The organism is Streptomyces camponoticapitis (genome assembly GCF_014646115.1).
Taxonomy (GTDB): domain Bacteria; phylum Actinomycetota; class Actinomycetes; order Streptomycetales; family Streptomycetaceae; genus Streptomyces; species Streptomyces camponoticapitis.
In genome coordinates, this window is the sequence record NZ_BMMV01000007.1 from 217927 (window position 1) to 273744 (window position 55818).

The following is a 55818-nucleotide window of genomic DNA, read 5'->3' on the forward strand; positions in this document are numbered from 1 at the left end:
CGGTCGCTGTCACACCCCACCCGCGGGAGCCGTCGCGGCTCCCGTCGGGCGGGTGATCAGCGGGGTCCTACGAGGTCACTTGACCTCGACGGAGGCGCCGGCGGCCTTGAGGGACTCGGCAGCCTTCTCGGCGGCCTCCTTGGCGACCTTCTCGACGACGGGCTTCGGCGCGCCGTCGACGAGGTCCTTGGCCTCCTTGAGGCCCAGCGAGGTGAGCTCACGCACGACCTTGATGACCTGGATCTTCTTCTCGCCGGCACCCGTGAGGATGACGTCGAACTCGTCCTGGACCTCTTCGGCCTCGGCGGCGACAGCGGCACCACCGGCGGCGGCAGCGGCGACCGGGGCGGCGGCCTTGACGTCGAACTTGGCCTCGAAGGCCTTCACGAAGTCGGAGAGCTCGATGAGGGTCAGGGTCTCGAACTGCTCGAGCAGCTCGTCCTGGGACAGCTTCGCCATGATGGCGTCCTTCCACTATGTCGGCAGGTGCCGGATGTATATGACGGCGGGCGTACGGAGGGCCCGCTGCGACGCGGCGCCGAACTACTCGGCGTCGGCCTCGGCGGGAGCCGGCGTACCGGCACCGCCCTGCTCGACCTTGGCGCGAAGCGCGTCCGCGGTGCGGACGAACTCCGACAGCGGGGCCTGGAACGTCGCCGCGGCCTTGGCCATCGACGCCTTGATTCCACCGGCCACCTTGGCGAGCAGCACCTCGCGGGACTCGAGGTCCGCGAGCTTCTTGAACTCGTCGGCGCTGAGCGCCTTGCCATCAAGGACTCCGCCCTTGATGACGAGATTCGGGTTGTCCTTGGCGAAGTCACGAAGACCCTTCGCCGACTCCACCGGGTCACCGGTGACGAAGGCAACCGCCGTCGGACCCGCGAACAGGTCGTCCAGCGTGTTGATCCCGGCCTCGTTGGCCGCGATCTTGGTCAGCGTGTTCTTCACCACGGCGTACTGGGCGTTCTCACCGAGGGAACGGCGCAGCTCCTTGAGCTGCGCCACGGTGAGACCCCGGTACTCGGTCAGCACGGCGGCGCTCGAGCTGCGGAATTGTTCCGTCAGCTCGGCCACCGCGGCAGCCTTGTCGGGCCTTGCCATGAGCGTCGGCCTCCTTCCGGGTGATGAGGACCGCTCAGAAGGGGCCGAACAAGACGAAACGCCCCGGCGCAGGCGCACGGGGCGTAGCTCAACCGGGACGAACCCGGGAACTCTCCTCGATCACCTACGCGGGTCGTCCGCTTGTGGCGGATCCTTCGGTCGCCTCACCCTCTTGCGAGAGCACGGCGACGACCAGCGGTCTTTGGCTTCATGTGAAGAGTACGTGACGCGGTTACCCGCAGGCAAATCCGGTCGCCGGGGCCGTAAACCCGCCCCGGTGACCGGATCTGGAAAATCGGATCCCGGACTTCGGGGATCAGATCCCGGAACCCTCGGCATCCGCGCCGAGGTCGCCCAGCATCTTGAACAGGTCGACGGTGTCGGCGGCCGGCGGCGTCTGGACGGAGGCCTTGGCCCCGTAGTCGCTGTAGTGCGCGCTGATCTTCATCTCGCCCTGCGGCGAGTCCATCGCGACATCCATCTTGACCGGGTAGTCGTCCTCGTTGACCCAGACCTCGGTGTCGTAACCCTTGATTCCCGACTTCTTGATGTTGTCGAGGAGGTCCTTGCGCTCCTTCTCGCTGAGCACGTCGAGGCCCTCGTTCGACTCCAGCATCTCGGCGACCGTGAGCGTGCCCTTGTAGTGCTGGGCCTCGACCCCGTCGATCTTCTCGGAGCCGACGTGCTTCACGTTCGGCGAGTCCAGGAGCAGCGCGAGCTGCTGCGCCGGGTCCTGGTTCATGTTCTCCATGCCGCCGGTGAGCTCCTGGGCGGCCGCCGGGTCGCCGGAGGCCTCTGCGGCCGCGGCCAGGTCCAGCTTCATCCAGCGCTTGCCGTCCATGTCCTTGGCCGCCTCGGCGCCCATGTCCATGTACATGGCGTTCTTGACCCACACCATCCGGATCTTGTCCGGGGCGTCGGGCTCGGCCTGGAGCATCGAGCCGGACATGGTCATGTCCATCACCATGGGGTCCCACCCCATGACGCCGGTCATCTCCATGTCGCCCGCCTCGGCCCCCGTCGCGGCGGCCGGCATCGACATCGTCATCGAGACCTTGGCGGACTTCGCCGCCGCCGTCTTCTCGTACGCCGCCGTCAGAACGTCCGTCACCGCGGAACGCGACTGCGGCTCGCCCTTGGCCGCCGAACTCCCGGCCTTCTTCTTCGTGTCCGCGTCCGAGTCACCGCTCTGGCAGCCCGCGACACCCGCCACGACAGCAACCGCCGTCAGCGAAACGCCGACGCGCCCCCATGTCGACATGGTCATACCCCACCCCTTTTTCTGATGTTCCTCGTTGAACGGTATCGCACGGATATGACAGTCCGCGTATACGAAAGCCGGTCCCGGCGCCTCAACAGAGGTGCCGGGACCGGCTCTTGACAGACAACTGACGGACTGCCGCCCTCAATCAGACGGAGGCCGGGTCCTCCTCGACGAGGAGGTTACGGGTGCGGTTGGCGTCCAGCGGAATGCCGGGGCCCATCGTCGTCGCCAGGGTCGCCTTCTTGATGTAACGGCCCTTCGCGGCGGACGGCTTGAGACGGAGGATCTCCTCCAGCGCCGCGGCGTAGTTCTCGACCAGCTTCGTCTCGTCGAAGGAGACCTTGCCGATGATGAAGTGCAGGTTCGAGTGCTTGTCGACGCGGAACTCGATCTTGCCGCCCTTGATGTCGTTCACGGCCTTCGTGACATCGGGGGTGACGGTCCCGGTCTTCGGGTTCGGCATCAGACCACGCGGGCCGAGCACACGGCCGAGGCGGCCGACCTTGCCCATGAGGTCCGGGGTGGCGACGACGGCGTCGAAGTCGAGACGGCCCTTCTGGACCTCTTCGATCAGCTCGTCGGAGCCGACGATGTCGGCGCCCGCGGCGCGCGCTGCCTCGGCACGGTCACCGGTCGCGAAGACCAGGACCCGGGCGGTCTTGCCGGTGCCGTGCGGAAGGTTCACGGTGCCACGGACCATCTGGTCCGCCTTGCGCGGGTCGACGCCCAGACGCATGGCGACCTCGACGGTGCCGTCGAACTTGGTGGTGTTGGTGTCCTTGGCGATACGGACGGCTTCGAGCGGAGGGTACGTACGCTCCGCGTCGATCTTCGCGTCCGCGCTGCGGAGTGCCTTGCTGCGCTTCACTTCTTCTCCTGGTGGTTCATTCAGGTGTGGAGTTCGTGGTGCGGGCCGCGCATGGCCCTTCCACTTGGCGCGCCCGAGAGGGCCCGCCGGGCGGGACTCAGCCCTCGACCGTGATGCCCATCGAACGGGCGGTGCCGGAAATGATCTTCTCGGCGGCGTCCAGGTCGTTGGCGTTCAGGTCGGGCATCTTGGTCGTGGCGATGTCACGGACCTGTGCACGGGTGAGCTTGGCGACCTTCTTGACGTGCGGCTCGCCTGAGCCCTTGTCCACACCCGCGGCCTTGAGGATCAGCTTGGCGGCCGGCGGAGTCTTGGTGATGAAGGTGAAGGAGCGGTCCTCGTAGACCGTGATCTCCACCGGCACGACCATGCCACGCTGCGACTCGGTCGCGGCGTTGTAGGCCTTGCAGAACTCCATGATGTTGACGCCGTGCTGACCCAGCGCGGGGCCGACCGGCGGAGCCGGGTTGGCCGCGCCGGCCGAGATCTGGAGCTTGATGAGCCCCGTGACCTTCTTCTTCTTGGGAGGCATGTGCTCTCTCCGGGTCCTAGTGAGAGTGTTCCGGCCCGGTCATCCGGTCGTCCGGATGCGGGCATACCGCGCAACGATAACGGGTACAGCTGCACGGCCAAAAACCGAGCAGGTCAGACCCTCTCCCGCGGGTGTGGAAATCCCCCGCGAGAGCCTGTCTGACCTGGTCGGAACTGGCTTTGGAGCGCGCGAACCGCGCGTCAGTTCTTCTGGATCTGGTCGAAGCTCAGCTCGACCGGAGTCTCGCGGCCGAAGATCTCGACGAGGCCCTTGACCTTCTTCGAGTCGGCGTTGATCTCGTTGATCGTCGCCTGGAGCGTCGCGAACGGGCCGTCGGTGACGGTGACCGAGTCGCCGACCTCGAAGTCCAGCACCTGGACCTCGACCTTGCGGGACGGAGCCGGCTTGCCCTCGGCCTCGGCCGCCTCGCGCGCGGCCTTCTCCTCGGCCTCGGGGGCGAGCATCTTGACGATCTCGTCCAGCGTCAGCGGGTACGGGTCGTAGGCGTTGCCGACGAAGCCGGTGACGCCCGGCGTGTTCCGTACGACACCCCAGGACTCGTTCGTCAGGTCCATCCGCACCAGGACGTAGCCCGGGAGCTTGTTCTGGCGGACGTTCTTGCGCTCGCCGTTCTTGATCTGGACGATCTCTTCCTCGGGCACCTCGGCCGAGTAGATGAAGTCCTCGACGTTGAGCGAGACGGCTCGCTGTTCCAGGTTGGCCTTCACGCGCTTCTCGTAGCCCGCGTACGTGTGGATGACGTACCACTCGCCGGGCAGCCCGCGCAGCTCCTCGCGGAGCGCGGCGACGGGGTCGACGGCGGGCTCCTCGACGAGCTCGGTCTCCTCGCCGTCCTCGGAACCGGCATCGGCGTCAGCACCGTCGTCGGAGTCGGCTTCGGCGGACTCGGCGTCAGCAGCGGCGTCGGCCGCCGCGTCCTCGTCGGAAGCGGACTCCGCGTCCCCGTCCTCGACGTCCTCGGCGTGCAGCGCCGACTCCTCGGCCGGCTCGCCGGCCTCGGCGTCAGCGGCTTCGGCCTGGTCTGGCTCGACAGCGTCCGCCGCCTCCACGATGTCGGTCTCGTCCTCGCGGGACTCGACCGCCTCGCTGGCGTCGTTCAGGTTCGGGTCAGACACGTTGGCTGCTTCTTCCTGGCTTCACGATGGGTGGAACATGCGGAAAGGGACGCCTGTGGGCGCCCTCCGCCTCCGCGGCTTTAGCCGAAGACGTACTTGACTACTCTCTGGAAGCCGTAGTCCATCACGGTCACCAGACCGATCATGACGACGACGAAGACGATCACAACAGTCGTGTAGGTCGTCAGCTGGTTGCGAGTCGGCCAGACGACCTTGCGCAGCTCCGCGACGATCTGACGGTAGAAGAGCGCGAGACGGCCCAGAGGGCCCTTCTTGCCGCGCTTGCCACCCTTGCGGGTCTTCTTGTTCGACTCGGAGGTCTCGTCATCGTCAGCATCAGGCTTGTCGATGGAGCCCACGGCGTCCGTCACGCTCTCTCACCTGATTCCGGGTCGTGGCCGTGCCGCGCCCGGTGGAGCCGCACGGCAGTGCTTTTGAAGTACGTACACGCGCACACATCCTGGCGAAGGAGTGTGTAGCAGGGCCGGAGGGACTTGAACCCCCAACCGCTGGTTTTGGAGACCAGTGCTCTACCAATTGAGCTACGACCCTTTGCGTTTTCCCCAACCTACCGCATCCGACCAGAAGCACGGTGTGTGCGGATCGGCGGCGGCGGGTGAGGGCCAACGACCAGTGAGTGTACGTGCTCGGGGGCCCGGCGTCGAACAGGTAACACCGGACCGGCTCTTGTCCGAACCTGTCCGCTCCCCGTCCGCGGGCTGTCCATTCGGCGAAACCCCTGCGCCCGGGTCTCCGGAGTTCTGGGACCATGGCCCGCATGAGCGCTGCAATTCCTCCGACCGAGCGCCGGGTCTCCGCCCGAGTCGGCGCAATCTCCGAGTCCGCCACCCTTGCCGTCGACGCCAAGGCCAAGGCCCTCAAGGCCGCCGGCCGGCCGGTGATCGGCTTCGGGGCCGGTGAGCCCGACTTCCCGACGCCCGACTACATCGTCGACGCCGCGAGTGAGGCCTGCCACAACCCCAAGTACCACCGCTACACCCCGGCCGGCGGGCTCCCCGAGCTCAAGGCCGCGATCGTCGCGAAGACGCTGCGTGACTCCGGTTACGAGATCGACCCCGCCCAGGTCCTGGTGACCAACGGCGGCAAGCAGGCGATCTACGAGGCCTTCGCCGCGATCCTCGACCCGGGCGACGAGGTCATCGTCCCGGCGCCGTACTGGACGACGTACCCCGAGTCGATCCGGCTGGCCGGCGGTGTCCCGGTGGACGTGGTGGCCGACGAGACCACCGGCTACCGGGTCTCCGTCGAGCAGTTGGAGGCGGCGCGCACGGAGCGTACGAAGGTCGTGCTCTTCGTCTCACCGTCCAACCCGACCGGCGCCGTCTACAGCCGCGAGGACACCGAGGCCATCGGCCGCTGGGCCGTGGAGCACGGCCTGTGGGTCATGACGGACGAGATCTACGAGCACCTCGTCTACGGCGACGCCGAATTCACCTCGCTGCCCGCGGTGGTGCCGGAGCTGCGCGACAAGTGCGTCGTCGTCAACGGTGTGGCCAAGACGTACGCCATGACCGGCTGGCGGGTGGGCTGGGTCGTCGGCCCCAAGGACGTGGTGAAGGCCGCGACGAACCTCCAGTCGCACGCGACGTCGAACGTGGCCAACGTCTCGCAGGCCGCCGCGCTCGCCGCCCTCACCGGGAGTCTCGACGCGGTGGACGAGATGCGGACCGCCTTCGACCGGCGCCGGGGCACCATCGTCCGGATGCTCAACGAGATCGAGGGCGTGGTCTGCCCGGAGCCCGAGGGTGCCTTCTACGTGTACCCCTCGGTGAAGGGTCTGCTCGGCAAGGAGATCCGGGGCCGGCGCCCCGCGAGCTCCGTCGACCTCGCCACCCTGATCCTCGAAGAGGCCGAGGTCGCGGTCGTCCCGGGTGAGGCCTTCGGTACGCCGGGATATCTCCGGCTGTCGTACGCCCTGGGCGACGAGGACCTGGTCGAGGGTGTGGCCCGGCTCCAGAAGCTGCTGGCCGAGGCCGGCGCCTGAGAAGCACGGATCGGCACGAAGACACGGGTCCCCGGCGGTGTCCGGGGGCCCGTTCTTTCGTTCGGGCAAGGGCCCGAAGGTGGAAAGGGACTCCCGGACTCCGTGTGAGTACGGCAAGATCCATGGATGGAGAACGTTTCCGGCCCCCCGCATGACGACCGCGCCACCCGCGACATCCGTCTGTTGCCCAAGGCCCATCTGCATCTGCACTTCACCGGCTCGATGCGGCCCACGACCCTGCTGGAGCTCGCCGCCAAGTACGGCGTCCATCTCCCCGACGCGCTCACCGGCGGCGAGCCGCCCCAGCTGCGCGCGACCGACGAGCGGGGCTGGTTCCGCTTCCAGCGGCTCTACGACATCGCCCGGTCCTGTCTGCGCACCCCCGAGGACATCCAGCGGCTGGTCCGCGAGGCCGCCGAGGAGGACGTCCGGGACGGCTCAGGGTGGCTGGAGATCCAGGTCGACCCCACCTCGTACGCCCCGCTGCTCGGCGGGCTGATCCCGGCGCTGGAGATCATCCTGGACGCGGTGGACGCCGCGTCCCGCGACACGGGGCTCGGCATACGCGTCGTGGTCGCGGCGAACCGGATGAAGCACCCCCTGGACGCCCGCACGCTGGCGCGGCTGGCCGTGCGGTACGCGGACCGGGGCGTGGTCGGCTTCGGTCTGTCGAACGACGAACGCCGGGGCATGGCACGGGACTTCGACCGGGCCTTCGCCATCGCCAGGGAGGGCGGGCTGCTCGCGGCGCCGCACGGCGGTGAGCTGAGCGGGCCCTCGTCGGTGCGGGACTGCCTGGACGACCTGCGGGCGAGCCGGATCGGGCACGGCGTACGGGCGGCCGAGGACCCGCGGCTGCTGCGCAAGCTGGCCGACCGCGGGGTGACCTGTGAGGTGTGCCCGGCGTCGAACGTGGCGCTGGGCGTCTACGAGAAGCCCGACGACGTACCCTTGCGCACTCTGTTCGAGGCCGGGGTGCCGATGGCGCTCGGCGCGGACGACCCGCTGCTCTTCGGCTCGCGGCTCGCCGCGCAGTACGAACTGGTGCGCAGGCACCACGGGTTCACCGACGTCGAGCTGGCCGAGCTGGCGCGGCAGTCGGTGCGGGCCTCGGCGGCGCCGGCCGGGACGCGCGACAAGCTGCTGGCGGGGATCGACGCCTGGCTGGAGGACTGAGGAGACCGGGCCGGTGGGGCCGTCGCGGGCCGCCGTCACGGGCCGCCGTCACGGGCTGAGCGCGGGCAGGACCGTCCGCACCAGGGCGGGGACGAACTCGTCGAGCGGGGAAACCTGTTCGCCGTCCGGGAACGCCTTGAGGAAAGCCCGTTGCAGGCACGCGCCGAGCAGCAGTGAGGCCACGGCGTCGGCGTCGGCACCGGCCCGTACGCGGCCGGCCTCACGTTCGGCGCGCAGATAACCGGCGAGCGCGCGCAGCGGCCACCGGGGGCCGGCGCCGAGGGCGCGCATCCCCTCGGCGTGCCTGCGCAGCAGGGCCGGTTCGGCGAAGAGCGAGGCGCCGATCGGGAAGGTCGCCTCGTAGAACAGGGCCGCCTGGCGGACGACTTCGGTGAGATTCTCCTCAACGCTGTTACGGGCGTTCGCGCCGAACGGCCCTTCCCCCAGTTCGGAGAGCAGCGGACCCAGGCGCGGCAGCCGTTCCTCCAGGACGCGCAGGAAGAGCTCCTCCTTGCCGGAGAAGTACTTGTAGAGCGCGGCCTCCGAGCACCCGGCGGCACGGGCGATCTCCTTGGTGGTGGCGCGGGCCAGGCCGATGGTGCCCATCAACTCGGCGGCGGCGTCCAGGATGCGGGCCCGCGCGGGCTTCATGTGTGCTCCGATCGCCGTGAGGTGGCTTGACGGGGTCGACGAGGGTTGACGGGGGGGTGGGTGGATACTCACCATAGAGGTGAGTGAATACTCACCCATCAACTCACCCATCATAGAACGGAAGAGGCGAGGGCGATGAAGCTCACCGTGTTCGGGGCGACCGGGGGCGTCGGCCGGGAGATCGTGCGGCAGGGACTGGCGGCGGGCCACCAGGTCACGGCGGTGGTGCGGGATCCGGCGCGGCTGGACGTGACCGGGGACCGGCTCGACGTGTTCACCGCGGCCTCCTTCGACGACCCGGAGTCGCTGCGGGCGGCGGTGGCGGGCCGCGACGCGGTGCTGTCGGGCGTCGGTCCGCGCGGGCGCAAGGACGCGGGGATCGCCGCGCCGGTGACCCGCTCGATCCTGCGGGCGATGGACGCGGAGGGGGTGCGACGGCTGCTGGTGGTGAGCGCGGCCCCGGTCGGCGAGGTGCCTCGGGACGAGCCGCTGCTGGGGAAGATGGCGATGGGCGTGGTCAGGGTCGTGCTCAAGCCCGTCTACGTCGACCTGGCCCGGATGGAGGAGGAACTGACCCGCAGCGCGACCGAGTGGACCTCGGTCCGGCCCCCGCAGCTCCTGGACAAGCCGGTGACGGGCGTCTACCGCGCGGTGGTGGGCGCGAACCCGCGCGGCGGCAACAAGATAGGCCGCCCGGACCTGGCCCACGCGATGCTGGCGATGATCGACGACCCGGCGACGGTGAGGCAGCCGGTGGGGGTCGCGTACTGAGGGGCCCGGCCGGGGCCGGGGCTCAGAGGCTGACGCCGACCGTCACCGGCTCGTTGACCAGCGTGATCCCGAACGCCTCGCGCACTCCGGCGACGACCTCGCGCGCGAGCGCGAGCAGATCCTCGGTGGTGGCGTTCCCCCGGTTGGTCAGGGCCAGCGTGTGCTTGGTGGAGATGCGGGCCGGGCCGGCGCCGTACCCCTTGGTGAAGCCCGCGCGGTCGATCAGCCACGCGGCCGAGGTCTTCGTGCGGCCCTCCCCCGCCGGGTACGCCGGCGGGGTGACGTCCGGGCCCAGCCGCTGCGCCGCGCGGGCGAGGAAGGCCGCGTACGCCGTGTCGTCGAGGATCGGGTTGGTGAAGAAGGAGCCGGCCGACCAGGTGTCGTGGTCCGCCGGGTCGAGCACCATGCCCTTGCCCGCGCGCAGTCCGAGCACCGTGCGGCGGGCGTCGTCCACGGGGACACGGTCGCCGGGTTCGACACCGAGCGCGCGGGCCGTCTCGGCGTACTTGAGCGGGGCCGAGAGCCCGCCCGCGTCCTCCAGCGCGAACCGGACCCGCAGCACGACGTAGCGCTCGGGGTGCTCCTTGAAGCGGCTGTGACGGTACGAGAAGTCGCACTCGGAGTTGGCGAGGGTGAGGATCTCGCGGGTGGCGCGGTCGTAGGCGACGACCTCGGTGATGGTGCTGGACACCTCCTGGCCGTACGCGCCGACGTTCTGGATCGGTGTGGCGCCGGCCGAGCCGGGGACGCCGGCCAGGCACTCGATGCCCGCCAGACCCGCCTCGACCGTACGGGAGACGGCATCGGTCCAGGTCTCTCCGGCGGCCAGTTCCAGCGCCGTGCCCGTGAGGTCGAAGCCGCGGGTCGCGATCCGCAGGGCGGTGCCCTCGAACCCCTTGTCGCCGATGACCAGATTGCTGCCGCCGCCGATGATCAGCAGCGGAGTGCCGGCGTCGTCGGCCTCGCGCACGGCCGTGACCACCTCGGCGTCGGTGGTCGCGGTGATCAGCCGGGTGGCCGGGCCGCCGAGGCGGAAGGTGGTGAGCGGGGCGAGGGGGGCGTCCTGGAGTTCCTGCACGGGACAAGACTACGGTCCGGTCCGGAGACGATTCGTCTCCGGACCGGACCGTGCCGCGCGTGCCGGACCGTGACCGTGCCGCGTGCCGGACCGTGACCGTGCCGCGTGCCGCGCCGGGGGCCGTCAGACGCCCGCCGTCTCGCGCTTCCCTTCCGCCTCCACCCGCGACTCCCGCACCACCGCGGTCTTCGCCCGCGCCCGGCGGCCCGGTATGGCCAGCGCCGTCAGGGCCGCGACTCCCACGACCGCCGAGCCGATCCACAGGGCCGGGACGGTGCCGTCGACGAAGATCTGCGGCGTCTCGTAGCCGCCCTGCGCGGAGAACACCGCCCCGAGGACCGCGACCCCGAGGGCTCCGCCGACCTCGCGCAGCGCGTTGTTGGCGCCGGACGCGATCCCCTGCTCCTCGGGCCGGACGCTGGACATGACCAGGCTGGCGGCGGGGGCGAAGTACATCGCCATCCCGATCCCGCTGATGATCAGACCGGGCAGCTGCGCCGCGTACGACACACCGGGCTCGACGGCCATCGCGAACAGGGCGAGGCCGACCGCCTGGAGGGCGAGGCCCGTGGTGACGACGGGCCGGCCGCCGATCCGGTCGGAGAGGATGCCGGCGAGCGGCGCGACGATCAGCGGCATCGCGGTCCAGGGCAGCATCCGCAGACCGGCCTCGGTGGGCGAGTATCCGGCGACGCCCTGGAGGAACTGGCTGAGCAGGAAGATCGAGCCGAACATGCCCAGGAACATCAGCAGGCTCGCGGCGTTGATCCCGGCGAAGGTGCGGTTCTTGAACAGCCGCATGGGCAGCATCGAGTCGGGCCGGCGGAAGCCGTGGTGCACGAAGCCGCCGATCAGGCCCGTGCCGGCGATCAGCCCGGTGAGGACGAGCGGGCTGGTCCAGCCCTCGGTGTTGGCGGTGACCAGGGCGTAGACGATGCCGAAGAGGCCGCCGCTGATGAGCAGGGTGCCGGGGATGTCGATACGGGCGTTCGGGGCGTACGACTCCTTGAGCCGCGTCCTGGCGAGCGGCAGCAGCAGGAGGCCGACCGGGACGTTCAGCCAGAAGATCCACTCCCAGGAGATGTGCTCGGTGAGGCTTCCGCCGACGAGCGGGCCCGCGGCCACGGCGATGCCGGTGACGGCGCTGAAGATGCCGAGGGCGGCGCCGCGCCTGGCGGCCGGGACCGCCGCGGTGAGCAGGGTGAGTGCCAGCGGCATCATGATCGCCGCGCCGACTCCCTGGACGGCGCGGGCGGCGATCAGGCTGTTGATGCCGGGCGCGAGGGCCGCGGCGGCGGACGCGGCGGTGAAGATCGAGAGGCCGCCGACGAAGAGCCTGCGGCGGCCGAACCGGTCGCCGAGGGCCGCGCCGAACATGAGCAGCACCGCGAAGGTGAGTGTGTAGGCGTTGACCGTCCACTCCAGGTCGGCGAGTTTGCCGCCGAGGTCCTCGCGGATGGAGGGCAGGGCGGTGGTGACGACGAGGTTGTCGAGGGCCGCCATGAAGCCCGCGGCGCCGGTGATGACGAGGGCCCAGGTGGCGTTCGTGCCGCCGCGGGCTGCTGGCTGGTTCATCGTTCTCCCCAATTTGGTTAGTTATTGATGACTAACTTTCATGCCCATGAAGAGGCGCGCGGTGTCACCGCGTGCTCGGTCTCAGTTGCCGGACGGCCCGCCCGTCGGGGCGGTCGTAGCGTTCGCCGGGCCGATCATCGGGTGGCCGGGCCGGCGGGTGGGCCGCCGACCGGCCGCGCGGAGTCGTAGAAGCCGGTCCAGACGCGATGGTCACCCTGAAACCCCATCGCCACCAGGGTGTTGACCAGCATTCCGTACGCCAGGAACATCGTGGTCTCGTTCGGGTCCGCGCCGAGCGTCAGGTGCACGGAGTCCCAGAGCGCTTCCCACCCGGCCCGTACGGAGCGGCCGAACTCGTGGTCCCCCGCCGACTCGGCCGCGGCGACCGCGACGTACGTCTGCATCTGCATCATCAGCTTGTCCGGGTCTTCCGAGATGAGCCGCTGGTAGGCGACGGCCATGGCGTGGACGGCCGCCTCGGGGTCCAGCCCCTCCGCCGCGTCCTCGAAGATGCGCCGGACGTCGAAGAGACAACGCTCGGACGCCGCGAGGAAGATGGCCTGCTTGTTCGCGAAGAGCCGGAAGAGGTACGGCTGCGAGACGCCCACCCGACGGGCGATCGCCTCGGTGGAGGTGCCGTGGTATCCGGTACGGGCGAATTCGGTGATCGCCGCGCGGATGACGCTCTCGCGCCGCTCTTCTGCGCTCATCCTGACCATGAGGAGTAAGTTATTGATTGATAACTTACTTGTCAAGCCGTGGGACCGGCCGCCGATTCCGGGCCGGGGGCCGGACGGGCCGCGGCTGCGGATCGTCCGGCCCCCGGCCGTAAGACAGGCCGTCCTCAGGCGAGTTGGACGACGGCGCGGGACATGCCCAGCACCTTCTTGCCCTCGCTGGTCGCCGTCAGGTCCACGCGTACGCGGTTGTCGTCGAGCTTGGCGCCGATCTTGGCGGTCACCTCGATGACCGCGCCCTTGTCGTCGTTGGGCACGACCACGGGTTTGGTGAAGCGGACGCCGTATTCGACCACCGCTCCCGGGTCCCCGACCCAGTCGGTCACCACCCGGACGGCCTCGGCCATCGTGAACATGCCGTGCGCGATGACGTCCGGCAGCCCGACCTCCCGCGCGAACTTCTCGTTCCAGTGGATCGGGTTGAAGTCCCCCGAGGCGCCCGCGTAGCGCACCAGGGTCTCGCGCGTCACCGGGAAGGTCCCGGCCGGCAGTTCCGTACCGATCTCGACGTTGTCGTAGGCGATCCGCGTGGCCACCGGCGTCACTCCCCCTCGGCGGCGCGCGCCACCAGCTTGGTCCACGCGGTCACGACATGCGCTCCCGCCTCGTCGTGCACCTCGCCACGGACGTCGAGGATGTCGTTCCCCGCCATGGACTTGATCCCCTCGATGGTGGAGGTGACCGTCAGCCGGTCGCCCGCCCGTACGGGACGGGTGTAGACGAACTTCTGGTCGCCGTGCACGACCCGGCTGTAGTCGAGGCCCAGCTGCGGATCGGCGATGACCTCCCGCGCGGCCTTGAAGCTGATCGAGAAGACGAAGGTCGGCGGGGCGATCACGTCGAGATGACCGAACGCCTTTGCCGCGTCCGGATCGACGTACGCCGGATTGGTGTCGCCCACCGCCTCTGCGAACTCGCGGATCTTCTCCCGGCCGACCTCGTACGGCTCGGTCGGCGGATACGTCCGCCCGACGAAGGACTGGTCGAGCGCCATGGACTCGTTCCCTCCTGATGTGACTGCCCTGAGACTGCCCTGATGAATGGTGCCCAACTATGGATCGGGCGCGGCAAACGACACGAGGCCGCCCCCCGGTTAAGGGGACGGCCTCGGGTACGAGCCTGGTTCAGCGCGTTTCGCGGTGAGCCGTGTGCGAGTTGCAACGAGGGCAGTGCTTCTTCATCTCAAGACGGTCCGGGTTGTTGCGCCGGTTCTTCTTGGTGATGTAGTTCCGCTCCTTGCACTCCACGCAGGCCAGCGTGATCTTCGGGCGGACGTCGGTGGCAGCCACGTGAGTGCTCCTTGGACGGACAGATTGACGGGTTAACGCATAAAAGAGTAGCCGATCGAAGGATCGCCCCCACCATCGGCTACCGTGTGTAGCGGTGACCGGACTTGAACCGGTGACACAGCGATTATGAGCCGCTTGCTCTACCGACTGAGCTACACCGCTGTGATGTCGGATCCCCTCGCCCGGAGGCGAGGAGGACCGAGCACCAGAGCCCCAATACGGAATCGAACCGTAGACCTTCTCCTTACCATGGAGACGCTCTACCGACTGAGCTATTGGGGCGAGCGATGAAGACATTACACGGTCCGTCGCCGTTCGCCCAAATCCGTTTCCCGGCCTCTCGTCCCACCTGTCCCTTCCGTCTCGGGGTCCTTCTCGCCGTCCTTCTGGAGGTCTCGCCCGGGGTCTCTCCCGGGCGAGATGCCACGGGTGCGTCGGGAGGGCGGCGGGACGGCGACGGGCGGGCGTGGGACGGCGTTCCGGACGCCGGGAAGAGCCACGCCGGTATGACTATTTCCTTCCTCCTCGAAGCCCACGCGGGGCGCCTCTAGGCTCGACGCACGCTGCGTGATCTTGCACGCCAGAGCCTCACATCCCCACCCAGGAGCCCACCAGGAGCACGATGCCCGACAGCCAGCCGCAGCCGTCAGACGGCGTCACGGCCAACGCCACCGCGCTGCTGCTGCGCGGGGCCCGCCTCATCGACGGCCGGGCCGTCGACGTACGGCTGAGCGGCGGCCGTATCGAAGCCGTCGGCACCGCCGGCAGTCTCCCCGCGCTCGGCGCCACCCTGGACCTCGACGGGCATCTGCTCCTGCCCGCCCCCGCCGAGCCGCACGCGCACAGCGACACCGCGCTGAGCGCCGTCACGTCCGGCGGGCCCGTCTCGTACGACCCCGAGGACATCCAGCGCCGTGCGACCGAGGCCGCCCTGCTCCAGGTCGGGCACGGGGCGACGACGCTGCGGACGCATGTGCGGATCGGTGACGCGCAGGAGTTGGCGCCCATGGAGGCGGTGCTCCAGGCGCGGCGTTCGCTGCGCGGGCTCGGGGATCTGACAGTCGTCGCCGTACCGCGCCTGCTGACCGGGGTCGCGGGCGCCGACGGGCTGGCGATGCTGCGGGACGCGGTCAAGATGGGCGCGGGTGTGGTGGGCGGCTGCCCGGACCTCGACCCCGATCCGGCCGGATACGTGGAATCGGTGCTGACCGTGGCCGCCGAGCACGGCTGTCCGGTCGACCTCCATACGGACGGCGGCGACCCGGCCCGCCTCGCGCGCCTCGCGGCGATGGTGGGCGGGCTGCGGCCCGGCGTCACGATCGGGCCCTGCGCGGGGCTGTCCCGGCTGCCGTCGGACGCGACGGGCCGGGCGGCCGACCAGCTGGCGGCGGCGGGTGTGACGGTCGTCTGTCTGCCCCAGGGCGGCTGCGGCGGTGTCGACCAGCGGGGTGTGGCGCCCGTACGGGTGCTGCGGGCCGCCGGGGTACGGGTGGCGGCGGGCAGCGGGGCCGTACGGGACGTGGCGAACCCGGTGGGACGGGGGGACCCGTTGGAGGCGGCGTATCTGCTGGCCTCCCAAGGAGGGCTGCGCGCCGCGGAGGCGTACGAGACGGTGAGCACGGCCGCGCGTGAGGCGATGCGGCTGCCGGAGGTACGGGTGGAGGCGGGCTTTCCGGCCGAGTTGCTCGCGGTGCGCGGGGACCGGCTGGAGGGGGTGCTGTCGCTGGCGTACAGCAGGGTCGTCATTCACCGGGGCCGGGTGGTGGCCCGGACGAACGCCGTACGGGAGTACTGCGACTCGTCGGTCGCTGTGTCGCTGGACCTGCCGCGGCAGGGACGGCAGGGGCGGCCGGAGACCCGGCCGTGAGCTGTCGGCCGTGCGGCGGACGCCGTAAGCCTCCCGCCCGTGTGCCTGCCTCCCTGTGCGGCCGCCGGGGATCGCTCCTCCAACGGAGGTGCCGCGTGAGCGGTGACGGCCCGTCGGACGTACGGTCGTGAGCATGCGAATTGTCATCGCCGGAGGACACGGTCAGATCGCGCTGCGGCTGGAGCGGCTGCTCGCCGCGCGCGAACACGAGGTCGCGGGCATCATCCGCAAACCCGAACAGGCGGAGGACCTGCGGGAGGCGGGGGCCGAAGCCGTCGTGCTCGACCTGGAGTCGGCCTCGGTGGACGAGGCCGCCGCGGTCCTGGAGGGCGCGGACGCGGCGGTCTTCGCCGCCGGAGCCGGAGCGGGCAGCACCACGGAACGCAAGGACACCGTCGACCGGGGCGCCGCGGTCCTGTTCGCGGACGCGGCGGAACGGGCGGGCGTACGGCGCTACGTGATCGTCTCGTCCATGGGCGCCGACCCGGACCACCAGGGCGACGACGTCTTCGACCACTACCTGCGTGCCAAGGGCGCGGCGGACGCGTACGTCCTGGCCAAGGAGGGGCTCGACACGACCGTCCTGCGCCCCGGAATGCTCACGAACGACGCGGGCACGGGCCTCGTGAACCTCGCGACGTCAACGGGCCGTGGCCCGGTGCCCCGGGACGATGTGGCCGCGACGCTGCTGGAGTTGGTGCAGTCGTCGGCGACGGCGGGCCTGACGCTGGAGCTGATCAGCGGGACGGTGCCGGTCGCGGAGGCGGTGAAGAACGCGGCGTCGTCCGCCTGACGGTGACGACGATGGCCCCTGGTCCGCGTCTCCGCGGTCCAGGGGCCATCATTTCCGTGTGGCGGCGCCAGGATTCGAACCTGGGAAGGCTAAGCCGGCGGATTTACAGTCCGCTCCCATTGGCCACTCGGGCACACCGCCATGGGATGTTGTCGCGGGATCGGCGCTGTGAGCGCTGCTCCGTGGCAACGACGTAAACGATACCCGATGCCCGGGGGTGCTCCGCCACCGGATTGATCAGGCGGGGAGCGGGCCGGGATGACTAGGCTTTGCCGGAGCGGGCCGGGGGCCCGGCCGTACTTTCGGCATCGGTCGCGGCATGGGTCGCGGCACTCTTTCCAGCACCCGATTCAAGGAGCCACAGGACATGGCCGACTCCAGTTTCGACATCGTCTCGAAGGTCGAGCGGCAGGAGGTCGACAACGCCCTCAACCAGACCGCGAAGGAGGTCTCCCAGCGGTACGACTTCAAGAACGTCGGAGCCTCGATCGCCTGGTCCGGCGAGAAGATCGTCATGCAGGCCAACAGCGAGGAGCGGGTCAACGCGATCCTCGACGTCTTCCAGTCCAAGCTGATCAAGCGGGGCATCTCGCTGAAGGCGCTGGACACGGGCGAGCCGCAGCAGTCCGGCAAGGACTACAAGATCTTCGCGTCGATCGAGGAGGGCATCTCCCAGGAGAACGCGAAGAAGGTCGCCAAGATCATCCGCGATGAGGGCCCCAAGGGCGTCAAGGCGCTCGTGCAGGGCGACGAGCTGCGGGTCAGCTCGAAGAGCCGGGACGATCTTCAGGCCGTACAGGCGCTGTTGAAGGGGCAGGACTTCGACTTCGCGCTGCAGTACGTCAACTACCGCTGAGCGACGGGCCCGCCGGGCGCGCGGGTGTCGCCGGTTCGGCACAGGCACGGCACAACGAGGGCGGCCGGCCGGGGACTTTCCCGGCCGCGGCCCTCGTTGCGTTCTCCTCCAAAGGAGGCGGTTCGGATGAGTGACGCGTTGTTTCCGCGGGAGCGGGCTGTTCTCGGGGAAGGGGCCGTGCATGTGCCCGGGTGGCTGGGCCGGGCGCGGCAGCGGGAGTTGGTGGAGGCGTGTCGGGAGTGGGCCCGGGGGCCCGTGCCCATGCGGCGCACCAGTCTGCCCAACGGGGGTGTGATGTCCGTGCGGACCGTCTGTCTGGGATGGCACTGGCAGCCGTACCGCTACACCCGTACCGCCGGGGACGTGAACGGCGCGCGGGTCGCCCCGTTTCCGGAGTGGCTCGGGGAGTTGGGGCGGGCGGCGGTCGATGAGGCGTACGGGGCGGGGGCCGGGGACGGGTACGCGCCCGACACCGCGCTGGTCAACTTCTACGAGGGCGACGCCAGGATGGGCATGCACCAGGACAAGGACGAGAAGTCCCGCGCGCCCGTGGTGTCGCTGAGCATCGGTGACAGCTGTGTCTTCCGGTTCGGCAACACACGGACGCGGACACGCCCTTATACGGACGTCGAGCTGGCGTCCGGCGATCTTTTCGTCTTCGGCGGGCCGTCCCGGCTCGCGTTCCACGGTGTGCCCAAGGTGTTTCCAGGAACCGCCGATCCGGCGAGCGGGATGCGCGCCGGGCGGCTGAACATCACGCTCCGCGAGACCGGGCTCGGCGGCTGAGGGGCCTCAGCGGGAGCGGGAGTGGCCGAAGAGAAGGCGGTAGATGATCAGCAGTACCAGTGAGCCGCCGATCGCCGCCGCCCAGGTGGCCCCGTCGTAGAAGTCGGTGTCGATCGGGCGGTCCAGCCAGCGGGACGATATCCAGCCACCGATGAAGGCGCCGACGATACCGATGAGGGTGGTGCCGATCAGGCCGCCCGGGTCCCGGCCGGGCAGCAGGATCTTGGCGACGGCTCCGGCGAGGAGTCCGAGGACGAGCCAGCCGATGATGGTCATGCCGTGAACCTGCCTTTCGTGCTGTGTTCTGCGGAAAGACGCCCGGAGGGCGGGCCGCGGTTGCGGACGTCGATAGCGTGCGGCGTATGACACAGCAACTGCGTCGCACGCTGGGAGTCTTCGACGCCGTGGTCGTGGGGCTGGGGGCGATGCTCGGGGCGGGCGTGTTCGTCGCGCTCGGGCCCGCCGCCGGGGCGGCCGGAACCGGCCTGCTGTGGGGGCTGGCGGTGGCCGCCCTGGTGGCGTACTGCAACGCGATGTCGTCGGCCCGGCTCGCGGTCGACTACCCCGCTTCGGGTGGCACATACGTGTACGGCCGTGAGCGGCTGGGCGCGTTCTGGGGGTGGCTGGCGGGCTGGGCGTTCGTGGTGGGCAAGACCGCCTCGTGCGCGGCGATGGCACTGACGGTCGGGGCGTACGTGTGGCCGGGGCAGGCGCACGCGGTGGCGGTCGCGGCGGTGGTGGTCCTGACCGCGGTGAACTACGGCGGTGTGCGGAAGTCGGCGACGCTGACGCGGGTGATCGTGGCGGTGGTGCTGGCGGTCCTCGCGGCCGTCGTGGTCGTCTCCCTCGGATCGGACGCGGCGGACGCGGGACGGCTGGGGCTCGGCCTCGGTACGGAGGCCGACACGGAAGCAGGGTCGGGGGCAGGGTCGGTCTCGGCGCACGGGGTGCTGGGGGCGGCCGGGCTGCTCTTCTTCGCCTTCGCCGGATACGCCCGCATCACCACGCTCGGCGAGGAGGTGCGCGACCCCGCCCGTACGATCCCGCGCGCCGTCCCGCTGGCTCTCGGCCTGGTGCTGGCCGTCTACGCGTGCGTGGCGGTCGCGGCCCTGTCGGTCCTCGGCGCGGACGGGTTGGGGCGATCCGCGGCCCCTCTGGCCGATACCGTACGGGCCGCCGGGGCGTCCTGGCTGGTGCCCGTGGTGCGCGTCGGGGCCGCCGTGGGGGCCCTCGGGGCGCTGCTGGCCCTGATCCTCGGGATCTCCCGTACGACGCTGGCGATGGCGCGGGACGGGCATCTGCCGCGCGCACTGGCAGCCGTGCATCCCCGGTTCCAGGTGCCGCACCGGGCCGAGCTGGCGGTGGGCGGGGTGGTGGCCGTGCTGGCGGCGACGGTGGACGTGCGCGGGGCGATCGGCTTCTCGTCCTTCGGGGTGCTGGCGTACTACGCGATCGCCAACGCGTCGGCGTGGACGCTCGGTTCGCGGCTGGTGCGGATACGGGCAGCGGTCGGACTCATGGGCTGTGTCGTGCTGGCCTTCGCGCTGCCCGGCCCGTCGGTCGTGTCAGGGGCCGCGGTGCTGCTGCTGGGTGCGGCCTGGTACGGCGTCCGGCGCCGCTGAGGTCACCAGCCAGCGAACGCCTCGTCCGTACGGACGATGTCGCGGCCGAAGGGCAGCAGCGAGACGGGGATCAGCTTGAAGTTGGCGATGCCCAGCGGGATGCCGATGATCGTCACGCAGAGGGCGAGCCCGGTGAAGATATGGCCGAGGGCGAGCCACCAGCCGGCCAGGATCACCCACAGCACGTTGGCGACGAACGACGGGGATCCGGCGTCGCGGCGCTCCACCGTCGTGTAGCCGAACGGCCACAGCGCGTATCGGGCGATACGGAACGCGGCCACCCCGAAGGGGATGCCGATGATCGTGACGCACAGAAGCAGCCCCGCGAGGATGTAACCGAGGAACAGCCAGAAACCGCTCAGAACGAGCCAGATGATGTTGAGGATTGTCTTCATGGACGGCCACCTGCCATCTGCTCTAGTCGGGCGATGCGCTCCGCCATCGGCGGATGCGTGGAGAACATTCTCGAGACACCCTGCCCAGGGCGGAACGGGTTGGCGATCATCAGGTGGCTCGCCGTCTCGATCCGCGGCTCGGGCGGCAGCGGCAGCTGCTTCGTACCGGCTTCGAGCTTGCGCAGGGCGCTCGCGAGGGCCAGCGGATCGCCGGTGAGCTGCGCGCCGGACGCGTCCGCCTCGTACTCCCGGGAACGGCTCACGGCCAGCTGGATCACCGAGGCGGCCAGCGGGCCGAGGAGCATCACCAGGAGCAGGCCGACGATGCCGGGGCCCTCGTCGTCGTCGGAGCGGCCGATGGGGATGAGCCAGGCGAAGTTCACCAGGAACATGACGACCGAGGCGAGGGCGCCGGCGACGGACGAGATGAGGATGTCGCGGTTGTAGACATGGCTCAGCTCATGGCCGAGCACTCCGCGCAACTCCTGCTCGTTCAGGATCTGGAGGATCCCGTCCGTACAACAGACGGCGGCGTTACGGGGATTGCGGCCGGTGGCGAACGCGTTGGGCGCCTGGGTCGGCGAGATGTAGAGCCGTGGCATCGGCTGCCGCGCGGCCGTGGAGAGCTCGCGGACGATGCGGTAGAGCTCCGGCGCCTCGAACTCGCTCACCGGTCGTGCGCGCATGGCGCGCAGGGCGAGCTTGTCGCTGTTCCAGTAGGCGTACGCGTTCGTCCCGAGCGCGATCACGACCGCGATGATCAGCCCCATCCTGCCGAAAACGCTGCCGATGACGATGATGAGTGCGGACAGTCCCCCGAGGAGTGCGGCGGTCCTCAACCCGTTGTGCCGGCGGTGCACGGAGCGCCCTCCAAATCGTGCGGCAGGGGAACCCTTTACCTGATGCTGCTCCACTCTCCAGTGGACCCTTCCTTACTGGTCAACGCCAGGCGAGGGTCACGGGTTCCCTGGCGCATCCGCGCGGGGGTGTACGCCGTACGGGTGGCGGAGGGTGCGGGTGGGGCGGGTTCCAGGGCCGGAGAGCGCCTCAGAAGAGGCTTTCGGCGGCGAAGCGGAGGACCAGCTGGGGCGCTCCCGACAGGGCGACGCCGGCGGCGGCGGTCAGGCCGATCGCGGCGAGCACGGGGGCCGGGGCGCGCAGGGCGACGAGGGTGCCGGCGGGCTGGAGGACGGGGGCCGGCGCCGCCGTCTCCGGGCGGCCGTCCTCGGCCGTCTCGGGGGCGCGGAAGATGACCGCCGTCCACTGGAGGTAGTAGAAAAGCGCGATGACGACGTTGACGGCCATCACGACGGCCAGCCAGCCGAGGCCCGCGTCGACGGCCGAGGAGAAGACCGTGACCTTCGCGAAGAGGCCGACGATGCCGGGCGGCAGTCCGGCGAGGCAGAGCAGGAAGAAGCCCATGGCCAGCGCGACGAGCGGGCGCTCGGAGGCGAGGCCGCGGTAGTCCGCGAGCCGGTTCAGGGGGTTCGTACGGGCGACCAGGGCGGCGACGGCGAAGGCACCGAGGTTCACGACGGCGTACATCAGGGCGTACGCGACGGTGGAGCCGATCTGGTCCGTGCCGGCGTACGCCGCCGCCGCGACCGGCACCAGCAGATAGCCGGCCTGGGCGACGGACGACCACGCGAGGAGGCGTACCGCGCTCCACGCGCGCGTGGGCGCCTGGCGCAGCGCGGCGACGTTGCCGACGGTCATGGTGAGCGCGGCGAGCACGGCGACGGCGGGGCCCCAGACGTCGGAGTGGCTCGGGAAGGCGATGACCGTCACCAGGATCAGGCCGGAGAAGCCGACGGCCTTGCTGACGACGGAGAGGTACGCGGCGATGGGCAGGGGCGCGCCGACGTAGGTGTCGGGGACCCAGAAGTGGAAGGGCGCGGCGGCGGCCTTGAAGGCGAAGCCGACGAGGGTCAGGGCGACGCCCGCCGAGGCGAGGGTTTCGAGCTTTCCGGGGACGTCGTCGAGCCCGGCGGCGATCTCGGTCAGATGCAGGGAGCCGGTGGCCGCGTACACGAAGCTCACGCCCAGCAGCATGACGGCGGTGGCCGTCACGGAGGACAGGAAGAACTTCAGCGCCGCCTCGGACGAGAGGCGGTCGCCGCGCTTGAGGCCGACCAGCGCGAAGGCGGGGAGGGTGGCGACTTCGAGGGCGACGACGAGGGTCGCGAGGTCGCGGGCGGCGGGCAGCAGAGCCGCGCCGGAGGCAGAGGAGAGCAGCAGGAACCAGAATTCGCCCGCCGGGAGCTTGTGGCCGGTGCCGGCGGCCTTGCCTCCGTCGAGTTCGGTGACGGAGAGCAGCGCGGTGAGCAGCGCGCCGCCGAGCACCAGGAGCTGGATGACGAGCGTGAAGTGGTCGGCCGTGTAGCTGCACACCTCGGGCTCCGCCGTCAGGCAGAAGGTGGACCGGTCGCCGGAGCGGAGCGGGACGAGCAGGAGGAGCGCGGCGGCGAGGCCGGCGACGGAGAGGGCGCCGAGGAGCGGTTTCCGGCGTTCGGGGACGAACAGGTCGGCGATCAGGACGGTCAGGGCGACAGCGGCGGTGAGGGCCGGGGGCGCGATGGCGAGCCAGTCGACGGACTGGACGAGGTTCGCGGCGCTGTCGGCGCCCTGGGCAGCGGCCACGGTCACGACTTGCCTCCTGCGAGGAGCTTCTGCACGGCCGGGTCGGTGAGGCCGAGGAGGACGGCGGGCCAGAGTCCGGCGAGGACGGTGAGGGCGACGAGCGGGGTCCACGCGGCGAGTTCGTAGCCGTGGACGTCGGCGAGTTCGGGCGTCGGGCCGGACTCTTCCGCCCCGGCCTGCTGGACGACGCCCATGCAGACGCGGCGGACCACGATCAGCAGGTACGCGGCGGTGAGGAGCGTGCCGAAGCAGGCGATCGCCGTGAAGGTGACGAAGGCGGGGCGGCTGAGCCCGTCCGCGGGGTCGAAGGCGCCGAACATGGCGAGCATCTCGCCCCAGAATCCGGCGAGACCGGGCAGTCCGAGCGAGGCGACGGCGGCGAAGGCGAGCAGACCGCCGAGGCGTGGTGCCCGGCCGTACAGCGCCGCGCCGGTGGCGCCGGCGAGGGTGTCGAGGTCGGCGGTGCCGTAGCGGTCCTTGAGCGCTCCGACCAGGAAGAAGAGCAGGCCCGTGATGAGGCCGTGGGCGACGTTGGCGAAGAGCGCGCCGTTGACACCGGTGGGGGTCATGGACGCGATGCCGAGGAGCACGAAGCCCATGTGACCGACGGAGGAGTACGCGATCAGGCGCTTGAGGTCGCCGCCCGCGCCCTGCCGGGCGAGGGCGAGGCAGGCCAGGGAGCCGTAGATGATGCCGGCGACGGCGAAGGCGGCGAGGTACGGCGCGAAGGTCCGCATGCCGTCGGGTGCGATCGGCAGGATGATGCGGACGAATCCGTACGTACCCATCTTGAGCATGACCCCGGCGAGAAGGACGGATCCGACGGTCGGGGCGGCGGTGTGGGCGTCCGGGAGCCAGCTGTGCAGCGGCCACATCGGGGTCTTGACCGCGAGCCCGATCCCGATCGCCAGAACGGCCGTGATCTGCACGGATGTACTCAGCCCACGGCCGTTGTCAGTGGCGAGTGCCACCATGTCGAATGTGCCCGCGTGCAGCCCGACGAGCAGCAGGCCGAGCAGCATGACCACGGATCCGAGCAGCGTGTAGAGGATGAACTTCCAGGCGGCGGCCTGCCGTTCCTCACCGCCCCAGCGGGCGATGAGGAAGTACATCGGGATGAGCACCATCTCGAAGGCGAGGAAGAAGAGCAGCAGGTCGAGGACGGCGAAGGTCGCGAGGGTGCCGGATTCGAGGACGAGCAGCAGGGCGACGAATGCCTTCGGGGAGGGGCCGGCCGGGAGCTTGAAGTAGCTGTAGAGCGCGCAGAGGAAGGTCAGCAGTGCGGTCAGGACCAGAAGGGGGAGAGAGATGCCGTCGACACCGAGGTGGATCCGCACGTCGAGTGCGGCGATCCAGCTGATGTCCGTCGTGGCCTGCATCCTCGACGGCTGGTCGTGGTCGAAGCCGAGCGCGAGGACGATCGCGGCGATGAGGATCGCGCCGGTCACGGTCACGCCGTGGCGCAGGACGGCCTGGTCGGGGCTCTTGCCCCGGAGTCCGGGCGGGGCGGGCAGCAGCGCGGCCGCCGCGCCCAGGAGGGGGGCGGCGACGATGAACGCGAGAAGGAACTGCATCACGGACGTGCTGATATCGATCATGGCTCACGCTCCGGCTGCGACGAGTACGGCGGCGATGGCCAGGACGACAGTTCCGGCGAGCAGGGCACCCAGGTAGGTCTGGACATTGCCGGTCTGCGCGCCGCGTACGGCGATGCCGAGCCAGCGGGTGCCGGTGCCCGCTCCGCGTACGTAGGTGTCGACGACCTCGCGGTCGAGGAAGCGGACCAGCCCGGCCGCGGCCTGGACGGGGCGCTGGAAGAGGACGCGGTAGACGGCGTCCAGGTGGAAGCCGGCGGCGGCGTGGCCGTGGAGCCTGCCCAGCAGGAGCCGGCCGGGGTCGGCCGGGTCGGGGGCCGAGGCGATGTCGCCGTAGACGGGGGTGTGGCTGGCGATGGCCTCGGCCTCGGAGAGTGCGGGCTCGGCGTCCGGGTGCGCGGCGACGGCGCCCATCGGGGTGCGGGCGGCGAGTGCCGTGGTGTGGCTCCAGGCGCCGTAGGTGACCAGTCCGCCGACGAGGGCGACTCCCGTGCCGAGTACGGAGGTGGTGACCGTCGGGGCGAGGCTTCCGGCGTCCAGCCAGGGGGCGATGACGCCGACGGTCAAGCCGAAGGCGAGTGAGGGGACGGCGAGCACCCACAGGACGGTGTTCATGGCGAGGGGCTGTCGGCCGTGGTCGGCCGCTTCGGGGCCCCGGCCCCGGAAGGCGAGGAGCCACAGGCGCGTCGCGTAGGCGGCGGTGAGGAGGGCGGTGAGCAGACCGGCGACCAGCACGACCCAGCCTGCGGCGCCGGGCGCGATGTCGGACTCGCCGAAGGCGGTGTGTTCGGCGGCGACGAGGACGGCTTCCTTGGAGAAGAAGCCGGCGAAGGGCGGGATGGCGGCGAGCGCGAGCAGCGCGATCGTCATCGTCCAGTAGGCGTCGGGGACGCGTTTGGCCAGGCCGCCCATCCGGGACATGGCGGCGAGCGAGTTGGTGCCCGCCGCGTGGATGATCACGCCCGCGCCGAGGAAGAGAAGCGCCTTGAAGGCGCCGTGCGAGATGAGATGGAAGACGGCCGCGCCTCGGTCGCCCACGGCCAGCGCGCCGGTCATGTAGCCGAGTTGGCCGATGGTCGAGTAGGCGAGGACGCGTTTGATGTCGTCCTGCGCGAGGGCGGCGAGCGCCGAGCCGACCATGGTGATCGCCCCCAGCACGGCGAGTACGCCGAGGGCTGCCGCCGAGGCGGCGAAGACGGGGAGGAGACGGGCCACGAAGTAGACACCGGCGGCGACCATCGTCGCCGCGTGGATCAGCGCGGAGACGGGGGTGGGGCCGGCCATCGCGTCGGGCAGCCAGGTGTGCAGCGGGAATTGGGCCGACTTGCCCGCGACGCCGGCGATCAGCAGCAGCGCGATCAGGGTGGGGTGGTCGAGGCCGTCGTTGGCGACGGCGTCGAGGACGCCGGTGATCCGGAACGTGCCGGTGTCGACGGCGAGCGCGAACAGACCGAGCAGGAAGGGGACATCGCCGAGTTTGGTGACCAGGAAGGCCTTCAGGGAGGCGGCGCGCGCCTCGGGCGTCTCCCAGTAGTGGCCGACGAGGAAGTACGAGCAGATGCCCATGATCTCCCAGCCGACCAGCAGCACCATCAGGTCGCCGGAGTAGACGACGAGCAGCATCGCGGAGGTGAAGAGGGAGACCAGAGCGGCGTACGAGGGGTAGCGCGGGTCGTCGCGCAGATAGCTCGTCGAGTAGATCTGCACGCATGTCGCGACGACACCGACGAGGATCGCGACGAGCGCGGCGAAGCCGTCGATGTGCAGGGCGAGATCGATCGGGACCGAGCCGGTGGGGGTGAGCTGGGTCGCGGCGTCGATCGGTGCCCGGGGGCCGTCGTGCCCGTTGCTCTGGCGTACGGCGACGAGCGCGGCGAGTACGGCGGCGGCGAGCGGCGGCAGCACGGCGAGCGGCCGGACGAAGCCGGGGGCCGTACGGCCGAGGAGCAGTCCGGCGACCGCGCCGAGGAACGGCAGGAGGGGGACGAGGACGGCGAGGGTGGTCGTGGTCACGCGGTGGCCTCAGCCTTCTTTGCCCGGGCGGCGGCTTCGGCCCGGGCGGACTCGGCCGCCGCGTCTTCGGCGGACTTGACCGCGGCCTCGTCGGCCGCGTCGCTCTCGACGCTGTCCCGGAGGCGGTCGACGTCGGCGGTGCCGCGGGCGCGGTGGACCATCAGGACGATCGCCAGGCCGATGCCGATCTCGGCGGCGGCGACGGCGATCACGAAGAGGGTGAGCGCCTGGCCGGCGTGCAGGGTGTCGCGCAGCCAGACGTCGAAGGCGACGAGGTTGAGATTGACGGCGTTGAGCATCAGCTCGACGGACATGAGGACGAGGATCGCGTTGCGGCGGGCGAGCACCCCGTACAGACCGGTGCAGAACAGCAGCGCCGCGAGCACGGCGGGATAGGCGAGATGCATCAGCGCTGCTCCTTGCCGCTCTTGCGGGACAGGACGATCGCGCCGATCAGCGCGGCGAGGAGGAGGACGGAGAGCGCTTCGAAGGGCAGGACCCAGTGCCGGAAGAGGAACTGTCCGGAGACCTCGGTGGACCCCTGGGCGGGGCCGTCGAGCTCGATCCAGGTCGTACGGAACGCGTCGACGACCACCCACACCAGCGCGACGGCCGCGGTGACCGCCACCGCGAGCGCGACCCACCGGTTCTCCGAATCCGCGTCGGGGGAACGGCCGATGGGCGCCTTCGTCAGCATCAGCCCGAACAGAAGGAGGACGACGACGGAGCCGACATAGATCAGGACCTGCACCCAGGCGATGAACTCGGCTGTCAGCAGCAGGTATTCGATGGCCAGGCCGCCGAGCGCCACGACGAGCCACAGGGCCGCGTGCACCAGTTGCCTGGTCGTGACCGTGATGACGGCCGCGCCGAGGGTGACGAGACCGACGAGGACGAAGGCGATCTCGACGCCGGTCGGGGAGAGGAAGCCGGGGCCGGCCGCGAGGGGGGTCACTCGCCGTCCTCCCGCTCCTGGGGCGCGGACGCGGCGGCCCGCGCCGCGGCTTCGGCCGCCGCCAGCTTGTCGGCCGTCTTGCGGGCGGCCACGATCTCCTTCGGCTCCTCGGCGGCCGGGTCGAGGGCGGGCGGGGCCGGCACGGTCCACATCCACTCGCGGAGTTTGTCGCGCTCGTGGGTGAGTTCCAGGATGTCCGTCTCCGCGTACTCGAACTCCGGTGACCAGAACAGCGCGTCGAAAGGACAGACCTCGATACAGATACCGCAGTACATGCAGAGCGAGAAGTCGATGGCGAACCGGTCGAGGACGTTCCGGCTGCGCTCGCGCCCGCCGGGGGCCGCGGCGGGAAGCGTCTCCTTGTGGGAGTCGATGTAGATGCACCAGTCCGGGCACTCACGGGCGCAGAGCATGCAGACCGTGCAGTTCTCCTCGAACAGGCCGATCACGCCCCTGCTGCGGGGCGGGAGTTCGGGCTGGGTGTCCGGGTACCGCGCGGTGACGGACTTCCTGGTCATCGTACGGAGGGTGACGGCCAGCCCCTTGGCCAGGCCGCTACCGGGGATCGGAGCCACTTACTGGATCACCACCTTGACGATGCCGGTGAGGGCGATCTGGGCGAGGGCGAGGGGGATGAGCACGGTCCACGCGAGCTTCTGGAGCTGGTCCTCGCGCAGCCGCGGATAGCTGACGCGCAGCCAGATCACGACGAAGGCGAGGACCGCGGTCTTGAGGAGGGTCCAGAGCCAGCCGACGTCGTCCCCGCCGAACGGGCCGTGCCAGCCGCCGAGGAACAGGACGGTGGTCAGTCCGCAGAGGACGACGATGCCCGCGTACTCGGCGAGCATGAACAGCGCGAACCGCAGACCGGTGTACTCGGTGTAGGCGCCGAAGATGATCTCGGAGTCGGCGACCGGCATGTCGAAGGGAGGGCGCTGGAGTTCGGCGAGGCCGGCGACGAAGAAGACGAGGGCGCCGACGATCTGCCAGGGCACCCACCACCACTCGAAGGCGTTGAGGACGCCGGGCAGCGAGACGGTGCCCGCCGCCATCGCGACGGAGGCGGCCGTGAGCAGCATGGGCAGTTCGTACGCGAGCAGTTGGGCGGCCGTGCGCAGACCGCCGAGCAGGGAGAACTTGTTGGCCGACGCCCAGCCCGCCATGAGCGAGCCGAGCACGCCGATGCCCATCACGGCGAGCACGAAGAAGATGCCCGCGTCGACGACCTCGCCGACGGCGCCCTCCTGGGGGCCGATCGGGATCACGACCAGTACGAGGAGGTAGGGCAGCAGGGCGACGGCCGGGGCCAGTTGGAAGATCCGGCGGTCGGCGGCGGCCGGGACGATGTCTTCCTTCTGCGCGAACTTCACGCCGTCGGCGACGAGTTGGGCCCAGCCGTGGAAGCCGCCGACATACATGGGGCCGAGACGGCCCTGCATGTGGGCCATGACCTTGTGCTCGGTCTGTCCGACGATCAGGGGCAGGAGGAGGAAGGCGGCGAAGACGATGACCAGCCGAATGGCGACGTCGAGCACGTCGTTCACGCGTCTCCTCCGGGGCGCTCGGGTGCGGGGCCGTCGCCGGTGGCGGGCCCTGCCTCGGGACCGGGCTCCGGTTCGCCCTCGGGCCCTGACTGCTTCGGCTCGGGCTTGGTCGGCCCGGACTTCTCCGGCTCGGGCCTCGTCGGCTCGGGCCTCGTCGCGTCGGTGGCCGGGTCGTCGAAGGCCGGGCGCGGGTCGTGCCAGGGTGCCGGCGCGCCCTTCGGCGCGGGCGCCGCTTCCGGCGCCGCCTCAGGCCCGGTCGCCGGCGGCTGCTGGCTCGCGGAGCCCTCCGACACACTGCGGGCGCGGCGGACCGGGCGGTCCCCCGCCGCACGGGGCGTGCGGGCCGGCCGGGCGGGTGCCGGCGGCAGTTGGCCCTTGAGCGGGCCCCACTCGTTCGGGTCCGGTACGCCCGGCGGCAGCATCTGGCGGCGCTTGGGTCCCGTGTGGCCCGGCGCCGACTCCCCCGGCTCCTTCGCGCCCGGCCAGGCCTTCGCGACCCGGGCCGCCAGGACGAAGTCCTTGCGCAGCGGGTGTCCTTCGAAGGTCTCGGGCAGCAGCAGACGCACCAGGTTGGGGTGGTCGCTGAAGGTGATGCCGAACATCTCGTACGTCTCGCGCTCGTGCCAGCCCGCGCCCGCGTAGACCCCGAGGGCGGTGGGCAGCACGGCTGCCTCGTGCGGAACGGTCGTACGGACCAGCAGGCGCCGTACGGCCCCGCGTTCGACCGACGCGACATGCGCGCTCACGCGGAAGCCGGTGCCCGGTTCGTCGACGGCGCTCAGCCAGTCGAAGTAGGTGCAGCCCAAGTCGTCACGGGCGGTTTCGAGCGCGGTCAGCCAGGAGGCGGCGGGGACGTCGACCGTCAGCAGGTCGTACGCGCGCTCCGCCGTGGCGTCCGCGCCGAAGATCCCGGCGACGGCGTCGGGCAGGCTGTCGTACGCGTCCGAAGTCATCAGGTGCTCTCCCCCGGAGTCGGCGGGGCCGCGATCAGCCCGCTGCGCAGCGCGGCGGTGCTCGGCCGGCGGCCCTCGGAGCCGTAACGCTCACCCAGCGACTCGCGGGAGATCTTCTCCTGGAGCTTGAGGATCCCCTGGAGCAGGGCCTCGGGGCGCGGCGGGCAGCCCGGTACGTAGACGTCGACCGGGATGATCTGGTCGACGCCCTTCGTGACGGAGTACGAATCCCAGTACGGGCCACCGCAGTTGGAGCAGGCGCCGAAGGAGATCACGTACTTGGGCTCGGGCATCTGCTCGAAGAGCCGCTTCACCGCCGGTGCCATCTTGTCCGTCACCGTGCCGGACACGACCATCAGGTCCGCCTGTCGCGGGCCGGGTGCCAGGGGGATGACCCCGAGCCGGATGAAGTCGTGCCGGGCCATCGAGGCGGCGATGAACTCGATGGCGCAGCAGGCGAGTCCGAAGTTGAAGACCCAGAGGCTGTAGCGGCGGCCCCAGTTGAGGACCACCTTCATCGGCTGGGGCGCGAGGCGCGAAAGCACGCCCAGGCGCTGGGGGTTGGGCAGCTCGACCGGTGCGGCGGCGGCCGGCGCCGGGGCGGACCCGGCTGCGGACTCGCCGCCGACGGGAGTGGCACCGGCGGAAGTGGCACCGGCTGCGGCAGGGGTCACGTCCATTCGAGGACGCCCTTCTTCCATGCGTAGAGAAGTCCTACGGCCAGGAAGCCGAGGAAGATGAACATCTCGACGAGCGTCGTCGCGCCGTACCCCGGGGCCGCGAAGACCGTCGCCCACGGGAAGAGGAAGATCGAGTCGACGGCGAAGATGACGTAGAGGAAGGCGTAGACGTAGTAACGGACCTGGGTGTGTGCCCAGCCCTCGCCCACCGGGTCGACGCCGCATTCGTACGTGAGCAGCTTCTCCGGCGTCGGTACCACCGGCCGCAGCAGTCTGCCCGCTCCGAAGGCCACGGCGACGAAGAGCACGCCGACGACCGCGAGCAGTCCGACCACCGAGTAGCTCTGGAAGTAGTCCGACGCGAGCACGGTCTGCTCCGGCACGTGCGTCACCCGCCCCTCGCTCCGCCGATCGGTGTGTTTTCGAGATCCTGGTCGCTGATCTGTACGCACGGGAGTCTAGGCCCTGCTAAAGGGACCGTAAGCAGTCGGTCGCGCATCAGTCATGGCGGGGTCATGCGTGGGTCCCACACACGTCCGCCCAGGTGCTGGTCGGGCGGCTTCCCAAGGGGCGGTGGGGTTATCCCCACCTACGCTCCCCCAGCCACCCCATGGCGTGCGCCCCCGCGGCCGTGCAGGCTTGAGCCTTATGACCGCCCGTAACAGCCTTTTCGACGACGAACGGCCCCCGCCGCCCCGTTTCGCCTTTGACCGGCACACCTGGAAGGAGATCGCCCATCTCCTCGCCAATCTGCCGCTGTCGCTCGCCGGCTTCGTCTACGTCGTGTTCGTCGTGCCCACCGGCGTCCTTCTGTCCGTCACCGTGATCGGTCTGCCCTGGCTCGCCGCCGGCCTGTCCGGCGCGCGGCTGCTGGGGAAGGCCGAACGGGCGCGGGCGCGGGCCCTGCTGGGGGTCCGGATCGACGAGCCGAGCCCGCTCCGGGGCCGCCGGGGGCGGCGGGCCCGCGGCGCGGAGGGATTCTTCCCCTGGCTGTGGTCGGGGCTGAAGGACCCGGTGGCCTGGCGGACCGTCCTGTACGAGTTCATCCGGCTCCCGTGGGGGATCCTGACCTTCACGATCACGACGGTCGGCCTGTTCGTCTTCTGGCCGGTGCTGCCCTTCGTCGCGCGCGGTCTGACCAACGTCGACCGGGCCCTGGTCCGCGGGCTGCTCTCGCCGTCCGACGAGCTGGAGAGCCGGATCGCGGAGCTGGAGTCGGACCGGGGCGTCGTCGTGGACACGGCCGCGGCCGATCTGCGGCGTATCGAGCGCGACCTGCACGACGGCGCGCAGGCCCGGCTGGTGGCCCTGGCCATGGGTCTCGGCCTCGCGAAGGAGAAGCTGCTGGACGACCCGGAGACGGCGGCGAGCATGGTCGACGAGGCGCACGGCGAGGTGAAGCTGGCCCTCCAGGAACTGCGCGATCTCGCGCGCGGCATCCACCCGGCCGTACTGACGGACCGGGGTCTGGACGCCGCGCTGTCCTCCATCGCCTCCCGCTGCACGGTCCCGGTCAAGGTCGAGGTCGAGCTGGAGGGGCGCCCGGCGGCCGCGATCGAGGGCATCGCGTACTTCACGGTCTCCGAGCTCCTGCAGAACGTCAGCAAGCACAGCGGGGCGAGCACGGCCAGTGTCGAGGTGTGGCGGGCGAAGGACCGGCTGCTCATCCAGATCGAGGACGACGGGCGCGGGGGCGCCCGGCTGGACGGCGGGACGGGTATGGCGGGGCTGGCCGAGCGCCTGGGCGCGGTCGACGGTCTCTTCGTGCTGGACTCGCCGGTCGGCGGGCCGACGATCGTCACGGCCGAACTCCCCTGGCGCGAGCGCGAGCCGGAGTGCGGGCCGGCCCGGGAGTGAGCCGGGGCCGCGCCGTACGCGCGCGGGCGCCGGGGCCTTGCGCCGGGCGCCGGCCGCCGGGGGTCCGAAACCGCACCATCGAAGGTGGGGAAAACCCCAGGGCGAAGACGGTAACCGCCCTCATGGTGCGGGCGCGGCCGGCGGCCGAGCATAGAGGTACGACATGAAGCACGACCGCCCCGCTCGCAGATCGGACGACACGATGGCCACGGATTACGGCACGCGGACACCGCCACAGCACACCCTTCATCCGGCACTGCGCGCTCCGTTCTCGGCCCGGGCGTGGAAGGAGTTCGCCTATCTCCTTCTGAACCTTCCGATGGGCATCCTCTTCTTCGTCTACGCGGTGACGACCGTCTCGCTCAGCGCGGGGCTCCTCGTGACCTTCATCGGCATTCCGCTGCTGGCCGCCGCGCTCGTCGGCTGCCGGGGCCTGGGAGCGGTCGAGCGGACGAGGGCGCGGGCCCTGCTCGGTCTGGACATAGCGAGCCCGCTGCCCGTCCGGGGGAAGAAGTCAGGTCTGATGTCCTGGGTCGGCGCGGTCCTCAAGAGCGGCGTTTCCTGGCGGCATCTCCTCTACGGCTTCCTGCACTTCCCGTGGGCGGTGTTCTCCTTCGTCACGTCCGTGACCTTCGTGATCACCGGCTGGAGCCTCTTCCTCTATCCGCTGTGGCAGTGGGTCTTCCCCGAGTACACGGACCAGGACGGCATCGCCCTCTTCAGCGACGGCACCAACGACTTCTATCTGGACACCCCGTTCGAGACGGCCGCCACCAGCGTCGTCGGTCTGGTCCTCGTTCTCGCCTCCCCGTGGCTGATCCGTGGACTGACCGGTGTCGACCGGCTGTTGGTCGCCGGTCTCCTCGGCCCGTCCAAGCTCGCCACGCGGGTCTCGGAGCTGGAGTCGGACCGCGGTGTCGTGGTCGACACCGCCGCCGCTGACCTGCGCCGTATCGAGCGCGACCTGCACGACGGCGCGCAGGCCCGGCTGGTGGCCCTGGCCATGGACCTGGGCCTGGCGAAGGAGAAGCTGCTGGACGACCCCGAGGCGGCGGCGCGGATGGTCGACGAGGCGCACGGCGAGGTGAAGGTGGCCCTCCAGGAACTGCGCGACCTGGCACGGGGCATCCATCCCGCGGTCCTCACCGACCGGGGCCTGGACGCCGCGCTCTCCTCCGTCGCCTCCCGTTGCACCGTGCCCGTCCAGGTCGAGGTCGACCTGGACCAGCGCCCGGCGGCGGCCATCGAGGGCATCGCCTACTTCACCGTCTCCGAGCTCCTGCAGAACGTCAGCAAGCACGCGCAGGCCGGGCGTGCCTCGGTGGACGTGTGGCGGATGCAGGACCGGCTGATGCTCCAGGTCGCGGACGACGGCCGGGGCGGAGCGAACACCACCTCGGGCAGCGGCCTGGCCGGTCTCGCGGAGCGGCTCGACGCGGTGGACGGAATCCTGGTCGTGGACTCGCCGGTCGGCGGGCCGACGACGGTGACGGCGGAGCTGCCCTGGCGCAAGTGACGCGGTGAAGGGCGGGCGGAGCCGGACGAGACAGCCGGACAAAACGGCCGGACGAGACAGCCGGACGAGACAGCCGGACGAGGCTCCGGAGACACGAGAGACCACGAGAGACACGGGAGACCCAGGACGGGCGGGACACAGACGCGGCCACGGCGCACCGGACATCGTCCGGTGCGCCGGAGTCGCGTCTTCGGCCCTGTTCCGGTGCGCCGGAGTCACGTCTCTCGCTTTGATCAGTTCCCGGTCAGTGGACGCACGCGGATACGAATACTGGGATGCTGGAACCGCAGGGCGGACGCGGAGCGCGTACGCACATCGACATGGGGGCGGCAGGGTTGTGGAGGACAGGGTACGAGTGGTCATCGCCGAGGATTCGGTGCTCCTCCGGGAGGGCCTGACCCGGCTGCTGACCGATCTCGGGCATGACGTCGTCGCCGGTGTCGGGGACGGTGAGGCGCTGATCAAGACCGTCGGCGACCTGGCCCGTGAAGGTGCGGCGCCGGACGTGGTGGTGGCCGACGTACGGATGCCGCCGACCCATACCGACGAGGGGGTCCGGGCGGCGGTCCAGCTCCGCAAGGACCATCCCGGCATCGGGGTGCTGGTGCTGTCCCAGTACGTGGAGGAGCAGTACGCGACGGAACTGCTCGCGGGCAGCAGCCGGGGGGTCGGCTATCTGCTCAAGGACCGGGTGGCCGAGGTCCGCGAGTTCGTGGACGCGGTCGTACGGGTGGCGAGGGGCGGCACCGCGCTGGACCCCGAGGTGGTGGCGCAGCTGCTCGGCCGCAGCCGCAAGCAGGACGTGCTGGTCGGTCTGACGCCCCGGGAGCGCGAGGTCCTGGGCCTGATGGCGGAGGGGCGTACGAACTCGGCGATCGCCAGGCAGCTGGTCGTGAGCGACGGCGCGGTGGAGAAGCACGTCAGCAACATCTTCCAGAAGCTGGGTCTGTCGCCGAGTGACGGAGATCACCGCCGGGTGCTGGCGGTGCTGACCTATCTCAACTCATGACGGCGGCCGGCGGTGCCGGACGCTGCGGTCATGTGGGGGGCACGTAATGGGTCCTAGTCCAAAAGACTGAGTTCAAATCGGCACAGACAGGGATGAACACAGAGCGCCCGGGGGCGGAGAAAACATGGCAAATTGCCACAAGGAAGCGTCTCAAAAAGACGTCCACCATACAAGCGATCCAGGGAAGGCGACCCTTACCGACGTAGGGTGGCCCCTGGGTGTGCCGGTCGTACCGGTCAGCCCAAGCAGCCGCCTCGAGGGAGGTCCAGTTCAGTGACCAGCCAGGTCAGTAGCCCAGCCGAGCAGGCCGACGGGGCTGACGACACGAGTGATTCCGTCGTCGGCGAACAGCACGTCCTGCGAGGCGCGCCCGGCGTGCCCGGTTCGAAGGAAGTCCGCCGTCTGGACCGGGTGATCATCCGTTTCGCGGGTGACTCCGGTGACGGCATGCAGCTGACGGGTGACCGGTTCACCTCGGAGACCGCGTCGTTCGGGAACGACCTGTCGACGCTGCCGAACTTCCCCGCCGAGATCCGCGCCCCCGCAGGCACCCTGCCGGGTGTGTCCTCGTTCCAGCTGCACTTCGCCGACCACGACATCCTCACCCCCGGCGACGCGCCGAACGTACTGGTCGCGATGAACCCGGCCGCGCTCAAGGCGAACATCGGCGACGTGCCGCGGGGCGCCGACATCATCGTCAACACAGACGAGTTCACCAAGCGCCCCATGGCGAAGGTCGGCTACACGACCTCGCCGCTGGAGGACGGTTCGCTGGAGGCGTACCAGCTCCACCCGGTCCCGCTGACGACGCTGACGATCGAGGCGCTGAAGGAGTTCGGGCTCTCCCGCAAGGAGGCCGAGCGTTCGAAGAACATGTTCGCGCTGGGTCTGCTCTCGTGGATGTACCACCGCCCGACCGAGAGCACCGAGCAGTTCCTGCGGACGAAGTTCGCGAAGAAGCCGAACATCGCCGAGGCGAACGTCGCGGCGTTCCGGGCGGGCTGGAACTTCGGCGAGACCACCGAGGACTTCGCCGTCTCCTACGAGGTCGCGCCCGCCACCAAGGCGTTCCCGACCGGTACGTACCGCAACATCTCCGGGAATCTGGCGCTGTCGTACGGGCTGATCGCCGCCTCCCACCAGGCGGATCTGCCGCTCTACCTCGGGTCGTACCCGATCACGCCGGCGTCCGACATCCTCCACGAGCTCTCGCGCCACAAGAACTTCGGCGTCCGCACCTTCCAGGCGGAGGACGAGATCGCCGCGATCGGCGCGGCGCTCGGCGCGGCCTTCGGCGGTTCCCTCGCCGTGACGACGACCTCCGGGCCCGGCGTGGCCCTGAAGTCGGAGACGATCGGCCTGGCGGTCTCGCTGGAGCTGCCCCTGCTGGTGGTGGCGATCCAGCGCGGCGGGCCGTCGACCGGTCTGCCGACCAAGACCGAACAGGCCGACCTGCTCCAGGCGATGTACGGCCGCAACGGCGAGGCGCCGGTGCCGATCGTCGCCCCGCGGACGCCCGCGGACTGCTTCGACGCGGCCATCGAGGCGGCCCGGATCGCGGTCACGTACCGCACGCCGGTCTTCCTGCTCTCCGACGGCTACCTCGCCAACGGCTCGGAGCCCTGGCGGATCCCCGAGCCGGACGAACTGCCGGACCTGGGCGTGCAGTTCACCACGGCGCCCAACCACCAGCTGCCCGACGGCACGGACGTGTTCTGGCCGTACAAGCGGGACCCGCACACCCTGGCCCGTCCGTGGGCCGTGCCCGGCACGCCCGGTCTCGAACACCGCATCGGCGGCATCGAGAAGCAGGACGGCACGGGCAACATCTCCTACGACCCGGCCAACCACGACTTCATGGTCCGCACCCGCCAGGCCAAGATCGACGGCATCGAGGTGCCGGACCTCGTCGTGGACGACCCGGACGGCGCGCGCACGCTGGTGCTGGGCTGGGGCTCCACGTACGGCCCGATCACCGCCGCCGTGCGCCGGCTGCGCACCAACGGCCACCCGATCGCGCAGGCGCATCTGCGCCACATCAACCCGTTCCCGCGGAATCTGGGCGAGGTGCTGAAGCGGTACGACAAGGTCGTGGTGCCGGAGATGAACCTGGGTCAGCTCGCCACGCTCCTGCGGGCGAAGTACCTCATCGACGCGCACTCCTACAACCAGGTCAACGGTATGCCGTTCAAGGCCGAACAGCTCGCCACGGCTCTCAAGGAGGCCATCGATGCCTGAGGTCAACGAGCTGCTTTCCCTCGTCCCCAAGGCCGAGGCCAAGCAGTCCATGAAGGACTTCAAGTCCGACCAGGAAGTCCGCTGGTGCCCCGGCTGCGGTGACTACGCCGTGCTGGCCGCCGTCCAGGGCTTCATGCCGGACCTCGGGCTGGCCAAGGAGAACATCGTGTTCGTGTCGGGGATCGGCTGCTCCAGCCGCTTCCCGTACTACATGAACACCTACGGCATGCACTCCATCCACGGGCGTGCGCCGGCCATCGCCACCGGGCTCGCGACCTCGCGCCGCGATCTGTCCGTCTGGGTCGTCACCGGTGACGGCGACGCGCTGTCCATCGGCGGCAACCACCTCATCCACGCGCTCCGGCGCAACGTCAATCTGAAGATCCTGCTGTTCAACAACCGGATCTACGGGCTGACGAAGGGGCAGTACTCGCCCACCTCCGAGGTCGGCAAGATCACCAAGTCGACGCCGATGGGCTCGCTGGACTCGCCCTTCAACCCGGTGTCGCTGGCGATCGGCGCCGAGGCGTCCTTCGTGGCCCGGACCGTCGACTCCGACCGCAAGCACCTCACGAGCGTGCTGCGCCAGGCGGCCGACCACCCGGGCACGGCGCTCGTGGAGATCTACCAGAACTGCAACATCTTCAACGACGGTGCCTTCGAGGCGCTGAAGGACAAGGACCGCGCGCTGGAGGCGGTCATCCGCCTGGAGCACGGCGAACCGATCCGGTTCGGGGCGGACAACTCCAAGGGTGTCGTACGGGACCCGGCGACCGGCGATCTCGTCGTCGTACCGGTGACGGCGGACAACGAGCACCAGATCCTGGTGCACGACGCGCACGCCACCAGCCCCACCACGGCGTTCGCGCTCTCGCGCCTCGCCGACCCGGACACGCTGCACCACACGCCGATCGGTGTGCTGCGCAGTGTGAAGCGGCCGGTCTACGACACGCTGATGAGCGATCAGCTCGACGCGGCCGTCGAGCAGAACGGCAAGGGAGACCTGTCGCAGCTGCTCGCCGGCAACGACACGTGGACGGTGGTCGGCTGACCCGGCCGACCGCGTCCGTACGTCCCGGGGCCCGGATCTCGTTCCTCCACGAGATCCGGGCCCCGTCGTGTCACCGGCCATTCCCGCACTCCACCGCTGTCATGACCGTATTGCGATACGGACATGACAGCCCGGCCCGCCCGGCGCTACCGTCGTCGAACTGTTGTGTGCGGTTCGGGAGGGCCAGTGAAGTCGGACGGAGAGCAGCGGGCGGGATTGCTGTACGGGATCGGCGCCTACGGCATGTGGGGTCTGGTCCCCCTCTTCTGGCCCCTGCTCAAGCCTTCCGGCGCGGTCGAGATCCTGGCCCACCGGATGGTCTGGTCGCTGGCCGTCGTCGCGATCGCGCTGCTCGCGGTGCGCCGCTGGGCGTGGGTACGGGAGTTGCTGGGCCAGCCCCGCAAGCTCGGCCTGCTGGTGGTGGCCGCCACCGTGATCAGCGTCAACTGGGGCCTGTACATCTGGTCGGTCAACAGCGGCCATGTCGTCGAGGCGTCGCTCGGGTACTTCATCAACCCCCTCGTCACCATCGCCATGGGAGTCCTGCTCCTCAAGGAACGGCTGCGGCCCGCCCAGTGGGCCGCGGTCTCCGTCGGTCTGATCGCCGTGCTGGTGCTGGCGATCGGCTACGGGCAGCCGCCCTGGATCTCGCTCACGCTGGCCTTCTCGTTCGCGACGTACGGCCTGGTGAAGAAGAAGGTCAACATCGGCGGTCTGGAGTCGCTGGCCGCCGAGACCGTGATCCTCTTCGTGCCCGCGCTGGGCTATCTGGTCTGGCTCGGGGGCTCCGGTGACGCCACGTTCGGACCCGAGGGGGCGGGGCACGCAGCGCTGCTGGCGGCCACCGGTGTGGTGACGGCCGTGCCGCTGGTCTGCTTCGGGGCGGCGGCGATACGGGTGCCGCTGTCGACGCTGGGACTGTTGCAGTATCTGGCGCCGGTGTTCCAGTTCCTCCTGGGGATCCTGTACTTCCACGAGGCGATGCCGGCCGAGCGGTGGGCGGGCTTCGCGCTGGTGTGGGCGGCGCTGACGATCCTGACGTGGGACGCGCTGCGGACGTCCCGGCGCACGAGGGCGAAGGCGGAGGCGCTGCGGCGGGCGGAGGCGGAGACACGGGCGCAGGCACGGGCCGAGGCGCGGGTGGAGCCCGAGGCGCTGCCTCAGGCTCCGTCCCCGATCCGCGCTCAGTCGGCCGACGGGGTCACGGCCGCGGGCCGGGCCGGGACGAGTACGCCCTCCGGCGAGTGAGGAGCGAGCGGCTTCCGGCGCCGTAGGCCCGTCGCCGTGACCGCGAGTCCCAGCAGGACCATCACCACCGGCACCACCAGCGCCGCCCGGAAGGCGCCCAGGGTCGCCTCCGCGCCCGTGGGCGACGCCAGGCCGTGGACGGCGGTCACCGCCGAGATGCCGATCGCCGAACCGAACTGCGTCGACGTCTGGAGCAGCCCGCTCGCCAGCCCCTGCTCGTGCGGCGCGACACCGTCCGTCGCCGCGATGGACAGCGGTCCGTACGCCAGGGCGAACGCGACGCCGGTCAGGAGCAGCATCGGGGCCATCAGCCCGTACGACCAGTCCATGCCGACCGGCAGGAACAGCGCGTACGCCACGACCGCCACCGCGAAACCGCCGAGCACCACCCGGGTGTTGCCGAACCGCTGGACCAGGCGGGGCGTGAGGACCGGTGCCAGGATCACGTCGATGCCCATCAGGACCAGGGCGAGCGAGGTCTCCAGCGAGGACCAGCCGCGCAGTTCCTGGAGGTAGAGGGTCGCCATGAACTGGAAGCCGAAGAAGGAGCCGACGAACAGCAGCGCGCCGAGGTCCGCGCGGACCGTCGCGGCCTCGCGGAAGATCGCGAGCCGTACCAGCGGGGCGGCGGACCGGCGTTCGACGGCGACGAAGACGTACACCAGCAGCAGTCCGGCGGCGAACGCGCCCGCCGTGAGCTGCCAGCCGGAGACGCCGTGCTCCAGCCGTACGATCCCGGCGGCCAGCAGGAGCATCGCGCCCGCCGCCGCGGCGGCGCCGGGCAGGTCGAAGCCGTGCGCGGTCCTCTCGGGCACGTCGGCGGCGGCCCCGGTGCGGGGCAGCACCCGCAGCGCGGCGATCAGGAGCGCGCCCGCCAGCAGGACGGGGGCGAAGAACACCCAGCGCCATCCGAGTTGGGTCAGCAGCCCGCCGGCGACCATGCCGAGCGAGAAGCCTCCGGCGGCCGTACCTGCGAAGACGAGCAGGGCGCGGTTGCGCTGCGGTCCCTCCGCGTAGGAGGTGGTGATGATCGACATCGCCGCCGGGGTCATGAAGGCGGCCGAGACGCCCGTGACGAAGCGGGCGACGATCATCATCCAGCCCTCGGTCGCGAAACCGCCGAGGCCGGAGAAGAGCAGGAAGACGGTGAGCCAGACCAGGAACATCCGGCGCCGGCCGAGCAGATCGGCGGCGCGCCCGCCAAGCAGGGTGAATCCGGCGTAGCCGAGGATGTAGGCGCTCATCACCCAGGCCGCGGTGCCGGTCGACAGGTCCAGGTCGGACCGGATCGAGGGGATGGCGACGGCGAGCATCGCGACGTCGATCCCTTCGAGGAAGATCGTGCCGCAGAGGACCAGCAGGAGGGCCCAGGCACGGGCGGACAGAGCGGCGACCGGTGCCGGTCCCGGTTCCTCGGTGGCGGAGGGCATGGCTGTCTCCTCGGAGCGCGGTGGATGGGCGGTTACCAGGTCGAGGGTCGGTTCCCTCTTGTAACCACCTCGATCCTGAGGCACGATCAGATGCCGTGGAAGGAGGCACTTTGAAGTCACCGAGGCACTCGGCGGATACCGCCGCCGCCCCCGCCCCCGCCAGCCGTTGCGACTACGGGGACGCCGATCCCTTCCAGTGGGACACCCGGGAGGACTGCGAGGTACGGCAGATCCTCGACCGGATCGGCGACAAGTGGTCGCTGCTGGTCATCGCCCTGCTGGACGTGAGGACCCTGCGCTTCACGGAACTGCGCCGGGAGATCGACGGCATCAGCCAGCGCATGCTGACGGTCACGCTGCGGCAGTTGGAGCGCGACGGCCTGGTCAAGCGCACGGTCCACCCGGTGGTGCCGCCGCGCGTGGAGTACCAGCTCACGCCGCTGGGGCGGACGCTGCACACGACCATCAACGCGCTGGTGGTCTGGACCGAGAAGCACCAGAACGAGATCGCGGCGTCGCGCGCGGAGTACGACAGGCGTGCGGAGGCGGAGGCACGGACGGCCGTCTGACGGCCGCTCACGCGGGCCCACCGCGCCCGTCAGACGGCGCTCTGCCGGGCGCGGTGGGCCCGGACCTTGTGGAGATTCCCGCACCGCTCCATCGCGCACCAGCGTCTGCGGCCCGGCCGTGAGGTGTCGACGAACAGCAGGTAGCAGTTGGACGTGGAGCATTCGCGGATGCGGTCCGCGTACGGCCCGGTGAAGAGGTCCACGGCGTCGCGCGCGACGGTCGACAACAGCTGCGCCCCGGTCGCCCCCGGCGCCCACTCGCGCGCCCCGTCCGCGCCCATCCGGGCGACCAGCGGGGGCTCGGCCGCCACCGCGTTGAGGACGGCGAAGTCGGTGGCGTCCGCGGGGCGGTCGAAGCGGTGGCCGCGCGCGCGGTCGGCGGTGATCCGCAGCATCGCGTCACGCACCGCGTGCGCCGTCCGTACGTCGGCCTCGGCCACGGTGAGCAGCGGCTCCAGACCTGGCGCGAGCCGGCTCTCCCCCGCCCAGCGGACCAGTCCGGCCGGACCGTCCAGCACGTCGTGGCGCGTGAGCGACCTCGGCCCGCCGGTCACCAGCAACTCCAGGCACAGCGCGCCGGGGTCGAAACGGTAGGGACGCCCCTCGGGGGTCCGCAGGACCATCCCCGGCGTGTTCGTCGCGCGACCAGTCATGTAACCACTATAAACAGTTTCATGACCTTGCACTGGATGCTCGTCATCGATACGACCGACCCGCACCGGCAGGCCGATTTCTGGGCCGAGGCGCTCGGTTACGAGGTCGAGGACAACAGTGCGCTGATCGAGCGGCTACTGGGCATCGGCGCCGTACCCATCGAGCAAACAGTCGATTCACACGGCCGTCGCGCCTGGCTCGATCTCATCGCCGTCCGCCATCCGGACGACCCGTTCGACCCCGACACGGGTGCCGGGACGGGCCGGCGGATCCTCTTCCAGCGCGTACCGGAGACGAAGGCCGGCAGAAGCCGCTTCCACCTCGACGTCCACGTGGGCGAAGACCGCCGGCCGGCCGAAGTGGCCAGGCTTCAGGGCCTGGGGGCGAAGGTCCTCCACGAGGAGAACGTGCCGGAGGGCGTCTGGGTGACCATGACGGACCCGGAGGGCAACGAGTTCTGCGTGCAGTGAGAAAGCGGGTCCGCGCGGCCTGGGCCGGCCCGCCCTGTCAGGTCCCGGCGGACGTGGGGAGGCGCAGCGTCCAGGCCCGCTGTTCGGGGGTGTCCGGGACCGCGAGGCCGCGGGCCTTTTCGAGAGCGTCCCACGCGGTGTCCGGGTCCGTGCCGCCCAGGATCAGGAGCGCGGCTGCCAGCAGGGACGCGCGGCCTATGCCGGCCCGGCAGTGGGTCACCACGTGCGCGCCGCCGACGAGCCGGGCGGTCAGTTCGCGCAGCGCCGGCAGGACCACCGCCAGGTCGGGGACCGTGCGGTCGGGGATGGGGACGCCGACGTAACGCAGCCCGGCCGCCCCGGCCGCCCGTTCCTCGTCGGCGAGGCCCAACTCGTCCCGTTCGGCCCGGGTGAGGGCGCAGACCAGGACATCCACACCCGCGTCGCGCAGGCCCCGCATCTCGTCCTCCAGCCAGTCGGCTCCCCGAGGTTTGGCCATGGTGCTCAGACGTCCCGGGCCGGGCAGGTCGACGCTGAACAACGTGGGTCGCATGTCAGCAGCATAAGTATCCGGAGTGCGAACACCCGTGTCCGATTCCTGCCCTTGACGCTGCATCGAGCGCACGTCGACCATCAGCACGCATCGTGCGCACCACCTTCCGTCAGTCCCCGTACGGAATCCGGAGCCCCCACATGAAGCTCTCCACGCTCTCCGTTCCCGCACGTTCCGTTCTCGTCGGCGCTCTCGCGATCGGCGGGCTGCTCGCGGCCGGTGTTCCCGCCGCGACCGCGTCGTCCGCCCCCGGCACGGTCCGTGCCGCGGCCCCCGCTACTGTTCTCGCCGCGCCCGACATATCGCTCACCAACGTCAAGGCGCATCTCACCCAGTTCTCCTCGATAGCCGCCGCCAACGGCGGCAACCGCGCCCATGGCCGGCCCGGCTATCTGGCCTCGGTCAACTACGTGAAGGGCAAGCTGGACGCGGCCGGGTTCACCACCTCCGTACAGCAGTTCACCTCCGGCGGACGCGTCGGCTACAACCTGATAGCCGACTGGCCCGGCGGCGACCCCAACCAGGTCGTGATGGCCGGTGCCCACCTCGACTCGGTGACATCGGGCGCCGGGATCAACGACAACGGGTCGGGCTCCGCCGCCGTACTGGAGACCGCGCTCGCGGTGTCCAGAGCCGGGCTGCAGCCGACGAAGCATCTGCGGTTCGGCTGGTGGGGCGCTGAGGAGCTGGGGCTGGTCGGCTCCCGCTACTACGCGAACAACCTGCCGTCCGCCGAGCGCGCGAAGCTCGACGGCTATCTCAACTTCGACATGATCGGTTCGTCGAACGCCGGCTACTTCGTCTACGACGACGACCCCGCCATCGAGCAGACCTTCAAGACGTACTTCGCCGGAATCGGCGTCCCGACGGAGATCGAGACCGAGGGCGACGGCCGCTCGGACCACGCCTCCTTCATGAGCATCGGCGTACCGGTCGGCGGGCTGTTCACCGGCGCCGGGCGTACGAAGTCGAGCGCCCAGGCGCAGAAGTGGGGCGGCACGGCGGGACAGGCCTTCGACCGCTGCTACCACTCGTCCTGCGACACGACGGCGAGCATCAACGACACCGCACTGAACCGCAACAGCGACGCGGTCGCCTACGCCATCTGGGAGCTGGCGACCTGACCTGATCCGGAAGGACGGGTCCAGCCCTCACGCACTGATGTCCTTCGCCGTGAAGCGCGCCCAGGCCGCCGAGCCGAACACGGCCGCGTACACGCCCTGCAGGCCGAGATTCCTCAGCACGTCGTCCCAGTAGAACGGCTCGCGGAGCAGATCGGCGAAGGACAGCCAGTAGTGCGGGAAGAGATACGGGTGGATCCCGTGCAGCTGCGGGATCGTGTCCAGGATCTGCACCGTGATCACCAGCCCGACCGTCGTGGCCATCGCCGCGATCCCGCTGTTGGTGAGCGTGGAGACGAACAGGCCGAGCGCCGCGAGCCCGATCAGTGAGGCGGCCACGACCAGTGCGATCAGCACCGCTCTGACCAGTCCGTCGCCGAACGAGATGGTCGTGCCCGAGATGGTCGTGACGTCGCCGAGTGGGAAGAGCAGCGCCCCCACGATCAGGGCGGAGACCGCCACCGCCAGGGTGGCGGCCAGACAGAACACCAGCGTCGCGGCGTACTTGGCCAGCAGCAGTCTGGTCCGGCCCGCCGGCGCGACCAGCAGATAGCGCAGGGTGCCGCCGTTCGCCTCGCCCGCCACGGCGTCGCCCGCGATGACGCCGACCGCCATCGGGAGGAAGACCGGCAGCGTCGCGGCGAGCGCGGCGAAGACGAGGAACAGCCCGTTGTTGGTGATCTGCGTGAGGAAGGCGGGGCCGCCGCCGCCCTCCGGCCCGCCGCCTCCGACCGAGCCGCCGTCGCTCGTCTCGATCTTGATGGCGATGCCGATCAGAACCGGTACGGCGGCCAGCACGCCCAGCAGCGCCAGGGTGCGCCAGCGGCGGAAGGTGGTGGTCAGCTCGGAGCGGAAGAGCCCGAACGTCCAGAGCGGCGATACGGGACGCGTCCCGGCACCGGCACCCGCGCCCGCGCCCGCGCCCCGCCGGCCGTCCGCCGGGTCGCCTCCTCCGCCGCCCGGCTCCAGCACCTCAGCCCGCGACATCGAATCCCTCCCCGGTCAGCGCCACGAACGCGTCCTCCAGCGAGGCACGTTCGACTCCGAAGGCCCGTACGCGCACCCCCGCCCGTACGAGCCCGGCGTTCAGCTCCGCCGGATCTGCCGGCTCCCCCTCGCCGGACACGGCGAGCTCCCCGCTCACCCGGTCCCCGGCCACCGTCACATCGGTGACCCCCAGCTCCTTCAGCACCCGCGCCGCGTCCGCGGGATCGGGCGTCGTGACCGCCAGCCGGCCACGCGTGCCCGCCGCCAGCTCGGCCACGGTCCCCTGGGTCAGCAGCCGCCCGCGTGCCATCACGGCGGCGTGCGTGCACACCTGTTCGATCTCGTCCAGCAGGTGCGAGGAGAGGAAGACCGTCGTGCCCTCCCCGGCCAGCTCCCGTACGAGCGCTCTGATCTCCCGCATGCCCTGCGGGTCGAGCCCGTTCGTCGGCTCGTCGAGCACCAGGAGCCTGCGCGGCTGGAGCAGCGCGGCCGCGAGCCCGAGCCGCTGCTTCATGCCGAGCGAGTACGCCTTCGCCTTCTTGCCGCCCGCCGCCGTGAGCCCGACCCGCTCCAGCGCCTCGGCCACCCGGGCCCGCCGGGTGCGCGGATCGGCCGTCGGGTCGGCGGAGTCGTACCGCAGCAGATTGTCGCGGCCGTTCAAGTACCCGTACAGCGCCGGGCCTTCGATCAACGCGCCCACCTGCGGCAGTACGGCCCTGGCCGCGCGCGGCATGGTGCGGCCGAGGACCGCGGCCGTGCCCGCGGTCGGCTCGATCAGGCCCATCAGCATGCGGATGGTGGTGGTCTTGCCGGAGCCGTTGGGGCCGAGGAAGCCGAAGACGCTGCCGGCCGGCACGGCGAGGTCGAGACGGTCGACGGCGAGCTGCCCGCCCCGGTAGCGCTTGGTGAGCCCGCGTGTCTCTATGACGACGGTCATCCCTCGCCCTTCCTCTCCCGACCGGCCCCGCCGGTCCTCCCTGTCCGCCCGGTCGCTCCCGGCCCCGGAGCGCGGACAGCGGGCCGCCCCGCCGTACGGAGCGTACGACGGGGCGGCCCGCTCACGCGCGGCGTCCGGGCGCCGGGGTCCGCGGCGCCCGGGTCGTGTCCGCGAAGCCCGGCCCGGCCGGCGGACGGTGCCGCCTCGCGGACACGACCCGGCGCTACTTCGCCTCGTTGGCCGCCTTGACCAGCGCGTCCTTGGTGACCGCGCCGACGAAGACCTTGCCGTCGTCCGTCATCAGGGCGTTCACCAGACGCGTCTTGAAGACCGTGCCCGAACCGAACTTCCCCTCGACCTTGTCGCCCAGCGCGTCCATGAACTGCTGGGCCTCGGCCGGCATGTCCTTCGACGCGGCGGCCGTCGGGGCCTTGGCGCCGGTGTCGAGCCGGACCACGGCGGTCCAGCCCTCGCCGATCACGTTCGGCTCCGAACCGAGCTCCTTGGCGCCCTTGGGCGCCTTGTGGATCTGGTCCTTACCCGCCGCCTTCGACTCGTCGGCCTCCGTCACCTTCGTGCCCTTGGGAGGCGTGAAGTCGAAGGTGGACGCGGCCGGACGGGAGAAGTCGACCTTGGTGAAGCCGACATCGACCACGGCCTTGCCCCCACTGCTCGGCAGCAGTGTGAACTTCAGCGGCGTACCGGTCTTGGAGTCGACCGCCACCTTGACGGAACCGACCGTCGAACCGGCCTGCTTGGGCTTGATCACCAGCTGGTAGGCGTCACGGCCAGCGATCCGCGCCGTGCCGTCCACCGTCACCGAGGTCGTGTCGCCCGAGGCCTTCAGTGCCTCGCGCGCGAAGTCCTGCGGAGTGGCGGGCAGACTCCTCGGAACAGCCTGGTCCTTGCCGTGCGCGCCGTTCTTGCCCTTGCCGGTGCCCTTCGCCGCGTCGGCGGGAGCCTCCGCGTGATAGGCCTCGTTGGAGGCGCTGTCGTACGCCCACACCTCGCCGCCGTTGTGGATCAGGCTGTACTCGGCGGCGCTGTCGAGGATCGACAGCCGCTGCTTGTCGGGCCCGTCGGTGGCGACCCGCAGGGTGTGCTCGCCGGAGGCCAGTTCCATCAGCCTGCCGGTCGGCTCCGCGGCCGAACCGCCGTCCGTGCCGTCCCCGGCCCCGCCCTTCGGCGCGAGCGCTCCGGCGGCCGAACCGCCGAGGCCGCCGAGCGACGGGATGCCGAGATCGGTTGTGATCTTGACCGTGCCGGACAGCCGCTCCGTGTCGGACGCCGCCATCTTCTCGATCAGCTGCGCCGCGGTGATCTTCGGCAGGTCCGGGTCGCCCGACGCGGCGAGCGCGGGGACGAGTCCGATGGTCGCCGCGGCGACTCCGGCCACCGCGACCGGAACCACATAGCGCGCCGCTCTGCGACGGTCCGCCGGAAGGTCCCCGGCCTCGTCGTTCCCGCCGGTGATCTGTGCGCTGTCGTTCGGTGCCATGTGTGCCCTACCTCCGTGGTCGGCGGCTTCCGTCCTTCACACTCGTCCACCCCTTGCCGCCATTCTCACTCGAATTGGTCCGGGGTGGTGCTCTCCATAAGACCAAATCGGCTAATCGGAAGCGTCAACCCGCGGGCGCAACCTCGCGTACTGCTCTGGGATGACGGTGGGGGCCGCCGCCTCCCCCATCCAGTAGGGGACGGCCGGACCGGGCGTCGGGGGCGTCAACAGGCGTACTCAGCCCGCCCGGTGGACCACCGCGTCGCACAGCTCCAGCAGCGCGGACTTCGCGTAGCACTCGGGCAGCGGCGCGAGGGCCGTACGCGCCTCCTCGGCGTACCGGACGGTGTCCCGCCGTGCCTGCTCCAGCGCCGGGTGCGCACGCAGCCTGTGCAGCGCCTCCGCGTGCCTGGCGTCGTCCGTCAGGTCCCCGTCCAGGAGTTCGACCAGCTCGACGTCCTCCGGGCGCCCGTGCGCCTCCGCCTGGGCCCGCAGCAGCAGCACCGGCAGCGTGGGGATGCCCTCGCGGAGGTCGGTGCCCGGTGTCTTCCCGGACTCGTGGGAGTCGCTGGCGATGTCCAGGACGTCGTCGGCGAGCTGGAAGGCGACGCCGAGCCGCTCACCGTACTGGGTGAGGATGTCGGTGACCGTCTCGCCGGCGCCGGACGTCAGGGCGCCGAAGCGGCCCGACACGGCGAACAGCGCGCCGGTCTTGCCGGCGAGCACGTCGAGGTAGTGGCTGACCGGGTCGCGCCCGTCCCGCGGTCCGGCCGTCTCCAGGATCTGACCCGTCACCAGCCGCTCGAACGCCTCGGCCTGGATCCGTACGGCCTCGGGGCCGAGGTCCGCCAGGATGTGCGAGGCGCGCGCGAAGAGGAAGTCACCGGTGAGGACCGCGACGGAGTTGCCCCAGCGGCTGTTGGCGCTGTCGACACCCCGGCGTACGTCCGCCTCGTCCATCACGTCGTCGTGGTAGAGCGTCGCGAGGTGGGTCAGCTCGACGACGACGGCCGCCGGGACGATCCCGGGGGCGTACGGGTCGCCGAACTGGGCCGCCAGCATCACGACCAGCGGCCGGAACCGCTTGCCCCCGGCGCGCACCAGATGCTGCGCCGCTTCCGTGATGAAAGGGACCTCGCTCTTGGTGGCTTCGAGGAGACCCGCCTCCACGGCCGACAATCCGCTCAGGACATCGGCTTCAAGAGCCGGGTCCCGCACGCTCAGCCCGAACGGCCCGACGACGGTCACGAGGGGTACTCCTGTCTGCTGACGATCACATGGATTGTCGATGTGTCGCTGCTGTCATTCAAGTCAGCGTATCCGGTCGAGTTTCGATCATCATGGGCGCCTTCCCGGCTCCACCCGTATGTTCGTGATCAGTAAATAAGATCGGAACTACCCCCATATGTCCGCACCCCCTGCCCGTTCGGGCTACCGCCGGTAGGTTCCCCTAACTCCCCGCCACACTCGGGTTCTTTCGGTCATTGCGCGCTTTTCACCACTGCCGCCGCCGGGCAACACCGACGTAACGTGTCCCGCATCGATCCGGAAAGCGAGGCAGCACCCATGCCCGAGCAGAGCCCGCTCGAAGTCGCCGAGGGAGACCCCTTCGGTCCGCACAACCTCCCGTACGGCGTCTTCACCACGGCCGACGAGCCCGAGCGGCGCCGGCTCGGGGTCCGCGTCGGCGGCCATGTGCTCGACGCGGGAGCCGCCGCGCACGCGCTGGGCTCCCCGTACGCCGCGCTGCTCGACCGGCCCAGCCTCAACCCGCTGATGGCCGCCGGACGCACGGCCTGGCGCGATGTGCGCCGCGCGCTCACGGCCTGGGTCACGGTCCCCGCCCACCGGCCGGACATAGAGCCGCTGCTGCACCCGCTCGGCTCGGTGACGATGCATCTGCCGTACGAGGTCGCCGACTGGGTCGACTTCTACGCCAGCGAGAACCACGCCACCAATCTGGGCCGGATCTTCCGCCCCGACGGTGAGCCGCTGACCCCGAACTGGAAACATCTGCCGATCGGTTACCACGGCCGCGCGGGCACGGTCGTCGTCTCCGGTACGGACGTGGTGCGCCCGTCCGGGCAGCGCAAGGCGCCGGCCGACGCCGCCCCGTCCTTCGGGCCGTCGGTCAAGCTCGACATCGAGACGGAGGTCGGCTTCGTGGTCGGCACCCCGTCGGCGATGGGCACCTCCGTGGAGCTGGCCGCCTTCGACGACCATGTCTTCGGTCTCTCGCTGCTCAACGACTGGTCGGCACGGGACATCCAGGGCTGGGAGAACGTCCCTCTGGGGCCGTTCCTCGGCAAGTCCTTCGCCACGTCCGTCTCGGCCTGGGTGACGCCCCTGGCGGCCCTGGACGCGGCCCGGGTCTCTCCCCCGCCCCGTACGCATCCGCTGCTGCCGTATCTGGACGACGCGGACGAGGAGGTGCCCGGCGGCTTCGACCTGCGGATCACGGTCACCCTCAACGGCCGGCTGCTCTCCGAACCGCCCTTCGCGGGCATGTACTGGACCGCGGCGCAGCAGTTGGCCCACATGACGGTGAACGGCGCCTCGCTCCGTACGGGCGACCTGTACGGCTCCGGTACGGTCAGCGGCCCCGAGCGCGACCAGCGCGGCTCCCTGATCGAGCTGAGCTGGAACGGCACGGAGCCGATCGAACTCAGCGACGGCAAGCGGACGTTCCTGGAGGACGGCGACGAGGTCACCCTCACCGCCTGGGCCCCGGGGCCGGACGGCACCCGCGTGGGCCTCGGCGAGGTGACCGGCCGGGTCGTCGCGGGGTGAGGACCGCCCGCGGACCGCTGAGACCACCGCTCGTCCTGTTGGGTGCGCTGCTGCTGGTGGTGCTGACGGCCCTCGCCCTCAGAGGCCGGGGCGAGGAGCCCGGCTACGTGGACGGCTACACCTTCGGGCGGGACAAGGGCCCGGCCGGCCATCTCGGCGGGGCCGACGCGTCCGACCGGGGGGCGGCCGAGTCCGAGTGCGGGGAGCACGCGGAGACCGACGGCGTGGAGACGAACGCCGACTGGATGGCCGGCTGCGTGGACGGCGCGCTGCGCCTCCCCGAGGCGCCCCCGGAGTCCGGGTCCTGACAGCAGGGTCCTGACAGCCACTGAACGCCGTGGGGCCCCACCGGTGTCGGTGGGGCCCCACGGCGTTCGTCCGCTGTACGGGCTACCGCACGAAGACGCCTGCCTGGCTCGCCAGATCCAGGAAGTACTGCGGCGCGAGGCCCAGCACCAGCGTCACGACGACGCCCACCCCGATCGTGGTCATCGTCAGCGGCGAGGGCACGGCGACCGTGGGGCCGTCCGCCTTCGGCTCGCTGAAGAACATCAGCACGATCACCCGGACGTAGAAGAACGCGGCGATCGCCGACGAGATCACACCGACCACGACCAGCGACCCGGCCCCGCCGTCCGCCGCCGCCTTGAAGACGGCGAACTTGCCGGAGAAGCCCGAGGTCAGCGGGATACCGGCGAAGGCCAGCAGGAAGACCGCGAAGACCGCGGCCACCAGTGGCGAACGCCGTCCCAGCCCGGCCCACTTGGACAGATGCGTCGCCTCTCCGCCCGCGTCGCGCACCAGCGTGACGACGGCGAACGCGCCGACCGTGACGAAGGAGTACGCCGCCAGATAGAAGAGGACGGAGGAGATTCCCTCGTCCGTCATCGCGATGACACCGGCCAGGATGAAGCCCGCGTGCGCGATCGACGAGTACGCCAGGAGGCGCTTGATGTCCGTCTGGGTGATCGCGACGATCGCGCCGAACACCATGGTGGCGATCGCGACGCCGAACATCACCGGCCGGTAGTCCCAGCGCAGGCCCGGCAGGACCACGTAGAGCAGCCGCAGCAGCGCGCCGAACGCCGCCACCTTCGTCGCGGCCGCCATGAAGCCGGTGACCGGCGTGGGCGCGCCCTGGTAGACGTCCGGGGTCCACATGTGGAACGGCACCGCGCCGACCTTGAAGAGCAGGCCCATGAGGATCATCGCGCCGCCGATGAGCAGCAGCGCGTCGTTGCCCATGGTGTCGGCGAGGACCGGGTCGACGGTGGCGACCGAGCCGTCGACGACGGCGGCGATGCGCGCGTACGTCACCGAGCCCGCGTAGCCGTACAGCAGCGCGATGCCGAACAGCAGGAACGCGGACGAGAAGGCACCGAGCAGGAAGTACTTCACCGCGGCCTCCTGCGACATCAGCCGCTTGCGGCGGGCGAGGGCGCAGAGGAGGTAGAGCGGGAGGGAGAAGACCTCCAGCGCGATGAAGAGCGTCAGCAGGTCGTTGGCTGCCGGGAAGACCAGCATGCCGGCCACCGCGAACAGCGCGATCGGGAAGACCTCGGTGGTGGTGAACCCGGCCTTGACCGCCGCCTTCTCGCTCTCGCTGCCGGGCACCGAGGCGCCCTGGGCGGCGAACGAGTCGATGCGGTTGCCGTGGCTCACCGGGTCGAGCCTGCGCTCGGCGAAGGTGAACACGGCGACGATCGCCGTCAGGATGATGACGCCCTGGAGGAACAGCGCGGGGCCGTCCACGGCGATCGCGCCCATCGCGGCGAGGTGCGCCTTGGTACTGCCGTACCCGTTCGCCGCCAGGGCGACCACCGCGGCGAACGCGGCGGCCAGGGCGACGACCGAGAGGAAGAGCTGCGCGTAGTACCGCCCCTTCCTCGGGACGAACGCCTCAAGCAGGATGCCCACGACGGCGGCACCCAGCACGATCAGCACCGGGGCCAGTTGCGCGTATTCGATCTTGGGGGCCTGGATCTTGTCGATCCCCTCGGCCGCCGTCGTTGTCCACAGGCTGTGGACAGCTGTCGCACTCACGGTGCTGCCTCCACCTCGGGCTTGGGATCGGTCTTCTGTACGTCACTCATGGTGTGCTCCACCGCCGGATTCACGATGTCGGTCAGCGGCTTCGGGTAGACGCCCAGGAAGAGAAGGAGCGCGATCAGCGGGGTGACGACCGCCAGCTCCCGGAGCTTCAGGTCGGGCATGCTGCGGACCGACTCGTTCACCGGGCCCGTCATCGTGCGCTGGTAGAGGACCAGGACGTACAGCGCGGCGAGGACGATGCCGACGGTCGCGATGATGCCGATCACTGGATACACGCTGAACGTGCCGACCAGGACCAGGAATTCGCTCACGAACGGGGCGAGCCCCGGCAGCGAGAGAGTCGCCAGACCACCGATCAGGAACGTGCCCGCCAGGACGGGGGCGACCTTCTGCACACCGCCGTAGTCCGAGATGAGCCGTGAACCGCGCCGCGAGATCAGGAAGCCCGCGACCAGCAGCAGCGCCGCCGTCGAGATTCCGTGGTTGATCATGTAGAGCGTCGCGCCGGACTGGCCCTGGCTCGTCATCGCGAAGATGCCCATGATGATGAAGCCGAAGTGCGAGATCGACGCGTAGGCGATGAGCCGCTTGATGTCACGCTGGCCGACCGCGAGCAGCGCCCCGTAGACGATGCTGATCAGCGCCAGCACCAGCACCACGGGGGTGGCCCACTTGGACGCCTCCGGGAAGAGCTGGAGGCAGAAGCGCAGCATCGCGAACGTGCCGACCTTGTCGACCACCGCGGTGATCAGGACGGCGACGGGCGCGGTCGCCTCGCCCATGGCGTTGGGCAGCCAGGTGTGCACCGGCCAGAGCGGCGCCTTGACGGCGAAGGCGAAGAAGAAGCCCAGGAAGAGCCACCTCTCCATGCCCGTCGACATGTCCAGCGTCCCGTTGGCCCTGGCCTCGGCGATCTCCGCCAGCGAGAAGGTCCCCGCCTGGACGAACAGACCGATGACGGCGGCCAGCATGATCAGACCGCCGGCCAGGTTGTAGAGGAGGAACTTCACGGCCGCGTACGACCGCTGGGTGGCTCCCGCCTCGTCACCGCCCGCGTGGGCCCGGTCCCCGAAGCCGCCGATGAGGAAGTACACCGGGATGAGCATGGCTTCGAACAGGATGTAGAAGAGGAAGACGTCGGTGGCCTCGAAGGAGAGGATCACCATCGCCTCGACCATCAGGATCAGGGCGAAGAAGCCCTGCGTCGGCCGCCAGCGGGAACTCTTCGTCTCCAGCGGGTCGGCGTCGTGCCAGCCCGCCAGGATGATGAAGGGGATCAGCAGGGCGGTGAGCGCCATGAGCGCCACCCCGATGCCGTCCACGCCCAGTTCGTATCTGACTCCGAAGTCGGAGATCCAGGCGTGGGACTCGGTCAGCTGATAGCGGTCACCGCCGGGTTCGAAGCGGACCAGCGCGATCGCCGCCAGCACGAGCGTGGCGAGCGAGAAGGCCAGCGCGATCCACTTGGCCCCGGTACGCCGGGCGGCCGGGACGGCCGCCGTGACGATCGCGCCGATCGCCGGGACGGCCGCCGTCGCCGTCAGAAGAGGGAACGACATCTGATTACACCGCCCTCATCAGCAGGGTCGCGGCGATGAGCACTGCCGTACCTCCGAACATCGAGACCGCGTAGGAGCGGGCGTAGCCGTTCTGCAGCTTGCGCAGCCGGCCGGAGAGCCCGCCGAACGACGCCGCCGTGCCGTTGACGACACCGTCGACCAGGGTGTGGTCGACATACACGAGCGAGCGGGTGAGGTGCTCGCCGCCGCGGACCAGGACCACATGGTTGAAGTCGTCCTGGAGGAGATCGCGGCGGGCGGCGCGGGTGAGCAGCGAGCCGCGCGGCGCGATGACCGGCACCGGCTTGCGGCCGTACTGGAGATACGCGGCGCCGACACCGATGAGCAGCACCACGACCGTGGACGCGGTGACGGCCCCCGCGCTGATCGGCGGGTGACCGTGCTCGAAGGCGGTGACCGGCTCAAGCCACTTCACGAACGACTCGTTGAGCGAGAAGAGACCGCCCGCGAAGACCGAGCCGAAGGCGAGGACGATCATCGGGATCGTCATCGACTTGGGCGACTCGTGCGGGTGCGGCTCGTTGCCCTCCGCGTCGGGCTGCCAGCGCTTCTCGCCGAAGAAGGTCATCAGCATCACGCGCGTCATGTAGTACGCCGTGAGGGCCGCGCCCAGCAGGGTGACGGCGCCGAGGATCCAGCCCTCGGTGCCTCCCTTGGCGAACGCCGCCTCGATGATCTTGTCCTTCGACCAGAAGCCGGAGAGACCGGGGAAGCCGATGATCGCGAGATAGCCGAGACCGAAGGTGACGAAGGTGACCGGCATGTACTTGCGCAGGCCGCCGTACTTGCGCATGTCCACCTCGTCGTTCATGCCGTGCATGACCGAGCCGGCGCCGAGGAACAGCCCCGCCTTGAAGAAGCCGTGCGTCACCAGGTGCATGATCGCGAAGACGTAGCCGATGGGGCCGAGGCCCGCGGCCAGGATCATGTAGCCGATCTGGGACATCGTCGAGCCCGCGAGGGCCTTCTTGATGTCGTCCTTCGCGCAACCGACGATCGCACCGAAGAGGAGCGTGACCGCTCCGACGACGACGACCACCAGCTGCGCGTCCGGGGACGCGTTGAAGATCGCGCCGGACCGGGTGATCAGATACACGCCCGCGGTCACCATCGTCGCCGCGTGGATCAGGGCCGAGACCGGGGTCGGGCCCTCCATCGCGTCGCCGAGCCAGGACTGGAGCGGCACCTGCGCCGACTTGCCGCAGGCGGCCAGCAGGAGCATCAGGCCGATGCCCGTGATCGTGCCGTCGCTCGCCTCACCGGTGGACTCCAGCACTGGCCCGAAGGCGAACGTGCCGAAGGTGGTGAACATCAGCATGATCGCGATCGACAGACCCATGTCGCCGACGCGGTTGACCAGGAACGCCTTCTTGGCCGCCGTGGCCGCGCTGGGCTTG

At 70.5% G+C, this 55818-nt stretch carries 55 protein-coding genes, 4 tRNA genes and 1 pseudogene (1 of these 60 only partly in view); 19 read left to right on the forward strand and 41 right to left on the reverse strand.

Features of this window, described 5'->3' with window-relative positions:
* Positions 1–75: 75 nt before the first annotated feature.
* The 8 genes from rplL to IEY79_RS13555 all read right to left on the reverse strand — a co-directional run bounded on the left by rplL (position 76) and on the right by IEY79_RS13555 (position 5453).
* Positions 76–459, reverse strand: coding sequence for a 50S ribosomal protein L7/L12 (gene rplL, locus IEY79_RS13520; RefSeq protein WP_189107668.1), 384 nt, complete (start codon positions 457–459; stop codon positions 76–78).
* An 84-nt stretch (positions 460–543) separates the two neighbouring features.
* Positions 544–1101: a 50S ribosomal protein L10 gene (rplJ, locus tag IEY79_RS13525; RefSeq protein ID WP_189107669.1), complete on the reverse strand. Its 558-nt coding sequence runs from the start codon at positions 1099–1101 to the stop codon at positions 544–546.
* Positions 1102–1417: 316 nt separating this feature from the next.
* The gene (locus IEY79_RS13530; protein WP_189107670.1) at positions 1418–2368 is read right to left on the reverse strand and encodes an SCO4651 family lipoprotein; all 951 of its coding nucleotides are present in this window, start codon (positions 2366–2368) and stop codon (positions 1418–1420) included.
* Positions 2369–2510: 142 nt separating this feature from the next.
* Complete coding sequence (gene rplA / locus IEY79_RS13535; protein WP_189107671.1) at positions 2511–3233, reverse strand: 50S ribosomal protein L1; 723 nt, start codon at positions 3231–3233, stop codon at positions 2511–2513.
* A 97-nt stretch (positions 3234–3330) separates the two neighbouring features.
* Positions 3331–3765, reverse strand: a complete 435-nt coding sequence (rplK, locus tag IEY79_RS13540) for a 50S ribosomal protein L11 (protein ID WP_078075574.1) — start codon at positions 3763–3765, stop codon at positions 3331–3333.
* A gap of 200 nt (positions 3766–3965) precedes the next feature.
* Entirely contained in the window at positions 3966–4901 is a 936-nt protein-coding gene (gene nusG, locus IEY79_RS13545) for a transcription termination/antitermination protein NusG (protein ID WP_189107672.1), read from the reverse strand.
* An 80-nt stretch (positions 4902–4981) separates the two neighbouring features.
* Positions 4982–5272, reverse strand: coding sequence for a preprotein translocase subunit SecE (secE, locus tag IEY79_RS13550; protein ID WP_189107673.1), 291 nt, complete (start codon positions 5270–5272; stop codon positions 4982–4984).
* A 108-nt stretch (positions 5273–5380) separates the two neighbouring features.
* Positions 5381–5453, reverse strand: a tRNA-Trp gene (locus IEY79_RS13555).
* A 226-nt stretch (positions 5454–5679) separates the two neighbouring features.
* Here IEY79_RS13555 and IEY79_RS13560 point away from each other — a divergent pair.
* Entirely contained in the window at positions 5680–6906 is a 1227-nt protein-coding gene (locus IEY79_RS13560) for a pyridoxal phosphate-dependent aminotransferase (RefSeq protein WP_189107674.1), read from the forward strand.
* A gap of 126 nt (positions 6907–7032) precedes the next feature.
* Positions 7033–8082 carry an adenosine deaminase gene (locus IEY79_RS13565; protein ID WP_189107675.1) on the forward strand — a complete coding sequence of 350 codons (1050 nt, stop codon included), beginning with the start codon at positions 7033–7035 and terminating at the stop codon, positions 8080–8082.
* Between the two features lie 48 nt (positions 8083–8130).
* Here the strand turns inward: IEY79_RS13565 and IEY79_RS13570 are convergent, their stop codons facing one another.
* Positions 8131–8733: a TetR/AcrR family transcriptional regulator gene (locus tag IEY79_RS13570; protein WP_189107676.1), complete on the reverse strand. Its 603-nt coding sequence runs from the start codon at positions 8731–8733 to the stop codon at positions 8131–8133.
* Between the two features lie 135 nt (positions 8734–8868).
* Between IEY79_RS13570 and IEY79_RS13575 the strand changes: the two genes are divergently transcribed.
* Positions 8869–9504 carry an NAD(P)-dependent oxidoreductase gene (locus IEY79_RS13575; protein ID WP_189107677.1) on the forward strand — a complete coding sequence of 212 codons (636 nt, stop codon included), beginning with the start codon at positions 8869–8871 and terminating at the stop codon, positions 9502–9504.
* A gap of 22 nt (positions 9505–9526) precedes the next feature.
* Here IEY79_RS13575 and IEY79_RS13580 read toward each other — a convergent pair whose 3' ends face one another.
* The 8 genes from IEY79_RS13580 to IEY79_RS13615 form a co-directional block, all read right to left on the reverse strand.
* On the reverse strand, positions 9527–10582 hold the full coding sequence (locus IEY79_RS13580; RefSeq protein ID WP_189107678.1) for a UDP-N-acetylmuramate dehydrogenase: 1056 nt from the start codon (positions 10580–10582) through the stop codon (positions 9527–9529).
* A 123-nt stretch (positions 10583–10705) separates the two neighbouring features.
* Positions 10706–12157 carry an MFS transporter gene (locus IEY79_RS13585; RefSeq protein ID WP_189107679.1) on the reverse strand — a complete coding sequence of 484 codons (1452 nt, stop codon included), beginning with the start codon at positions 12155–12157 and terminating at the stop codon, positions 10706–10708.
* Between the two features lie 134 nt (positions 12158–12291).
* Positions 12292–12876: a TetR/AcrR family transcriptional regulator gene (locus tag IEY79_RS13590; RefSeq protein WP_189107680.1), complete on the reverse strand. Its 585-nt coding sequence runs from the start codon at positions 12874–12876 to the stop codon at positions 12292–12294.
* 125 nt (positions 12877–13001) lie between these two features.
* Positions 13002–13430, reverse strand: a complete 429-nt coding sequence (locus tag IEY79_RS13595; protein WP_189107681.1) for a MaoC family dehydratase — start codon at positions 13428–13430, stop codon at positions 13002–13004.
* A gap of 5 nt (positions 13431–13435) precedes the next feature.
* A complete protein-coding gene (locus tag IEY79_RS13600; RefSeq protein WP_189107682.1) occupies positions 13436–13888 on the reverse strand; it encodes a MaoC family dehydratase N-terminal domain-containing protein in 453 nt (150 codons plus the stop codon).
* 130 nt (positions 13889–14018) lie between these two features.
* Positions 14019–14183, reverse strand: coding sequence for a 50S ribosomal protein L33 (rpmG, locus tag IEY79_RS13605; protein WP_003956487.1), 165 nt, complete (start codon positions 14181–14183; stop codon positions 14019–14021).
* An 89-nt stretch (positions 14184–14272) separates the two neighbouring features.
* Positions 14273–14345: transfer RNA gene (locus tag IEY79_RS13610), tRNA-Met, on the reverse strand.
* A 47-nt stretch (positions 14346–14392) separates the two neighbouring features.
* Positions 14393–14465 (reverse strand) — tRNA-Thr (locus tag IEY79_RS13615).
* A 340-nt stretch (positions 14466–14805) separates the two neighbouring features.
* On the opposite strand from IEY79_RS13615, the gene IEY79_RS13620 reads away from it, so the two are divergent.
* Together IEY79_RS13620 and IEY79_RS13625 are read left to right on the forward strand one after the other, a co-directional pair.
* Positions 14806–16050, forward strand: a complete 1245-nt coding sequence (locus IEY79_RS13620) for an amidohydrolase family protein (RefSeq protein ID WP_189107683.1) — start codon at positions 14806–14808, stop codon at positions 16048–16050.
* Between the two features lie 133 nt (positions 16051–16183).
* Entirely contained in the window at positions 16184–16843 is a 660-nt protein-coding gene (locus tag IEY79_RS13625; protein ID WP_189107684.1) for an SDR family oxidoreductase, read from the forward strand.
* Between the two features lie 59 nt (positions 16844–16902).
* Here the strand turns inward: IEY79_RS13625 and IEY79_RS13630 are convergent.
* A tRNA-Tyr gene (locus tag IEY79_RS13630) sits at positions 16903–16984 on the reverse strand.
* 226 nt (positions 16985–17210) lie between these two features.
* Between IEY79_RS13630 and IEY79_RS13635 the strand changes: the two genes are divergently transcribed.
* The gene (locus IEY79_RS13635) at positions 17211–17699 is read left to right on the forward strand and encodes a YajQ family cyclic di-GMP-binding protein (RefSeq protein WP_189107685.1); all 489 of its coding nucleotides are present in this window, start codon (positions 17211–17213) and stop codon (positions 17697–17699) included.
* A 126-nt stretch (positions 17700–17825) separates the two neighbouring features.
* On the forward strand, positions 17826–18485 hold the full coding sequence (locus IEY79_RS13640; RefSeq protein ID WP_189107686.1) for an alpha-ketoglutarate-dependent dioxygenase AlkB family protein: 660 nt from the start codon (positions 17826–17828) through the stop codon (positions 18483–18485).
* 6 nt (positions 18486–18491) lie between these two features.
* Here IEY79_RS13640 and IEY79_RS13645 read toward each other — a convergent pair whose 3' ends face one another.
* Positions 18492–18761, reverse strand: a complete 270-nt coding sequence (locus IEY79_RS13645) for a GlsB/YeaQ/YmgE family stress response membrane protein (RefSeq protein WP_189107687.1) — start codon at positions 18759–18761, stop codon at positions 18492–18494.
* 86 nt (positions 18762–18847) lie between these two features.
* Between IEY79_RS13645 and IEY79_RS13650 the strand changes: the two genes are divergently transcribed.
* Positions 18848–20107 carry an APC family permease gene (locus tag IEY79_RS13650; protein ID WP_189107688.1) on the forward strand — a complete coding sequence of 420 codons (1260 nt, stop codon included), beginning with the start codon at positions 18848–18850 and terminating at the stop codon, positions 20105–20107.
* A 2-nt stretch (positions 20108–20109) separates the two neighbouring features.
* Here IEY79_RS13650 and IEY79_RS13655 read toward each other — a convergent pair whose 3' ends face one another.
* From IEY79_RS13655 to IEY79_RS13710, 12 genes are all read right to left on the reverse strand, one after another.
* Complete coding sequence (locus tag IEY79_RS13655) at positions 20110–20502, reverse strand: YccF domain-containing protein (protein ID WP_189107689.1); 393 nt, start codon at positions 20500–20502, stop codon at positions 20110–20112.
* Entirely contained in the window at positions 20499–21362 is an 864-nt protein-coding gene (gene htpX / locus IEY79_RS13660) for a zinc metalloprotease HtpX (protein WP_189107690.1), read from the reverse strand. The genes IEY79_RS13655 and htpX overlap by 4 nt, the downstream gene beginning before the upstream one ends.
* Before the next feature lie 187 nt (positions 21363–21549).
* Positions 21550–23148 carry an NADH-quinone oxidoreductase subunit N gene (locus IEY79_RS13665; RefSeq protein ID WP_189107691.1) on the reverse strand — a complete coding sequence of 533 codons (1599 nt, stop codon included), beginning with the start codon at positions 23146–23148 and terminating at the stop codon, positions 21550–21552.
* On the reverse strand, positions 23145–24740 hold the full coding sequence (locus IEY79_RS13670) for a complex I subunit 4 family protein (protein WP_189107692.1): 1596 nt from the start codon (positions 24738–24740) through the stop codon (positions 23145–23147). The genes IEY79_RS13665 and IEY79_RS13670 overlap by 4 nt, the downstream gene beginning before the upstream one ends.
* Before the next feature lie 3 nt (positions 24741–24743).
* On the reverse strand, positions 24744–26750 hold the full coding sequence (locus IEY79_RS13675; RefSeq protein ID WP_189107693.1) for an NADH-quinone oxidoreductase subunit 5 family protein: 2007 nt from the start codon (positions 26748–26750) through the stop codon (positions 24744–24746).
* Positions 26747–27157, reverse strand: coding sequence for an NADH-quinone oxidoreductase subunit NuoK (gene nuoK / locus IEY79_RS13680; RefSeq protein ID WP_189107694.1), 411 nt, complete (start codon positions 27155–27157; stop codon positions 26747–26749). Before nuoK ends, IEY79_RS13675 begins: the two co-directional genes overlap by 4 nt.
* Positions 27157–27705, reverse strand: a complete 549-nt coding sequence (locus IEY79_RS13685; protein ID WP_189107695.1) for an NADH-quinone oxidoreductase subunit J family protein — start codon at positions 27703–27705, stop codon at positions 27157–27159. Before IEY79_RS13685 ends, nuoK begins: the two co-directional genes overlap by 1 nt.
* A complete protein-coding gene (locus tag IEY79_RS13690; RefSeq protein WP_189107696.1) occupies positions 27702–28280 on the reverse strand; it encodes a NuoI/complex I 23 kDa subunit family protein in 579 nt (192 codons plus the stop codon). Before IEY79_RS13690 ends, IEY79_RS13685 begins: the two co-directional genes overlap by 4 nt.
* On the reverse strand, positions 28281–29249 hold the full coding sequence (locus IEY79_RS13695) for a complex I subunit 1/NuoH family protein (RefSeq protein ID WP_189107697.1): 969 nt from the start codon (positions 29247–29249) through the stop codon (positions 28281–28283).
* On the reverse strand, positions 29246–30202 hold the full coding sequence (locus tag IEY79_RS13700) for an NADH-quinone oxidoreductase subunit C (RefSeq protein ID WP_189107698.1): 957 nt from the start codon (positions 30200–30202) through the stop codon (positions 29246–29248). The genes IEY79_RS13695 and IEY79_RS13700 overlap by 4 nt, the downstream gene beginning before the upstream one ends.
* Positions 30202–30882 carry an NADH-quinone oxidoreductase subunit B gene (locus IEY79_RS13705; protein ID WP_229700849.1) on the reverse strand — a complete coding sequence of 227 codons (681 nt, stop codon included), beginning with the start codon at positions 30880–30882 and terminating at the stop codon, positions 30202–30204. The genes IEY79_RS13700 and IEY79_RS13705 overlap by 1 nt, the downstream gene beginning before the upstream one ends.
* Entirely contained in the window at positions 30873–31274 is a 402-nt protein-coding gene (locus IEY79_RS13710; RefSeq protein ID WP_189107699.1) for an NADH-quinone oxidoreductase subunit A, read from the reverse strand. Before IEY79_RS13710 ends, IEY79_RS13705 begins: the two co-directional genes overlap by 10 nt.
* A gap of 256 nt (positions 31275–31530) precedes the next feature.
* Between IEY79_RS13710 and IEY79_RS13715 the strand changes: the two genes are divergently transcribed.
* From IEY79_RS13715 to rarD, 6 genes are all read left to right on the forward strand, one after another.
* Positions 31531–32739 (forward strand): sensor histidine kinase, encoded by a 1209-nt coding sequence (locus IEY79_RS13715; RefSeq protein ID WP_189107700.1) that lies wholly within the window; start codon positions 31531–31533, stop codon positions 32737–32739.
* 202 nt (positions 32740–32941) lie between these two features.
* Complete coding sequence (locus IEY79_RS13720; protein WP_189107824.1) at positions 32942–34255, forward strand: sensor histidine kinase; 1314 nt, start codon at positions 32942–32944, stop codon at positions 34253–34255.
* Between the two features lie 337 nt (positions 34256–34592).
* The gene (locus IEY79_RS13725) at positions 34593–35264 is read left to right on the forward strand and encodes a response regulator transcription factor (protein WP_078075602.1); all 672 of its coding nucleotides are present in this window, start codon (positions 34593–34595) and stop codon (positions 35262–35264) included.
* A gap of 273 nt (positions 35265–35537) precedes the next feature.
* The gene (locus tag IEY79_RS13730; protein ID WP_189107701.1) at positions 35538–37502 is read left to right on the forward strand and encodes a 2-oxoacid:acceptor oxidoreductase subunit alpha; all 1965 of its coding nucleotides are present in this window, start codon (positions 35538–35540) and stop codon (positions 37500–37502) included.
* On the forward strand, positions 37495–38553 hold the full coding sequence (locus IEY79_RS13735) for a 2-oxoacid:ferredoxin oxidoreductase subunit beta (RefSeq protein ID WP_189107702.1): 1059 nt from the start codon (positions 37495–37497) through the stop codon (positions 38551–38553). The genes IEY79_RS13730 and IEY79_RS13735 overlap by 8 nt, the downstream gene beginning before the upstream one ends.
* A gap of 186 nt (positions 38554–38739) precedes the next feature.
* Positions 38740–39801 (forward strand): EamA family transporter RarD, encoded by a 1062-nt coding sequence (gene rarD / locus IEY79_RS13740; RefSeq protein ID WP_189107703.1) that lies wholly within the window; start codon positions 38740–38742, stop codon positions 39799–39801.
* Here rarD and IEY79_RS13745 read toward each other — a convergent pair.
* Positions 39738–41231, reverse strand: a complete 1494-nt coding sequence (locus IEY79_RS13745; RefSeq protein ID WP_189107704.1) for an MFS transporter — start codon at positions 41229–41231, stop codon at positions 39738–39740. The two genes, rarD and IEY79_RS13745, sit on opposite strands and share 64 nt — an antisense overlap.
* A gap of 95 nt (positions 41232–41326) precedes the next feature.
* On the opposite strand from IEY79_RS13745, the gene IEY79_RS13750 reads away from it, so the two are divergent.
* Entirely contained in the window at positions 41327–41800 is a 474-nt protein-coding gene (locus IEY79_RS13750; protein ID WP_189107705.1) for a winged helix-turn-helix transcriptional regulator, read from the forward strand.
* Positions 41801–41829: 29 nt separating this feature from the next.
* On the opposite strand, the gene IEY79_RS13755 is transcribed toward IEY79_RS13750, so the two are convergent.
* On the reverse strand, positions 41830–42453 hold the full coding sequence (locus IEY79_RS13755) for a CGNR zinc finger domain-containing protein (protein ID WP_189107706.1): 624 nt from the start codon (positions 42451–42453) through the stop codon (positions 41830–41832).
* Between the two features lie 21 nt (positions 42454–42474).
* On the opposite strand from IEY79_RS13755, the gene IEY79_RS13760 reads away from it, so the two are divergent.
* Positions 42475–42924: a VOC family protein gene (locus IEY79_RS13760; RefSeq protein ID WP_189107707.1), complete on the forward strand. Its 450-nt coding sequence runs from the start codon at positions 42475–42477 to the stop codon at positions 42922–42924.
* A gap of 37 nt (positions 42925–42961) precedes the next feature.
* On the opposite strand, the gene IEY79_RS13765 is transcribed toward IEY79_RS13760, so the two are convergent.
* Positions 42962–43456, reverse strand: a complete 495-nt coding sequence (locus IEY79_RS13765; protein WP_189107708.1) for a phosphatase domain-containing putative toxin — start codon at positions 43454–43456, stop codon at positions 42962–42964.
* A gap of 140 nt (positions 43457–43596) precedes the next feature.
* Here IEY79_RS13765 and IEY79_RS13770 point away from each other — a divergent pair.
* Positions 43597–44574 (forward strand): annotated as a pseudogene (locus tag IEY79_RS13770) (M28 family metallopeptidase); the annotation flags it as partial.
* A 33-nt stretch (positions 44575–44607) separates the two neighbouring features.
* Here IEY79_RS13770 and IEY79_RS13775 read toward each other — a convergent pair.
* The 4 genes from IEY79_RS13775 to IEY79_RS13790 all read right to left on the reverse strand — a co-directional run bounded on the left by IEY79_RS13775 (position 44608) and on the right by IEY79_RS13790 (position 49247).
* On the reverse strand, positions 44608–45564 hold the full coding sequence (locus tag IEY79_RS13775) for an ABC transporter permease (protein WP_189107710.1): 957 nt from the start codon (positions 45562–45564) through the stop codon (positions 44608–44610).
* Complete coding sequence (locus tag IEY79_RS13780; protein ID WP_189107711.1) at positions 45551–46501, reverse strand: ABC transporter ATP-binding protein; 951 nt, start codon at positions 46499–46501, stop codon at positions 45551–45553. The genes IEY79_RS13775 and IEY79_RS13780 overlap by 14 nt, the downstream gene beginning before the upstream one ends.
* A 223-nt stretch (positions 46502–46724) precedes the next feature.
* Positions 46725–47999 (reverse strand): LolA family protein, encoded by a 1275-nt coding sequence (locus IEY79_RS13785; protein WP_189107712.1) that lies wholly within the window; start codon positions 47997–47999, stop codon positions 46725–46727.
* Between the two features lie 237 nt (positions 48000–48236).
* Positions 48237–49247, reverse strand: coding sequence for a polyprenyl synthetase family protein (locus IEY79_RS13790; protein WP_189107713.1), 1011 nt, complete (start codon positions 49245–49247; stop codon positions 48237–48239).
* Positions 49248–49565: 318 nt separating this feature from the next.
* Here IEY79_RS13790 and fahA point away from each other — a divergent pair, with 318 nt between their 5' ends.
* Together fahA and IEY79_RS13800 are read left to right on the forward strand one after the other, a co-directional pair.
* Complete coding sequence (gene fahA / locus IEY79_RS13795; protein ID WP_189107714.1) at positions 49566–50789, forward strand: fumarylacetoacetase; 1224 nt, start codon at positions 49566–49568, stop codon at positions 50787–50789.
* Positions 50786–51097, forward strand: a complete 312-nt coding sequence (locus tag IEY79_RS13800) for a hypothetical protein (protein WP_189107715.1) — start codon at positions 50786–50788, stop codon at positions 51095–51097. The genes fahA and IEY79_RS13800 overlap by 4 nt, the downstream gene beginning before the upstream one ends.
* Positions 51098–51179: 82 nt before the next feature.
* Here the strand turns inward: IEY79_RS13800 and nuoN are convergent, their stop codons facing one another.
* The 3 genes in view from nuoN to nuoL are tightly spaced (at most 4 nt apart) and all read right to left on the reverse strand, a layout consistent with a single transcriptional unit that may run on beyond the window.
* A complete protein-coding gene (gene nuoN, locus IEY79_RS13805; protein WP_189107716.1) occupies positions 51180–52832 on the reverse strand; it encodes an NADH-quinone oxidoreductase subunit NuoN in 1653 nt (550 codons plus the stop codon).
* Positions 52829–54400, reverse strand: coding sequence for an NADH-quinone oxidoreductase subunit M (locus IEY79_RS13810; protein ID WP_189107717.1), 1572 nt, complete (start codon positions 54398–54400; stop codon positions 52829–52831). Before IEY79_RS13810 ends, nuoN begins: the two co-directional genes overlap by 4 nt.
* Positions 54401–54404: 4 nt before the next feature.
* Positions 54405–55818, reverse strand: the 3' portion of a protein-coding gene (gene nuoL / locus IEY79_RS13815; protein WP_189107718.1) for an NADH-quinone oxidoreductase subunit L. The gene runs 482 nt beyond the window's last position; 1414 of the gene's 1896 nt are visible here — the last part of the coding sequence; its start codon lies off the right edge, out of view — the gene reads right to left on this strand; it ends in the stop codon at positions 54405–54407.

Coding starts and splice junctions, on each gene's coding strand:
- IEY79_RS13705 (WP_229700849.1), bottom strand. CDS start 30,882: ATGGACGTGACCCCTGCCGCAGCCGGTGCCACTTCCGCCGGTGCCACT.
- IEY79_RS13775 (WP_189107710.1), bottom strand. CDS start 45,564: ATGTCGCGGGCTGAGGTGCTGGAGCCGGGCGGCGGAGGAGGCGACCCG.
- IEY79_RS13560 (WP_189107674.1), top strand. CDS start 5,680: ATGAGCGCTGCAATTCCTCCGACCGAGCGCCGGGTCTCCGCCCGAGTC.
- IEY79_RS13780 (WP_189107711.1), bottom strand. CDS start 46,501: ATGACCGTCGTCATAGAGACACGCGGGCTCACCAAGCGCTACCGGGGC.
- IEY79_RS13640 (WP_189107686.1), top strand. CDS start 17,826: ATGAGTGACGCGTTGTTTCCGCGGGAGCGGGCTGTTCTCGGGGAAGGG.
- IEY79_RS13760 (WP_189107707.1), top strand. CDS start 42,475: ATGACCTTGCACTGGATGCTCGTCATCGATACGACCGACCCGCACCGG.
- IEY79_RS13530 (WP_189107670.1), bottom strand. CDS start 2,368: ATGACCATGTCGACATGGGGGCGCGTCGGCGTTTCGCTGACGGCGGTT.
- IEY79_RS13645 (WP_189107687.1), bottom strand. CDS start 18,761: ATGACCATCATCGGCTGGCTCGTCCTCGGACTCCTCGCCGGAGCCGTC.
- IEY79_RS13735 (WP_189107702.1), top strand. CDS start 37,495: ATGCCTGAGGTCAACGAGCTGCTTTCCCTCGTCCCCAAGGCCGAGGCC.
- IEY79_RS13785 (WP_189107712.1), bottom strand. CDS start 47,999: ATGGCACCGAACGACAGCGCACAGATCACCGGCGGGAACGACGAGGCC.
- IEY79_RS13655 (WP_189107689.1), bottom strand. CDS start 20,502: ATGAAGACAATCCTCAACATCATCTGGCTCGTTCTGAGCGGTTTCTGG.
- IEY79_RS13570 (WP_189107676.1), bottom strand. CDS start 8,733: ATGAAGCCCGCGCGGGCCCGCATCCTGGACGCCGCCGCCGAGTTGATG.
- IEY79_RS13720 (WP_189107824.1), top strand. CDS start 32,942: ATGGCCACGGATTACGGCACGCGGACACCGCCACAGCACACCCTTCAT.
- rplL (WP_189107668.1), bottom strand. CDS start 459: ATGGCGAAGCTGTCCCAGGACGAGCTGCTCGAGCAGTTCGAGACCCTG.
- IEY79_RS13585 (WP_189107679.1), bottom strand. CDS start 12,157: ATGAACCAGCCAGCAGCCCGCGGCGGCACGAACGCCACCTGGGCCCTC.
- IEY79_RS13600 (WP_189107682.1), bottom strand. CDS start 13,888: ATGGCGCTCGACCAGTCCTTCGTCGGGCGGACGTATCCGCCGACCGAG.
- IEY79_RS13810 (WP_189107717.1), bottom strand. CDS start 54,400: ATGTCGTTCCCTCTTCTGACGGCGACGGCGGCCGTCCCGGCGATCGGC.
- IEY79_RS13575 (WP_189107677.1), top strand. CDS start 8,869: ATGAAGCTCACCGTGTTCGGGGCGACCGGGGGCGTCGGCCGGGAGATC.
- IEY79_RS13755 (WP_189107706.1), bottom strand. CDS start 42,453: ATGACTGGTCGCGCGACGAACACGCCGGGGATGGTCCTGCGGACCCCC.
- IEY79_RS13745 (WP_189107704.1), bottom strand. CDS start 41,231: ATGCCCTCCGCCACCGAGGAACCGGGACCGGCACCGGTCGCCGCTCTG.
- IEY79_RS13650 (WP_189107688.1), top strand. CDS start 18,848: ATGACACAGCAACTGCGTCGCACGCTGGGAGTCTTCGACGCCGTGGTC.
- IEY79_RS13565 (WP_189107675.1), top strand. CDS start 7,033: ATGGAGAACGTTTCCGGCCCCCCGCATGACGACCGCGCCACCCGCGAC.
- nuoK (WP_189107694.1), bottom strand. CDS start 27,157: ATGCATCTCGCCTATCCCGCCGTGCTCGCGGCGCTGCTGTTCTGCACC.
- IEY79_RS13620 (WP_189107683.1), top strand. CDS start 14,806: ATGCCCGACAGCCAGCCGCAGCCGTCAGACGGCGTCACGGCCAACGCC.
- IEY79_RS13625 (WP_189107684.1), top strand. CDS start 16,184: ATGCGAATTGTCATCGCCGGAGGACACGGTCAGATCGCGCTGCGGCTG.
- IEY79_RS13635 (WP_189107685.1), top strand. CDS start 17,211: ATGGCCGACTCCAGTTTCGACATCGTCTCGAAGGTCGAGCGGCAGGAG.
- IEY79_RS13700 (WP_189107698.1), bottom strand. CDS start 30,202: ATGACTTCGGACGCGTACGACAGCCTGCCCGACGCCGTCGCCGGGATC.
- rplJ (WP_189107669.1), bottom strand. CDS start 1,101: ATGGCAAGGCCCGACAAGGCTGCCGCGGTGGCCGAGCTGACGGAACAA.
- rplK (WP_078075574.1), bottom strand. CDS start 3,765: ATGCCTCCCAAGAAGAAGAAGGTCACGGGGCTCATCAAGCTCCAGATC.
- IEY79_RS13715 (WP_189107700.1), top strand. CDS start 31,531: ATGACCGCCCGTAACAGCCTTTTCGACGACGAACGGCCCCCGCCGCCC.
- IEY79_RS13670 (WP_189107692.1), bottom strand. CDS start 24,740: ATGATCGATATCAGCACGTCCGTGATGCAGTTCCTTCTCGCGTTCATC.
- fahA (WP_189107714.1), top strand. CDS start 49,566: ATGCCCGAGCAGAGCCCGCTCGAAGTCGCCGAGGGAGACCCCTTCGGT.
- IEY79_RS13590 (WP_189107680.1), bottom strand. CDS start 12,876: ATGGTCAGGATGAGCGCAGAAGAGCGGCGCGAGAGCGTCATCCGCGCG.
- IEY79_RS13765 (WP_189107708.1), bottom strand. CDS start 43,456: ATGCGACCCACGTTGTTCAGCGTCGACCTGCCCGGCCCGGGACGTCTG.